Raw genomic sequence first — 57,671 nt, 5'->3', positions numbered from 1 at the left:
AGTCTTTTACCTTTATCATGAAGTCGCCACCAGCGGCGTATTTGCTACGTAAAGCTGCTGGTATCGCTAAAGGTTCTGGTACGCCGAACACTGCTAAAGTTGGTAAAGTGAACCGCGAGCAGTTAGAAGAAATTGTTAAGACCAAAGATGCAGATTTAACAGCTGCAGATCTTGACGCTGCTGTCCGTACCATCGCTGGTACCGCTCGTTCAATGGGTATTACCGTGGAGGGTGTGTAAATGAGTAAGCTAACCAAACGCCAAAAAGAAATCAACAGCCGTATCGATAACGAAAAACAGTACACTATTGAAGAAGCAGTACAAATCTTAAATGATTTACCAGCGCTAAAATTCAAAGAGTCTATCGACATCGCAGTAAACTTGGGCGTTGACCCACGTAAATCTGACCAAGTCGTTCGCGGTGCTACTAATCTGCCTGCAGGTACTGGTAAAACCAAACGCGTTGCTGTATTCGCTCAAGGCGCTGCTGCTGAAGCCGCTAAAGAAGCGGGTGCTGACATCGTTGGTATGGACGATCTAGCAGAACAAATCAAAGCCGGTAACATGGACTTTGACGTGGTTATCGCCGCTCCAGATGCTATGCGCGTTGTCGGTCAGTTAGGTACTATTCTAGGCCCACGTGGTCTAATGCCTAACCCTAAAGTCGGTACGGTCACGCCTAATGTTGCTGAAGCCGTTGCTAATACTAAAGCGGGTCAAGCGCAGTATCGCGTTGATAAAGCGGGTATTATCCATACGACTATCGGTCAAGTTGGTTTCACAGCCGATCAAGTTATCGAAAACGCTCGTGCGTTATTGTCTGATCTTAAGCGTGCTAAGCCTGCTACTTCTAAAGGTATTTTCATTAAGAAAATCACCTTGTCAAGCACTATGGGCCCAGGTCTAACGATTGATCCTGTACCATACCGCATGGCTAAGTAAGATATATATAGCCGCTTGGTGTTTGCACATAAGTGCTAACAAACGCAAATATCAAGTAGCCAAGCATTTAAGTAATAAAGAATTTTAAAAATTAGGTCAGCGTAGTAAACGCTACGCTGTCTAAGACCGTAGGTAGAGAGCGGTTCATAGTGATAACAAGTTTAGATAGTGTTATCTACTATGAGCTGCTTTTGTTAATCGATAACAGATGAAAGTCTTAATTGTCCTACGCAGACGGTGACCCACCCAGTTGTTGATAAGAGCCAATAGGGCAACCTATTACTCGATGTCAGTCTGATAATGGTGCCGTAATTAGTCGTTATTAATGGTCTTTTTTAGTTTATTAATAACGTGTCGTATCAAGTCAGTCTTCGCTTATAATTTAAATTATAGGTCGACTGATAAGATTAAAGGAGTCAACTTATGGCATTAACGCTAGAGCAAAAACAACAAGTTGTAGCTGAAGTGTCTGAAGTTGCTGCTAATGCTTACTCAGCAGTAGCTGCCGAATATCACGGTATTGGCGTTGCAAAGCTTACCGAGCTGCGCGAACAAGCCCGTGAAAAAGGTGTCGTTTTAAAAGTAGTTAAAAATACTCTTGCAAAACGCGCTTTTGAAGGCACTAAGTTTGAGAGCATGTCAGACCGTATGACTGGTCCATTACTTTTGGCTTTCTCTATGGAAGACTTGGGATCTGCCGCTAGAGTCGTTTTCGACTTCAGCAAAGATAACAAAGCTTTAGAGACCAAAATAGTATCAGTCGGTGGTGAGGTTTATGGTCCAGAAGAGCTAGAGCGCGTATCGAAGCTACCAACTCGCGACGAAGCAATCTCTATCTTGATGGCAACTATGAATGCACCAGTGACCAAGCTTGTCCAGACTATGAACGCAGTTCCTGGCAAGTTCGTTCGCACGGTAGCAGCAATAAAAGACGCAAAAGAAGCTGCTTAATAGCTTGTTTTAACGTAAATTTTACAGCCTTGATTGGCTTATTGTCTCAGCTGTTAATACAGTGGACAGTCAATCAATGCGCTATTAAACCAATTATTTTTATCAGATAACGGAGAGTTCTCATGGCACTATCTAAAGAAGATGTGTTAAACGCAATCGCTGAAATGTCAGTAATGGATATCGTTGAGCTAATCAGCGACATGGAAGAGAAATTCGGCGTAACTGCTGCTGTAGCTGCTGCTGCACCTGCTGCTGCTGCTGAAGGCGGCGCTGCTGCTGAAGAAAAAGACGAGTTTGACGTTGTTCTTGCTAGCTTTGGCGAGAAGAAAGTTGCCGTCATTAAGGCAGTACGTGAAGCGACTGGCCTTGGTCTAAAAGAAGCGAAAGACTTGGTTGAAAGTGCTCCAGCACCAATCAAAGAAGGCGCGTCTAAAGACGAAGCTGAAGAGCTGAAGAAGAAGCTTGAAGAAGCTGGTGCTTCTGTTGAACTAAAATAAGCTTAGCTTGATTTAGTTTAATACTGCACACAAAGAGCTAGTAATGCCTTGCATTGCTGGCTTTTTTTTATTATAATTACTAGCTTGACCTTTTGTGTCTGCCTAACGCCCGATCACCAGTGGTGGATACTCATCAAAAGGACACACGATATAAATGCTAGCAAACACAGTAGTTTTGAATAATTTATTATATTAGGCTAAATGTCCTCAGACGTTTGGCGTTTTTCTGTGTCTGTAAGCTTTCTCAATAACTGTTTTTTAGCAAACATCATTTAATTCAATACCTATTACTGTTTATCCGATTTATAGTGTTGCTGATTACAACTTATCGCATTGATAGTGCGACTCAGACAGTTAGTTACTTTTGTTTTTAACGGCTACGTATTTTTGACTATGATGAGTCGTCTATCTTATTTAATAGCTGTAAATGATCCAGAATATTATTACTTAAGCTGTTGTTTATTGATAACTAAGCATTAATTATTGGCTATAAAGGTTGATTACTAAGTATATGTAGCACCATTTAAGTTAATAACCTGTTGATTTGTATAGAAAAAATTTTAAAAGTGTTGGTCTTCAAAATGCATATTATTGCATGGCGATGATAGTTTGAAGTTTTAGCTTTAAGGGGATTTATGATTCGTATATCGCCTTTAAAGTCGTTGTATTATCGTATACGTCGCTAAGTTTGCATGGTATCACCAAGTATTGGTGCACGCTAGCCACGATTTTCATTTGTTTCCACGTTTACTGTAAGGACTCTCGATGGCATATTCTTATACTGAAAAAAAGCGTATTCGCAAAAGTTTTGCTGAATTGCCCACTGTGATGGACATTCCCTATTTATTGTCTATCCAAGTAGATTCCTATGAGCAATTTTTGCAAGAGCATAAAAAGCCTAAAGCTCGTGAGAATACTGGTTTACAAGCCGCTTACTCTTCTATTTTCCCGATTGAGAGTCACTCAGGTAATGCTGAGCTGCAATTTGTCGAATATTATTTAGGAGAGCCGGAGTTTGATGAGCGTGAGTGTATCTTACGTGGTTCAACGTTTGCCGCGCCTATGCGTGTCAAAATTCGCCTAATTATCAAAGATAAAGATCATAAAGATAAAAACAGCAAAGCGGCGATCAAAGATATCCGTGAGCAAAGTGTCTATATGGGTGAGATTCCACTCATGACGGACAACGGTACCTTTATCATTAATGGCACTGAGCGTGTTATTGTGTCGCAATTACATCGTTCACCTGGTGTATTCTTTGATCATGACAAAGGCAAATCGCATTCTAGTGGTAAGGTGCTTTATAACGCCCGTATCATTCCTTATCGCGGTTCGTGGTTAGACTTTGAGTTTGATGCCAAAGATTTAGTATTCGCGCGTATTGACCGCCGCCGTAAACTGCTTGCGTCTATCATTTTGCGCGCTCTAGGCCTAACGACAAGTGAGATCTTAGATTTATTCTTTGATAAAGTCGCAGTTTATAAAGGGGATGAGCAGTTCGAGATTGATATCGTTGCTGATCGCTTGCGCGGTGAAATGGCGCAGTTCGATATCGTTGCGCCTAATGGTGACGTTATCGTTGAGCAGGGCAAACGTATCAACGCTCGCCGTATTCGCCAGATCGAAGAGGCGGGTATGACGAAGATTGCCGTGCCTGATGAATACCTCTATGAGCGTATTTTGGCCGAAGATATCATCGTCAATGACGAAGTTGTTGCCTATGCCAATACGCCTATCGATCACGAGTTATTAGTGAAACTAAGCTCATTTGAAGCAAGTGATGCGATTAAAGAGTTCAGCATCCTGTTCACTAATGATATCGATCAGGGTAGCTATATTGCCGATACGCTACGTGCAGATTCTACTAGTAGCCGTGAAGAAGCCTTGATTGAAATCTATAAGGTTATGCGCCCAGGCGAGCCACCAACGGTTGAAACGGCAGAAAAACTGTTCGAGAGCATGTTTTTTAATGCCGATCGTTATGACTTATCTAACGTTGGCCGTATGAAGTTCAACCGCCGTTTAGGCTTAGACTTCGATAATACTGACGATCCTGATGTACAGCGCGAGCGCAGCGTATTGACCAACGATGACATCGTTAATGTGCTAAAAGAGCTGGTTGAAATTCGTAATGGTCGCGGCGAAGTCGACGATATTGACCATTTAGGTAACCGCCGTATTCGTTCGGTAGGTGAGATGGCAGAAAACCAATTCCGCGTTGGTCTCGTACGTGTTGAGCGTGCAGTTAAAGAGCGTCTATCCTCAGCGGAATCTGATAACTTGTCGCCACAAGATTTGATTAACTCAAAACCAGTTGCCGCAGCGGTCAAAGAGTTCTTTGGTTCTAGCCAGTTGTCACAGTTCATGGATCAAAACAACCCACTATCTGAGGTGACGCATAAGCGCCGTGTCTCAGCTCTTGGGCCAGGTGGTTTGACGCGTGAGCGCGCAGGCTTTGAGGTACGTGACGTACACGATACGCATTACGGCCGTGTCTGCCCAATTGAGACGCCAGAAGGACCAAACATTGGTTTGATTAACTCCTTAGCGACTTTTGCGAAGACCAATAGCTTTGGTTTCTTAGAGACGCCTTATCGCCAAGTGGTCGATGGTAAAGTGACTGACGTTATCGAATACCTATCCGCGATCGAAGAAGTCGGTACGGTCATTGCTCAGGCTGACTCGCCAATGAATGATAAAGGTGAGCTTAGCGAGGAGATGATTAGTGTCCGTAGCTATGGCGAGTTTGTACGTATGCCAGCCGACAAAGTGACGCATATGGATGTGTCGCCAAGTCAGGTAGTGTCAGTAGCCGCTGGTCTGATTCCATTCCTTGAGCATGATGATGCTAACCGTGCTTTGATGGGCTCGAACATGCAGCGTCAGGCGGTTCCGACCCTACGCGCTGACAAGCCATTAGTCGGTACGGGTATGGAGCGTCACGTTGCTCGTGATTCGGGCGTGTGTGTTATCGCTAAGCGTGGCGGTGTTATCGAAGACGTTGATGCTTCGCGTATTGTTGTGCGTGTCAATGAAGATGAGATGACCGCCGGTGAAGCGGGTATTGATATCTATAACTTGATCAAGTACACGCGCTCTAACCAGAACACTTGTATTAACCAGCGTATTATCGTCAATCAGGGCGATGAGATTGCTTTTGGTGATATCTTAGCCGATGGTCCGTCAACGGATTTAGGCGAGCTAGCCTTAGGTCAGAACATCCGTATCGCCTTTATGCCGTGGAATGGTTACAACTTCGAAGATTCGATTTTGTTATCTGAAAAAGTAGTCAAAGAAGATCGTTTCACCACTATCCATATTCAAGAGCTGACTTGTGTGGCTCGTGATACCAAGCTTGGAACTGAAGAGATTACTGCTGATATTCCAAACGTTGGTGAAGCGGCGCTGTCTAGCCTAGATGAAGCAGGTATCGTTTATATCGGTGCTGAAGTGGATGCAGGCGATATTCTAGTCGGTAAAGTCACGCCAAAAGGTGAGACGCAGCTGACGCCAGAAGAAAAACTGCTGCGGGCCATCTTCGGTGAAAAAGCCGCTGACGTAAAAGACACATCACTACGTGTCCCAACATCAAGCAAAGGCACGGTGATTGACGTGCAAGTCTTTACCCGTGACGGCGTCGAAAAAGATGCGCGTGCGCGTGCTATCGAAAAGTCACAGCTCGATAGCTACCGTAAAGATCTAAAAGAAGAGCTACGTATCTTTGAAGAAGCGGCGCGTGGTCGTATCGGTAACTTGCTTGATGGTCAAAAAGTCAGTGGCGGTTCAGGTCTGAAAGCTGGTACGGTGATGAAAGCGGCTGACATGAAAGAAATGAGCCTTGAGACTTTGCTTGATATTCAGCCTGTAGAAGAAGACATCGCCGAGCGTCTAACGCAAATCGCTGAGTACTTAGTCGATAAGCAAAAAGACATCGATAGTAAGTTTGCAGAGAAAAAACGCAAACTAACTGCAGGTGATGATCTGCAGCACGGCGTACAAAAAATCGTCAAGGTTTATCTCGCGGTGAAACGTCGTATTCAGCCTGGTGATAAAATGGCCGGTCGTCATGGTAACAAAGGTGTGGTATCGCGTATTATGCCGGTCGAAGACATGCCTTACGATGAGCACGGTAACACGGTTGATATCGTCTTGAACCCACTAGGTGTACCTTCGCGTATGAACATCGGTCAGGTTTTAGAGACCCACTTAGGCATGGCAGCAAAAGGCTTAGGTGAGAAGATCGATAACATGCTCAAAGCTCAAGCGGCGATGAAAGATCTACGTGATTTCTTAGATCAAATCTACAATAAAGTAGGCGGTGAAAGTGTTGATCTAGACAGCTTAAGCGATGAGGATATCATGGCGCTAGCGGGCAATTTGCGCGGCGGTGTGCCTATGGGTACGGCGGTATTCGATGGTGCGCATGAGTATCAAGTAAAAGACTTGCTTGAGCTTGCAGGACTTGATCGCGATGGTCAGCAGGTATTATATGACGGTCGTACCGGTCAGCAGTTCGACCGTAAAGTCACTGTCGGTTATATGTATATGCTCAAGCTTAACCACTTGGTCGATGACAAAATGCACGCGCGTTCAACCGGCTCTTATTCGCTAGTCACTCAGCAACCACTTGGCGGTAAAGCGCAGTTTGGTGGCCAGAGATTCGGTGAGATGGAAGTGTGGGCATTAGAAGCTTACGGTGCGACTTATACCTTGCAAGAGATGCTAACGGTGAAGTCGGATGATGTCGAAGGCCGTACCCGTATGTACAAAAACATCGTCGATGGTGAGCAGTATATGGATCCAGGTATGCCTGAATCGTTCAACGTACTGACCAAAGAAATCAAATCACTGGGTATCAATATTGAGTTAAAAGAAAACAATTAAGCCTTTATTGACGCTTAAGCGTTAGGCTAGAAGCAGTAAAGTACCATAAGTACAGCTGCTTTTAGTCTTTTATCTCACCCCAATTCATTGCCTTCAGTCCTTTATGCGGTTTGTATCTATAGATACCGCTTAAAGGATTATAAAGATAACGGAGAAGCAACTTGAAAGATTTACTCGATATCATGCAAAGCCCTACCGCGAGCGGTAATCGTGAGTTTGATAGCATTCAAATTACTTTAGCCTCACCTGATGTGATCAAATCTTGGTCACATGGTGAAGTCAAAAAACCAGAAACCATTAACTACCGTACTTTTAAGCCTGAGCGCGATGGTTTATTCTGTGCCAAAATCTTTGGCCCAGTAAAAGACTTTGAATGTCTTTGTGGTAAATATAAGCGCCGTAAGTTCCAAGGCGTGATCTGTGAAAAATGCGGCGTAGAAGTGACTACGGCTAAAGTTCGCCGTGATCGTATGGGTCATATCGATCTGGCTAGCCCTGTCGCGCATATTTGGTTCTTAAAATCATTACCAAGCCGCATCGGTCTTTTATTAGACATGACGCTACGTGACATCGAGCGCGTACTTTATTTCGAGAGCTATATTGTTACTGAGCCGGGCTTGACGAGTCTTGAGAAGTATCAGCTGCTTGATGACGAAGACTACTACCGCGCGCTTGAAGAGTTCGGTGACGAGTTCACCGCTAAGATGGGCGCAGAAGCGGTACAAGACTTATTAAAAGACATCGATATCGATATCGAGATTGATGAGCTGCGCGAAGCGATTCCGCAAACCGGCTCTGAGACCAAGCTCAAAAAAATGTCTAAGCGTCTTAAATTATTAGAAGCTTTCCGCGACTCTAATAATAAGCCTGAGTGGATGGTCATGAATATTCTGCCGGTGCTTCCGCCAGATTTACGTCCATTAGTACCGCTAGAGGGTGGCCGTTTTGCGACATCCGATCTTAACGATCTGTATCGCCGTGTCATCAACCGTAACAACCGTTTGAAGCGTCTGCTCGAGCTTAGCGCGCCTGATATTATTGTGCGTAATGAAAAGCGTATGCTACAAGAATCAGTTGATGCGTTATTAGATAACGGTCGCCGCGGTCGTGCTATTACCGGTAGTAATAAGCGCCCACTGAAATCTTTGGCTGATATGATCAAAGGCAAGCAAGGTCGTTTCCGTCAAAACTTACTTGGTAAGCGTGTCGATTATTCTGGTCGTTCGGTTATCGTTGTTGGTCCGACGCTGCGTCTGCATCAGTGTGGTCTACCAAAGAAGATGGCATTAGAATTATTTAAGCCATTCACTTATGCCAAGCTGTTATCACACGGCATGGCGACCACGATTAAAGCGGCCAAAAAAATGGTTGAGCGTGAAGAGCCGCAAGTGTGGGATATGCTTGCTATGGTTATTCGTGAGCATCCAGTGCTACTCAACCGTGCGCCAACACTACACCGTTTGGGTCTACAAGCGTTCGAACCCGTACTAATCGAAGGTAAAGCCATTCAGCTGCATCCGCTGGTTTGTACCGCGTTTAACGCTGACTTTGATGGTGACCAAATGGCCGTCCACGTGCCATTAACGCTTGAGGCTCAGCTAGAGTCACGCGCCTTGATGATGTCAACGAATAATATCTTGTCACCTGCGAACGGTGATCCGATTATTGTACCGTCACAAGATGTAGTCTTAGGTCTATACTACATTAGCCGCTCATCGATCAATGCCAAAGGCGAAGGCATGGTGTTTGCTACGGTCAACGAAGCTCTACGTGCTATTGGTTCAAACGATTTGCATGTCAATGCTTTGATCAAAGTACGTGTCACTGAGACGCAGATTGATGAAGAAGGTAACACCACAGAGTCGACGAGTCTTAAAGAGACCGTTGCTGGTCGCCTATTGATTTGGAACATCATGCCAAAAGGTATGGCGTTTGCAGAGTGCAACCAAGAGATGACTAAAAAGAATATCTCAGGTTTGATCAACTCTTGCTATCGTAAAATGGGCGTCAAAGACAGCGTCATGTTCGCTGACCAATTGATGTACCTAGGCTTTGCGCAAGCGACCTTATCTGGCGTGTCTATCGGTCTCGACGACATGGTCATTCCGCCAAGCAAAAAACAAATCATTGAAACGGCAGACGCTGAAGTTCGCGAAATCGAAGATCAGTTTGAGCAAGGGTTTGTCACTGCAGGTGAGCGCTATAACAAAGTGGTCGATATCTGGTCGCGTACTAACGATAAAGTCGCCAAAGCGATGATGGATAACCTAGCGACTGACAAAATTATGAATGCTAAAGGCGAGGAAGAAGAGCAAAAATCCTTTAACTCAATCTTTATCATGTCAGATTCTGGTGCTCGTGGTAGTGCGGCACAGATTCGTCAGCTCGCTGGTATGCGTGGCCTAATGGCAAAACCGGATGGATCTATTATTGAGACACCGATTAAAGCGAACTTCCGTGAAGGCTTGACAGTATTACAGTACTTCATCTCAACGCATGGTGCACGTAAAGGTCTAGCCGATACCGCCTTGAAGACTGCGAACTCAGGTTATCTGACTCGTCGTCTCGTCGATGTCGCGCAAGATTTAGTCATCACTAGCGATGATTGTGGCACCGAGCAAGGCCTCTTGATGACGCCGCACATCCAAGGTGGCGAGATCATCGAAAAGCTTGGTGATTTGGTCCTTGGCCGAGTGACCGCGCGTGACGTGACGTATAACAATGATGACTCAAAAGTCCTAATTCCTGTAGGTACTTTGATCGATGAGCATTGGGTAAATATCCTAGACGAAAACGCTATTGATGATATCTGGGTACGCTCAGTCATTACTTGTGAAGTTGAACATGGCGTTTGTTCGCAGTGTTATGGTCGAGATTTGGCTCGTGGTCATAAAGTCAATATCGGTGAGTCTGTCGGGGTCATGGCAGCGCAGTCTATCGGTGAGCCAGGTACGCAGCTGACCATGCGTACTTTCCACGTGGGCGGGGCAGCAAGCTCAGCATCAGTAGATAATAGCATCTCAGCACGTAACGCCGGTCAAGTACAATTTGACAATATGAAAACGGTTGAGCATACCGATGGCCATTTAGTTATCGTCTCTCGCTCTGCAGAAATTGCTCTAACTGATGAGCTTGGCCGTGAGCGTGAACGTTATAAAGTACCTTACGGTTCAAGCGTCCTAGTTAAAGACGGCGATAAAGTAGATGGCGGTCAAACCATTGCTAAATGGGATCCGCATACGCATCCTATTATCACAGAATTCGCGGGTACTGCGCGCTTTAGTGATATCGTTGATGGTAGTACCGCGACGGTTAAGGTCGATGATGCGACTGGTATGAGCTCGTTTGAGATTCTAGCCACGCGTGATCGTTCAAGTAATGCTAAAGACTTACGTCCGGCTATTATCTTGAATACCGACGCGGGTAAAGAAGTGGTTTACTTCTTACCTGCTGAAACTATCATTCGCGTGAGCGATGGTGAAAAAGTAGCGGCAGGTTCGATCTTAGGCCGTGTACCACAAGCGTCTTCTGGTACTAAAGATATTACCGGTGGTCTACCACGTGTAGCGGATTTATTTGAAGCACGTCGTCCGAAAGATCATGCCATTATGGCTGAAATGACCGGTGTGGTCAGCTTCGGTAAAGAAACCAAAGGTAAGAATCGCTTTATTATCACCAACGAAGATGGCGAGACCCATGAAGAGCTGATCCCGAAATGGCGTCAAATCAACGTCTTTGAAAACGAGACCGTTGCTCGCGGCGAGATCATCGCTGATGGCCCGCAAAATCCGCATGACATTTTACGTCTAAAAGGTCAAACGGCACTTGCAGACTATATCGTTAACGAAGTACAAGACGTTTACCGTTTACAAGGCGTGAAGATCAACGACAAGCACATTGAAGTTATCATTCGTCAAATGCTGCGTAAAGTTGAAATCACAGATGCTGGCGACTCTAGTCACTTCAAAGGTGATCAGGTCGAATACGCTGACATTATCGCCTTGAATGCTAAACTGGAAGCGGAGAATAAATTCCCGGTACAGTATGAGCGTCAATTGTTAGGTATCACCAAAGCCAGCCTCGCGACTGAAAGCTTTATCTCAGCAGCTTCGTTCCAGGAAACCACGCGTGTTCTAACTGCGGCGGCTGTAACGGGTAAAGTAGATGAGCTACGTGGTTTAAAAGAAAACGTAGTAGTAGGTCGTCTGATTCCTGCTGGTACTGGTCTTGCTTACCACAACGCTCGTAAAGACAAAGCGGAACAAAAACTATTAGACAAAGATCTAAATGCCGCTTTTGATATGGGCACTGCTAGCAGTGAGAATAAAGACTTCACAAGCTTTGATGAGGCCTTCGCGCAAGAGTTGAATCAAGATAACTAAAATCTCCATCCTGAGCTAAACCTTAAGGTTTAGCTCAGTCTAATTTAGAAGTAAAAAAGCCAGCCTCGTGCTGGCTTTTTTATGCATAAAATCTAGTCATGTTTAACAAAAAAATAGTACACTTGAAGACATGAGAGTTTTTGAATGATTTATTCATAATAAAAGGACAACCCGCTTATGGCCGGCAAAACTCGCGTAGCCAAGTATCATGCTGATCGTACCAACCAAAAGCTTTATTTTTGCCGTTTGGCTTGTCAAGCAGCGGATAACAGTAGCGATAAACAGCTGTACCAAGCGCACTGTGAAACCGCTATTTTTCATTTATATGGCAGCTTTTTGGCCTTTATGCAGGAGTTAGCGCAGTTCTATAGTTTAGAGATGAATGAGCCAACGTTACGGGCTATCGAACAGGCGCTCAGCGCACGCACGCAAGTCTCACCTGAGGTTATGCGCTTGCAGCAACTGTTAGAGCAAGGGTTTTTAGCCAATATAGAGCGGGCTTATCAGCGTTGTCTCTACGCAGTATTAGCGGAGCAACAAATGAATGATAACTCTGCTGACAACTCAAAAAAAGCACAAGATTTAATTGTCAATGTGGTGACATTGTCGAACCAATGGCTGCCTGATGAAGCGACTATTCGAGAGTGGCGCAGTCAGCTTCTGACTTTGATTGAACAGCTGCGGGGCGGCATGGTCGAGTTTTAAACAAGTCTTGAGAGTTCTTGCCCATTAAAAAGGCGGTTCACTAAAGTGAACCGCCTTTTTAATGCTTCAATAAATTTTTCTTAACTGGAGCTTTATAACTATATTTATAACTCTAGGGCCTTACTCTGGCATGGCTGGCATACGCTGCGCTGGCGTTACTGTTAATGGGTTTTGTGGCACGCTATCACCATTATTGGCAGCACTGTTGTTGTCACGAGACGATGATGACTGTGGTTCAGGCTCTTCTTCAGGCTCAGGAGGCTTACGCTGCTGAGTCCTAGTTTTAACCGGCTGGTTGGCAGTAGTCTCTGAATTGCTTGAGTCGTTCTCATCGCTAGCATTAGTGCTGACCACGCCATCATCAGTCATCTCGATAATACGCTGGCTTTGCTTCTTAGATTTGGACTTGTTATCGAGTGATACCCATTCAAAAGGAACACCTTCTAATTGCGCTTTCATAAAGTCCATCCACACGGGTAGGGCAGCGACTCCGCCATACTCACGGCGACCGAGCGTGGATGGCTGATCAAAACCCATCCAGACGACAGTAGCATTAGTAGGATGAAAGCCTGCAAACCAAGCGTCTTTGGCTTCGTTAGTCGTACCGGTCTTGCCGCCAATGTCTTCGCGTCCGAGTGCGCGAGCACGAACGGCAGTGCCGCGCTGGACCACATCTCGCAAAATGTCGGCCATATCATAAGCTACTCTGGGTTTGAGGATGCGCGGCGCTTGGGTAGCCGTTACATACTGTACTACAGGAGCTTGTAGGCGGTCTGTTAAAGGATTAGCATCATAAATACTGCTATCGTAATTATTAGTATCTTCATTGCTGGTATCAGTAAGCTCATTATTCTGAGCGCCTTGATCACTCCCTACAGCGTCTTCCTCGTTGGCATCTTCTCCGTTTGTGGTCTCGTCAGTTTGCTCGTCATCTGCTTCTTGCTTAGCGAGCGTTTGGGCGTCTTCAATTAGCTTTTGATTACGATCTTCAAGCTGCTCGTTGAAACAAAGCGCACAAGCTTGCTGCGGATTGGCTTGGAACAACAGCTCATTATCATAGTTATAAATCTGCTCGATAAAGTAAGGCTGCACACGATGACCACCATTAGCAAAGGTCGCGTAAGCGGTTGCCATTTGTAAGGGTGTAGCTTGACCAGTGCCTAGCGCTAATGACAGCGTAGTTGGTAGTTTTTCTTTGTCGAGACCGAACTGATCTAATAAGTCACGAGTATCTGAGGTACCTACTGCTTGTAGTAAGCGAATAGACACTAAGTTACGAGACAAATAAAGCCCGCGGCGTAAGGTGATATCCCCTAAAAAGCGGCTGTCGGAGTTTTTCGGTTGCCAATCGCCGACTTGAATAGGACGATCAGAGACAATACTATCCGGGCGATAGCCTTTCTCTAAGGCGGAGGTGTAAATCAGCGGCTTAATCGTTGAGCCCGGCTGACGCCACCCTTGAAGGGCGCGATTGAATTTACTGTACTTAAAGTCAAAACCACCGACTAAAGCATTTAGCGCGCCTGTTTCTGGATCTAGCGACACTAAGCTCCCTTGAACTTTTGGAATTTGTGCCAATTGCCAATTGTCATTGTCGGTTTTTATTAGGCGAACGATGTCTTTTTCGCTGACAACTTGTGAGGCGTTACTTGGCAAATTACCGAAGCGATCAGCTGAGATGTATTTTTTTGCCCAGCGCATGCCAGACCAGTTTACGGTGACCGTATCGCCTGATTGCATAAGCGCTTCAAAGCTGCGTGAATTGACAGTCGTGACTTTCGCTGGATACATACTGCCATAACGGCTGAAGTTTTCAAGCGGCTCGTCGTTCGCCTCAGCGCCGCGCCAGCCGTGACGATGGTCATAAGCTATAAGGCCTTTGAGGACGGCCGCTTCCGCATCTTGCTGCGCTTGACTATCGACCGTCAAGCGCACCCGCCAACCGCCATTGACCACTTGGTCTCCATAACGATTAACCAAAGCATAGCGCGCCATCTCTGCCAAATAAGGCATATTAACGTCGAGTTTTTCTTGATATAAATTCAAGCCGATCGGCGAGTTAATAGCTTCATCATATTGCGCTTGATCGATATAGCCAAGCTCATGCATGCGCTTAATAATCCAATTGCGGCGGATAAGAGCGCGCTCAGGATTGGCGACTGGGTTATATTTGGAAGGGGCTTTTGGGAGGCCGGCTAGCATCGCCATTTCTGCGACAGTTAAGCTCTCAAGTGACTTACTGTAATACTTTTTGGCAGCGGCACGGATACCATAAGCGCCTTCACCCAAATAAATTTTATTAACATATAGAGTGAGAATTTCATTTTTGCTAAGCTCATCTTCCATCTTTCTGGCGACAAATAGCTCAGTCAATTTGCGATTCAAGGTGCGCTCAGGGGTCAAAAAATAATTCTTCGCCACCTGCATAGTAATCGTCGAGCCACCTGTCTGTCCCTCATCGTCAGTGACCACTTCAGTGACTGCTCGCCCTAAACCTTTAATACTAATACCACTATGCTGAAAAAATGAGGCGTCTTCAGCCGCCAAAAAGGCATTAGTCAGTCCTTCAGGAATCTCGTCAAAAGTCACTGGTAAAGATAAGCGATTGCCATACTGACCGATGAGTTTGTCATCACGACTATAGATCTGTAAGGGCATCTCCAGATTTGCTTTTTTGATCTCTTGAATGCTAGGTAGGGTAGGTGATAAGTACATTGCCATGCCATAGAACCCAATAGGAACAGCGAGCGCTAAGATAATGACTAGTGCTAAAAAGGCAATAAAAAGCCCCACCAAGTAATGAATAAGACGGACGGTGGCATTTTTTTTGGGCATAATAAGCTTATCAATTAAGAGGGTTGACGATAGTCATTATACCTTGAACCCAAAGCTAGATTCGCATGAAATGTGTAATTCTCTGAGAAAAAATTTTAATCGCTTGAATATGTCTATTAAGTAACGTATTGTATTCCATTATTACAAAACCTTTGTAATCTATATTCTATATAAGGTGTAGGGTCTGTGAAGCTACTTTCTTCTAAGCATCAAAGTTTAATCGGAGTAGATATTTGTGCGACTTCAGTAAAGCTAGTTGACATAACTCGGCAGCAAGGCGCTTATCATCTCAAGTCTTATGGTATTGAAAGATTACCTCCAGGGATAGTCGTTGATAAGCTGATTGTAGATACTGAAGCGGCTGGTGATACGATTGCAAGCTTAGCGCGTCGGAACCGAGTTGCAGGCCATGATGCCGCAACGGCGGTATCAGGCTCGTCGGTGATTACCAAGATCATCGACATGGATGCCACTCTAAGCGATGTTGAACGCGAAGCACAAATTCGTCTTGATGCAGATCAATACATTCCTTATCCTTTAGATGAAGTCAATCTGGACTTTGAAGTGCTAGGGCCTTCTATCATTGATGACACTATGGTGCAGGTTTTACTAGCGGCTTCGCGCTCTGAGAACGTAGATCAACGGGTTGATGCCTTGGCTTTTGGTGGCCTAAAAACCAAAGTCATGGACATCGAGTCGCACGCCATCGAGCGGGCTTTCCAGATGATGGCAGATAATTTACCTAATATGCCAGAATTGGTCGCTGTTATCGATATTGGTCATCATCAGACGACCTTATATATCGCTAAGAACCATAAATTTATCTATAGCCGCGAGCAGTTATTTGGTGGGTTGCAGCTGACAGAAGCCATCCAAGAGCGCTACGGATTGTCTTATGAAGAGGCCATGGTCAATAAGCATGAGCGTATGTTGCCTGATGATTATTATCCTGAAGTGCTTACGCCGTTTATGGAAAGTACGGTGCAACAAATCACTCGATCGCTACAGTTTTATTTCTCCTCAAGTCAATATGACCACATTGATCATATTGTGCTCGCTGGTGGCAGTAGCTCCATACCCGGTCTTGCCGGAATGATCCAACAAAAACTAAGTATCGGAGTCACAGTCGCCAATCCGTTTATTAATATGACTATCAGCCCTTATATTGATAGCGAGCAGTTGGCTATCGATGCTCCAAGTCTAATGGCGGCTTGTGGGCTTGCGCTTAGGAGCTTTAACTAATGGCTCGCATTAACCTACTACCATGGCGTTCTGAGGAACGCGCACGCCGAAATAAAGAGTTTTTGACGCTAGTTGCTGCGGTGACGTTACTGGCACTGTTGTCCGCTTTTGCGACTTGGAGCTATTTTAATAACGAGCTAGAAGAGCAGCGTGATGCCAATGATCGCATTACGCAAGAGAACAATCGCTTGGACACGGTATTAGCGGAGATAGATACGCTTGAGCAGCGCCGAGAAGATATTATTTCGCGCATGCAAGTTATTCAAGATCTGCAGGGAAGACGGCCGATTCCAGTACGTTTATGGGATGATGTGGCGAAAGCGATGCCCCCAGCACTCTATCTCAATAATCTAAAGCGTGAGGACGATCTGCTTACCTTTACCGGCTTAGCGGATAACCCGAACGTGGTCTCAAGCTTGATACGTAACTTGGACGACAGTCCCTGGATGGAAAACTCCGCCGTACGCAATATCCAGCAAAACATTAGTGCTTACGAGGCCCCAATGACCTTAAATCAAGCGCCAACCAGTGGTGAGCAGCCTCGTCCAATATACCCTGAGGACAGTTACGTGCAGTTTGTGGTGACCACGCAAGTGCAATCGTCATTAACTGAGCCTACCCAATCGCCAGAGGTAGTCGCTAATGTCGCCGGATCGGGGGACGTCTTATGAACCCTATTCGCAAAAAAAGTCTAATAAAAACCAAAAAAAGCGCAATCAAGGCGCAAGGCCCGCTGAGCTCGCCAAAAAAATCATTCGACTTCAATGATTTTCGTCGCAGCTTTGAGTCACTAGATACCCAAAATTCTGGCAGTTGGCCGCTACCGGTTAAAGTGACAGTGCTATTATTAATTGTTGCCTTTATTGCCGCTATGGCTTGGGCGCTACCGATTAGTAGTAAAATCGATGAGATTAAAGCCAGCGAGAGTGAGCAGCAAACCTTACTTGAGACCTATCGCCAAAAAGAATCACGAGCGCGGCATTTGGACACTTACAAAGCGCAAGTGGCGCAAATGGATACAGAGTTCAATACTTTGCTTGATCAACTGCCTAAAGAGACTCGAGTCTCTGAATTGGTGGAAGGTATCAACATGACCGGAGTAGGCAGTAATATTCGTTTTCAAGATATCTCAGTTGAGCCTGAAATTGAGAATGAGTTTTTTATTGAGCAGCCTATTCGTATTGCCGCTTTGGGCGAGTATCATCAGTTTGGCAGCTTTATCAGTGGTCTTGCTGCCCTTCCGCGTATCATTACTATGCATAACTTTGAGGTGAGTAATCCGCAGCCCACTTTAGAAGCCATTCCAGAGTTGAATTTGGTGTTACAGACCAAGACCTATCGCTCAAAAGAAGTGGCGCCTGAGGATGCTGATGTGACAACGCCTGCTGACGCTGGAGGTAATTGATGATTAAGCCGCTACCCAAACTTACCTTCTTAGCTATGACTACGCTTTTGCTCGGAGGCTGTGCCGATAGAATCGGTTTGGCTGAGCAAGCCATGCAAGACATACGAGCATCGCAGGCGCAAGATATTGAACCCACGCCTAAGGTTTCGCTAGTAGAAGACTTTGTCTATAGCGCAAGTAGTCTACGTAGTCCTTTTTTGCCACCAAGTTTAGTGAACATACAAGGACCGACCACTGCTATCGACGGTATACGTCCTGATATTAACCGTGTCAAACAACCTTTAGAGCAATATGAGATAGCTCAGCTGACTTTTCGCGGTGTTGTAGTCTCTCCTGAAGGGCAAGAGTATGCTTTGATTCAGCGCCCAGATGGGTCTGTTGCTAGCGTTAAAGTGGGTGATTATCTTGGACTTAATGATGGCCGTATTGTTGAGATTACGCCAACGCAGATTAATCTAATTGAAATTGTACCAGACAGCCGCGCAGGGTTTATTGAAAGACCACAGTCGCTGGTCTCTCCTATAAATTAAGATGGTAGATTTTTGAGGAATAAGTAATGACCGTACGTAACAACAAGGCAATGACGATAAGTAGTCGTATTTCCTCTACTTTCGCCGCTCCTGTATTAGCTCTGAGCATCACTGCTATCATGAGCAATGCTTATGCGGTGCAGCGCATCAATGAGGTGTCTGTTGTACAGACGGCTCCAGCAGTGACGCAGCTGCGTTTGGGTTTTAATGAGACTCCAAATGTACCTGCAGCTTATCAGCTTGATAACCCTAGCCGTTTAGTCTTAGACTTTGAACAAGTCCAAAACGGTTTGGCGAGCCGGTTCAGCGATTATAATGTGGGTATAGTCAATGATATTACCACTCTGAGTAATGACAGTACGACGCGCCTTATTGTTGGCTTGAAAAAAAGTGGTGATTATACTACCGCAATCGAAGGCAATGATCTGTTATTGACGATCAATGACCCTGCTCGGCAAGTCATTACTAACGACCCTGTCGCCGATGTGCTCAATAACCAATCAGCAATCATTACTACCACTCCTATCAACAATCCGGTAGTGTCGACCAATGTGGTAGCGACTGGTAACGTTGTAGCCGCGCCGGGGGTTGTACGGCAAACACCGACAAAACCGCAAGTACCTGCTGATACTATGGTTGTCAGAGTCAATCCTTTATTAGACCCCAATCTTGCTTCCTCGCAAGTGAGTCGACAATATAGCTATGATGGTTTGACGGCCTTGAACTTTGCGGCTGGCAGCGCGGGCGGCGGCAATGTCAGTATCACTTTAGCCAATGAAGCCATTCCGGTTGATGTGCAGCGTCAAGGCAATAAACTAGTCGTGCGCTTGACGGGCAGTACTGTACCTAGAAACCTGCTGCGTCGTCTCAATATCAATAGTGGTCTAGTCGCTAGTGTCGATACCAAAAACCAAGGTCAGACCGGTATCATCACTATCAATATGAGTGGCGACTACGAATATCAAGCTTATCAATCGGGCACTCAGCTAAATATCAGCATCACTGAGCCTGAGCTGCTACGTGAGCCGACGCTAGAAGAAAAAGTCTATACTGGCGAAGCGCTCTCTATGGAGTTTCAAGATGTTGAGATTCGTAGTGTCCTTGATATCTTAGCGCAGTTTACTGAGATGAATATTGTTGCTAGTGATTCCGTCGTTGGTAATATCACCTTGCGCCTCATCAACGTGCCTTGGGATCAAGCTTTAGATATTATCTTAAGAAGCAAAAATCTAGGCAAGCGTGAGAACGGTAACGTTATCTTAATCGCGCCGGCGACTGAGCTTGCTGAGCAAGAAGCTCGCGAGCTTGCCGCGCAGCAAACGGTCGACTCGTTCTTACCGTTACGCACGGAGTATATTCGTCTAAGCTATGCCAGAGCTGAAGATGTGTTAAATCTGATCTCCGATGGTAGCGGTCCCTCAAACAGTCGCGGTTCAGGTATCGGCACGACGAATAATATTCAAGACAATAATACTTTGCTCTCTGATCGCGGCACCGTCACGATCGATGAGCGTACTAATACTTTGATTGTCAAAGATGTCGCTGATAGCATTGAGAATATTCGTGAGCTGATTACCAAAATCGATATCCCGGTACGGCAAGTGATGATTGAAGCGCGTATTGTCAGTGCAACCGATAGCTTTAGTAAAGAGATCGGCGTACGTTGGGGGATTTTATCGAGTGGCGCGGCAACCAATCGTAGCTTACTCGTTGGCGGTAGCAATCAGACTTTAGCGGACTTAAAAGATTTCGATGTCGAGACCACGACGATCAATGGCCAGACCGTCTCTTATCCTAGCTATGACATTAGCAGCCCTGATAATTTGAGTGTGGATTTAGGGGTGACTAACCCTGCTGCTGGCAGTATCGCTTTTGGTCTGCTTAGCTTATCGGATGTGATGTTAGATCTTGAGCTATCCGCATTGCAAGCCGACAATCGCGGTGAGGTCATCTCCACGCCGAAGATCTTGACCGCTGATAAGCAAACCGCTAAAGTCTCCTCTGGTACGCAGATTCCTTATCAAGAAGCGGCGGCTAGTGGCGCTACGTCTACTAGCTTTAGAGAAGCGGCGCTGAGTTTAGAGGCCACGCCGAATATTACCCCTGATGGCAAAATCGGCTTACAGCTTCTCATTACCAACGGGACGCCAACAATTATTAATGGCGATGTCGCTATCAATGAAGATTCGATTTCTACCAATGTCATCGTCGAAGATGGACAGACTATTGTATTAGGCGGCGTGTTTAGAAACCGTACTAACAATGGCGTGGATAAAGTGCCGTTCTTAGGGGATTTGCCTTATATTGGCCGCGCCTTCCGCCGCGATGTGCGCAGTAATAATAAAGAAGAGCTGCTGATATTTGTGACACCAAAGCTTATCAATGACGGTATTAGTCGTTTGGATTAGCACGACCAGCCTCCTCAGCAGATATTCAGAAAAATAAAAAGCAAGCTTAAGCGCTTGCTTTTTTTATGTCTTAACAATGCTCAACACGCCCTAGTAATATTTTTGCTGTTAATAATCAAGGTTGATTACTAGCCAGATTATCGATGACGTTGTATGATAGTTAATTTAGCTGAGTAAGTGTTATGTTGGAGGAATTACCGTCGGTATTTATAGTAGGGCCGATGGGTGCAGGAAAGACCACTATTGGCCGTCTGCTTGCCAAACAGCTAGAGCGTGAGTTTGTCGATAGCGACTGGTATATTGAGTCACAAACCGGCGCGGATATTGCTTGGATATTTGCCAAAGAAGGTGAAGCCGGCTTTCGTGAGCGTGAGACTCGCGCCATTGATGAGCTCACCCAAAAGCCGCAAATAGTGCTAGCTACTGGCGGCGGTGCGGTGATGAGTAGCGATAACCGGGCTTTTCTGCATCAGCGCGGTATTGTGGTTTATCTTAATGCCCCAGTCGAGGTGCAAATGGCGCGAACGGCCAAAGACAAGTCGCGACCGCTATTACAACAGCCTAATCCCAAACAAATCCTACAAAATTTGTATCAAATCCGTGATCCGTTGTATCGACAGGTTGCCCACGTTATTTTGCCGACCGGACATACTTATCCACGGCACATGGTCAATCAGCTTTTGCAGCAGCTAGAACGATTTATTACAGCGACAGAGAGCGACAATAAACAATAAAACAGCGTCTCGCTTTTAACATAGGAAGCCTTTATGGCAAAACCACTTCTCAATGATGGTTTGACAGTACAAACCCAAAGTCATGATTATCCGATTATTATTACTGCCAGCCGCGATGATAGTGAAAATACTGCTAGTGCCAGTAATATGGTAAGCAGTATGGCGGAACGGGTTGCGCCGTATATTACCGGTCAGCAAGTATTGATCGTTACCAATGAGACCATCGCGCCTCTATATTTGCAGCCTTTGCAGCAGGAGTTGTCGGTAAGCTTTCAAGTAGCCGTCTGCGTGCTACCCGATGGTGAGCAGTATAAGAATCAACAGTATATCAATCAAATCTATGATGCATTGATGGCGCAGCATTTCAATCGTGACGTGACTTTGATTGCGCTTGGTGGCGGCGTAATTGGCGATATGACAGGTTTTGCCGCTGCCAGCTTTATGCGCGGAGTGAATTTTATTCAGATACCGACGACTTTGCTGGCACAAGTGGATTCAAGCGTTGGTGGTAAAACCGGTATCAATCACCCGCAAGGCAAAAACATGATCGGCGCTTTTTGGCAGCCGCAGATGGTACTTGCTGATATGAATACGCTACAAACCTTGCCGGCGCGCGAGCTCTCGGCAGGTATCGCGGAGGTCATTAAGTACGCGCTGATTATGGATAAGGAGTTTTTGACTTGGCTTGAGCAGAACCTGCCGGCGATGATGGCGCTAGATCTTGAGGTGCTTGGTATAGCCGTTAAACGCTGCTGCGACTATAAAGCGCAAGTGGTGGCGCAAGATGAGAGAGAGTCAGGCGTGCGAGCGCTGTTGAACTTTGGCCATACCTTCGGTCATGTGATCGAAACGCATGAAGGCTATGGTGAGTGGCTGCACGGAGAAGCGGTAGCTGCTGGCATGGTTCAAGCCGCTATGATGTCACAAAAGCTTGGTTGGCTGACTGAGCAAGATACTGATCGGATAAAACATATTTTGACCCTTGCCAACCTTCCTATCACTCCGTCTGCTATCTCAGTAGCAACCGCTTTAAACCTTATGGGTCACGATAAAAAAGTCAAAGGTGGCAAGATTCGGCTTATTTTACTCAAGTCGCTAGGCGAGGCGGTATTGACCGATGATTTTGATGAGAGACTATTGATAGAGGTTTTATCCCAATCCAACTCATAAAGCGGTATACTATTAGCATAGATCACTGATATCTATGACTTTTTATAGTATTTTTGATCTATTACCTTGTTCACCTATTCACGGTTAATGCCGACATTTATATTGACAACCTATATTACCAAGGAAATTCTTCATGGCAGAATCGCATGCATCGACACCTTCTGCGAGCCGATCCTATCGTCGCCAAGCGCTTATATGGCTGATGATGGCTTTGTTACTTGGAGTAGTGACCGCATTGGTTTGGATGTTTAGTCAGACATCGGCTATCGGCGCTCAAATTGAGAATGCACCGCTTTCAACGCCGCAAGTCACCGTCGATGAACTCAAGCAGCCGTTATCCATCGAGTCTTTGCACGAGCTTGATACCGATGTTCAGCCCATTGATTTTGAAGCAACCGTTCGCGACTTACGCAATTATCCTGCTGAATTCAAGGACAAACGTTATCTATCAGCCAATAAAGGTAAATGGACGGTACAGGTGATGAATGTGGCCGAAAACGACGTCATCGTTAGCTATTTAGAAGGCCGTGAAGATCGTGAGAAGTTTGCTTATTTCCGTTATCTTGATGAAAATAAGCAGGTACGCTATATGTTGACTTACGGCATCATGAGCAGCCCGCAAGAAGCAGTAGGCGCGGCTAAACTTATAGACTTCGGCCTGCCAGCTGACGTACGAGTGCTGCCAGAGGAGATTAATCGCTACGTCAGTATCATTGATAATTATGAGCGGCCAGGACCGATTAAAGATCTTAGCACCAGACGCGCGCGTTCCGTGAAGCTAAAGCGTACCCAACGTGAAGTGCCCGTACGTCAACAACCAAAAGCTACCGAAAATAATGACGCCACTATGGATAACAATATCTCTGCGGATACTATCAGGGAGAGAGCAGAGCGTAACATGGCAAATGACCAAAATGATTCAAATGCAAATAGTCAGGCAGAGAGTATTCGTCAGTCTGAGGACACTTCAGCAACTCTATCTGTCAATGAAGAGCGCTCATTCGACTCTGATAGCGAAAATACTACCCAAAAATCAAACAATACTCGCAGAACAGACTCTGAAATCAAAAGACCACCAGCGGTAACGGCGCCTAAACCGCCTGCTAGTAATAACACGAGTACTCCACCGAAAGCTAACAATAATGCTGCGATTAACTCTGCTAATACCACAAATGGCGCAGCAAATAATAGCGACAGCATGAAAGAGCTCATTCAAGAGAGGAGCAATTAAATAAGACAGCTATGTCTTGTGAATACAAAAAATTAATTATAGATGTAAGCGGGATAGGTCAAATAAATAACTAGATTTTTGCTTAAATATTATCTATGATTAGTACCTGTGCCGATTTGTACGATTATCGTAAACTTGTGACTAATCTTATAAATCAAATGTTTGCTTACACAGTATCTTATCAAACGAGAACAAGAGATTGTTTTGCAAATATCATCAGCTTTATAATTGGTTTTGACGGTTTGTTATAAAAAGTTTACAAAATAATAAGTTTAAAAATCGCCATTACATTGCTACCGCTTAGATGGCTACTATGTCAGTTACTATGAGCTATTTATTGTAAAGGTTGTACAAGCCTTAGTAGCTGCCACCTCAAATGGTTGTCATAATTCAATCACAGCTTTAACCGTACCGTTATTTGCTATTGCAATAAATACTCAACTTACTACTTAGGGATAAGTCGTCGACGAAGATGAGCGTTGAATTGACGCCCTAATAAAAGCTTGCTTAAACGATTTTGAGCATCTTTCGCGGTTTAAACCGTTCATAGCGGGCTCTATTAATCCGCTTAAATAAATATATTAGCACAAAGTTTGATAAATTCTATTTTAATTATATTTTTATTTGCAGTGCTGCGTTTAGTGTTCGCATTGGATACCAGTCGCCCGTTCACCCAAAAGGATAAACCATGTCAATGATCTCCTCGCATAGCCATCTAGCGACTCCAGATGATTTCTCCGATAACTGTGGTTTTGGTTTGATTGCTCACATTGAGGGACAAGCCAGTCACGATCTAGTCAAGACTGCTATTCATAGTCTCAGTTGTATGACCCATCGCGGCGGTGTGGCAGCAGATGGCAAAACCGGCGATGGTTGCGGATTATTGCTCGCGACGCCAAAAGCGTTTTTTCAAACGATTGCCTCTGAGCAAAAGCTGTCTATCAGTGAGAATTTTGCAGTGGGTATGGTGTTTACCCATTTAGATAGCGACAAAGCGGCCTATAGCCAGCAAGTGTTAAACGAAGAGATTATGGCTCAAGGGTTAGAAGTCGCAGGCTGGCGCGAAGTGCCTTTAGATCTGAGTATCGTCGGTGACATTGGCCGTGAGACCTTGCCTGATTTTAAGCAAGTATTCGTCAACGCTGCTGACGATCTGGCCGCAGATGATTTCAACCGTAAGCTGTTTGTTGCGCGTAAAAAAGCCGAGCAGCGCTTAAGCGATGACGAGCTGTTTTATGTCTGCTCACTGAATTGCCAGACCATTATCTATAAAGGTTTGGTGATGCCGTCTGATTTGCCTGCTTTCTTTTTAGATTTGCAAGATGAGCGGCTAGCCTCACACATTGTGGTCTTTCATCAGCGTTTCTCGACTAATACCTTACCGCGTTGGCCTTTAGCGCAGCCGTTTCGCTACCTTGCCCATAATGGCGAGCTCAATACCATTACCGGTAATCGCAACTGGTCTGAGGCGCGTACGCCTAAGCTTAAATCAGATAAATTGCCAAACTTAAACGAGCTGACCCCGCTAGTGAATAGCACAGGTTCGGACTCTTCAAGCCTTGATAATATGCTTGAGGTACTTGTCTCAGGCGGGATGAACTTGTTTCATTCGATGTCAATATTAGTACCGCCTGCTTGGCAAAATGTCGATAGTATGGACATGGATCTACGCGCGTTTTATGAGTTTTACTCACAGCATATGGAGGCATGGGATGGACCAGCAGGTTTAGTGATTCAAGATGGTCGTTACGCGGTGTGTATGCTTGATCGTAATGGCCTGCGTCCATCACGTTGGGTCACTACCAAGAACGGCTATATCACCGTTGCCTCTGAGATTGGCGTTTGGGATTATGCACCAAAAGACGTACTTGCTAAAGGCCGCGTTGGTCCAGGACAAATGCTAGTGATCGATACCATGACCGGACAAATCATGGATACGAATACTATAGCGACCCTGCTCAAAAAAGCCCATCCGTATCGTAAGTGGCTGCGTGAACAGGCCACGCGTATACGTGATGATGAGCGCATTGAGGAGCAAATAGCGAGCGAAGCTTACCGCGGTGATAGTCTAAAAGCGCTACAAAAAATGTATCACATCACCAATGAAGAGCGTACTGAAATCATCCGCCCCAATGCCGAAAACGGTCAAGAGCCCGTCGGCTCTATGGGCGATGATACGCCGATGGCAGTGTTATCGCAGCAGATCCGCCACGTAGGAGATTTCTTCCGTCAGCAGTTCGCGCAGGTGACTAACCCGCCAATTGATCCGCTACGTGAGTCCATTGTCATGTCGCTACAGACTTGTTTGGGCGCGCAGACGAATATATTTGCGCCCTCAGCTAATGATGCGCACCGGATCATCTTATCCTCGCCAGTACTATCTGCTAGCAAGATGCAGCAGATCGAAGCCTTGGATGATGACGCTTTTAAAATGGTACGTATTGATCTCAATTATCCACGTGATCAGTCACTAGATGACGCGATTCTGACTATTTGCCAGCAAGTCGCTACGGCCATTCGTAGTGGTCATTCGCTGATTGTGTTATCAGACAAAAACATTGATGCCGATAAAGTCCCTGCCAATGCCATTATGGTTACGGGCGCAGTGCATCATTATCTGATCGCTGAGGGCATTCGTACCGATGCCAATCTGATTATCGAGACGGGTCTGGCGCGCGATTCACACCAAGTAGCGGTGTTGATCGGCTTTGGGGCGACCTGCGTTTATCCGTACTTGGCTTATGATGTCATCGGTGACTTGGTTGCAACAGGCGAGCTATTAGGCGATCCTATTCAAGCAAGGGTTAATTTCCGTAAAGGCTTAGATAAAGGCTTATTGAAGATTCTCTCGAAAATGGGTATCTCAACAGTAGTGTCATATCGCGGCGCGCAGTTATTTGAAGCGGTCGGTCTGTCTGAGGAAGTGGTTAATCTCTGCTTTAAAGGGGTACAAAGCCGAATCAAAGGCGCGACTTTCGCAGATTTAGCCGCTGACCAAGCACAATTAGCCGCAAATGCTTTCAAACGCCGCGCGCCACTCGATCAAGGCGGCCTGCTCAAATTTGTCTTTGACAAAGAGTATCATGCCTTTAATCCCGATGTGATTAATAGCTTGCATACCGCGGTGCGCACCGGTGACTATGACAATTATCGCAATTATGCTGATTTAGTGAACAGCCGCCCTGTTGCTACATTACGCGACTTATTGGCGCTAAAGACTGATAACGCTATCGATGTCAGTGAAGTCGAGGATATGAAAAATATCCTATCGCGCTTTGATTCTGCGGGTATGTCATTAGGCGCTTTATCGCCTGAGGCGCATGAGTCGATAGCGATGGCGATGAACACGATTGGTGGGCGCTCAAACTCGGGCGAGGGCGGCGAAGATCCAGTTCGTTACGGCACGCTGCGTAACTCAAAAATCAAACAAATTGCCTCGGGTCGTTTTGGCGTAACCCCTGCGTATTTGCGCTCAGCGGAGGTCATGCAAATCAAAGTCGCTCAGGGTGCTAAGCCGGGTGAGGGCGGTCAGCTGCCAGGCGGTAAGGTCAATGCTCTTATTGCACGATTACGTTATTCGGTGCCAGGAGTGACACTAATTTCACCGCCACCGCATCATGATATTTATTCTATCGAAGATTTAGCCCAGCTGATCTTCGATCTCAAACAAGTCAATCCTGATGCACTAGTTTCAGTCAAGCTCGTTTCGCGTCCGGGGGTCGGTACGATCGCTACTGGCGTTGCCAAAGCTTATGCTGATTTAATTACCATCTCAGGCTATGATGGCGGCACCGCGGCATCGCCCCTGTCTTCTATTCATCATGCCGGCTCACCATGGGAGCTAGGTCTAGCTGAGACTCATCAATCGCTACGCGTCAACGGTCTACGCGACAAAGTACGTATCCAAACCGATGGCGGTCTCAAGACAGGGCTTGATGTGGTAAAAGCCGCTATCTTAGGTGCAGAGAGCTTCGGATTTGGTACCACGCCGATGATTGCCGTAGGTTGTAAATATCTGCGTATCTGTCACTTAAATAACTGCCCGACAGGGGTTGCCACCCAAAAAGCTAAACTGCGCGATGAGCATTATATTGGCGAGGCGGAGATGCTCATTAACTTCTTTAAATTTGTCGCCACCGAAACCCGTGAATGGCTCGCGGTGCTCGGTGTGCGCAGTATGGAGGAGCTGGTCGGACGTACGGATCTGCTTGAGATACTAGAAGGTAATACTGATAAGCAGCGCCATTTGGATCTGACGCCACTGCTGTTTAGCCATCCTGCAAGCAGTGGCAAACCGCAGACTTGTCAAGTTGAGCGCAATGAGCCGTTTGACAAAGGCTTACTCGCTGAGCAAATGATCAGCGATATGATGCTCACTATTCGCCAAGGCTTAGGCGGTGACTACAGCTATTACGTCGGCAACTGCGATCGCTCTATCGGCGCGCGGATATCTGGTGAGATTGCGCAGCATTGGGGTAACCTTGGTATGAGTGATATGCCTATCAAGCTGCATCTCACCGGTACTGCAGGTCAGAGTTTGGGCGTATGGAACGCCGGCGGCCTGCATATCGAGCTTGAGGGTGATGCCAACGATTATGTCGGTAAAGGTATGGCAGGTGGCGAGATTGTTATCTACCCGCCAAAAGACTCTAACTTTGCCGCTAAAGATACCGCTATCATTGGTAATACCTGTCTATATGGCGCGACGGGCGGTAAGTTATACGTAGCAGGTACGGCAGGCGAGCGCTTTGGCGTACGTAACTCAGGGGTTCATGCGGTTGTAGAAGGTACAGGCGATCACTGCTGCGAATATATGACCGGTGGTATCATCACTGTACTTGGAAAAACGGGCCTGAATTTTGGTGCTGGTATGACGGGTGGTTTCGCTTACATACTCGATATGGAAGGCGACTTCTTTGATCGCTGTAATCACGAGTTGATCGATCTAAACCGTATCTCTAGCGAGCAGACCGAAGCGCATCGTATTTATTTGCATCAAGTGATTGAAAACCATGTGGCTAAGACCGGCAGCGCTTGGGGTCAGACGATTTTGGCAGATTTTGATTATTACGTGCGCAAGTTTTATTTGGTTAAGCCAAAAGCAGCTAGTATTGCCAATTTACTCAATACCACGATGGCAGATCCGCAGTAGCGTATCAGAACCGCTGCGCTTTATATGCGCAAATGCTTTAAGCAGGTCAGTGATGCTGCGAGCTCATAAAGACACGATTCTGTATTGAGAAGCTGGTCTTTATCGTTCATCACTACCCACTATCAAAGAGATTATGATTATGGCAAAACGTTTAGAAAATAGCTTTCAGTTTTTGGATGTTCCCAGACTTGAACCGCTAAAAAAAGACATCGTCACTCGCGCGACTGAGTTTGTAGAGATTTACACGCCCCAAGATACTGAGTTGGTAGCCAACCAAGCGCATCGTTGTCTTGAATGTGGTAATCCTTATTGCGAATGGAAATGCCCGGTACATAACTACATTCCCAATTGGCTAAAGCTGGCAACCGAAGGACAGATTTTTCAAGCGGCTGAATTATGCCATCGCACTAACACTTTGCCTGAGGTTTGCGGCCGCGTCTGTCCGCAGGATCGTCTTTGTGAAGGCGCTTGTACCTTGAACGACGGCTTTGGCGCGGTGACTATCGGCAATGTCGAAAAGTATATTAACGATACCGCTTTTGCCTTAGGCTGGCGTCCTGATATGTCTAATGTCGTCTGGACGGATAAAAAAGTCGCGATTATCGGCGCAGGGCCAGCAGGGTTAGGCTGCGCTGATATCTTAGTCAGAAATGGCGTCAAGCCTATTGTCTTTGATAAGCGTCCTGAGATCGGCGGACTACTCACCTTTGGTATTCCTGAATTCAAAATGGAAAAAGACGTCATGCGCAATCGACGCACCATCTTTGAAGATATGGGCATTGAGTTTCGTCTTAATACTGAAATCGGCACTGATGTCACTATCGATGAGCTGATGGACGATTATGATGCGGTGTTTATGGGGATGGGCACTTATACTTATATGCGTGGCGGCTTTGCTGGCGAAGAACTTGAAGGCGTCTATGATGCGCTTGATTTTTTAATTGCCAATGTTAATCGCTGCAATGATTGGGAAAAAGACCCGACCGAATACATCGATCTGAAAGGTAAAAAAGTGGTGGTACTGGGTGGCGGCGATACGGCGATGGACTGTAACCGTACGAGTATTCGCCAAGGTGCGGAGCGCGTGGTCTGCGCTTATCGCCGTGATGAAGAAAATATGCCAGGTTCGCGCCGTGAAGTGGTCAATGCGCGTGAAGAAGGGGTTGAGTTCTTATTCAATCGTCAGCCGACTGAGATCATTGGTCTCAATGGTAAGGTCAATGGGGTTAAAGTAGTGACTACGCAGTTGGGCGCGCCGGACAATCGTGGTCGCCAGCGCCCTGAGCCGATTGCTAATTCAGAAGAGATCATCGAGTGCGATGCAGTGATTATGGCCTTTGGTTTTCGTCCGAGTCCTGCCGATTGGTTCGATAGCCAGCAAGTCGCGATGGATGCTTCAGGTCGTGTGGTGGCTGTCGAGGATCAGACCTATAAGTTTCAGACTAACAACCCCAAAATATTTGCCGGTGGCGATATGGTGCGTGGCTCTGACTTAGTCGTTACCGCGATATGGGAAGGCCGAGAAGCCGCTGAAGGTATTTTAGATTATTTAGACGTTTAAAAAGTAAAGATCAGATATAAAATAAGTTTTTTAAACGCTATTGATAATATAAATAACGTCTTTTAAACGCGCACAAGTTTTAATTTTTATATTCTATGCTAGCATGTTTATATCCATAACGCCTTTTGTCCAGTAATGGATAACAGGCGTTTTTTATTATATTAATAAGAGTGTTGTTCAGTGAAATCGTCCCTTTGGCAGCGTATTAGTGCGCCATTCGTTGAGCCTTATGCACGGTACTTGCATGCCGATGTTTTGCATGCCATGCGCTTAGGTGTGGCGGTATTGACCGCTTTGCTGCTCAATAATCTGACCAACTTACCCCATGGTGAGTGGACGACTATCACCGTGTTTGTGATTTTGGGTTTGCTGCAATATCAAGGCGCAATCTATACCAAGGCCAAAGAGCGTATCTTAGGAACCATACTTGGGGTGGTAGTAGGTTTAGGGTTTATTTGGCTGAGCAAAGACATCGGTGAGTGGATATGGCTTTACTACCTATCGATAGGGGTAATTAGCGGGATTATAGGCTACGTCGCGGTCAAGCAGCTAGGCTACATCGGACTGCTTACCGGTATTACCATGTTGATGATTGTCTCAAGCCCTGATCAGAGTAATATCGGCCAAGACGGCTTATATCGCGCTTTTAATATCTTAATTGGCGCAGGCGTTGCAGTAGCCGCCACGCTGATTTTGCCACTGAAATCGACGCTGATGTGGCGGTTTTTATTGGCTAATAATTTAGAGTCTTGTAGTAATCTCTATGCTGGGGTCGGTGATCATATCGATGCCGAGAGCCTAACCGATAGACCTTTTCAGTATGCTGAGGTGACAAGCTTACCTGATCTTATTCATCCGACTTATCCGGCTAGGAGCGCTATCCCTGATGTCCCTGTCAACAAGGCGCTGATTAAAGAGCTACAAAAGATTAATAAGCGCCTGCTAGCCGTGCGGCCCCATATGGCAGCAACCGCTAGCGAGTCTGGTATTGACAAAGAAACCCTTGAGACCATCCAGCGCTCACATCGGAATATCATTGGTACTATTGATTTGTTGTTAAGTGCGGCGCCCCGCTTAGCCAATATCGAGATCGACGAGGACAATCACATCCTGCTGATGCATTATCAGCACGAGTTGACCCACGCGATGCAGCATATGGCGGCCGTACTACGCAGTCCAAGCGATGAGGTGTTTCGCCCGATTACTCGCATCAAAGTGATTGAATATCCAAGCGTGCAGCATCTCGCCTTTGAATGGCAAGGCTATTTTTGGTTAACGCAAACCTTGCAAGCGCAGTTGCAGCGGCTTAGTGATCTATTACAAACCACTAATTCGCAGTGGTATTCAGCCTCTGGTCTGAGATATCAACGCCGCGAACAGCATAGAATGAGAGAGCAAGGTCATGAGACGGACTTGCACTTATAAGCAATGTACAACAGACACTAAGCTCAAAGAATAAAAAAACGCTAACGATTAAAGTTAGCGTTTTTATTATTTATGATCAACTTTTTTATTTAACGACTTGTCTTTAGCATATCCCAATACTGCTGATACACTTGCAGTGCTTCATCACCGACATCTTCTTGGAATTCGGCTTTAGCAAGTACTTCTTTAGACGGATAAATCGTTGGGTTATTACGCACGCTCTCGTCCATCAACTCACGCGCTGCTAAGTTAGGCGAAGCATAACCAATCTCTTCGCTAACGATTTTGGCATTTTCAGGCTGCAAGAGATAATCGATAAATTGATGCGCAGCGTCGACGTTTTTAGCATTTTTTGGAATGACAAAGTTATCCATCCACAGTATCGCGCCCTCAGTTGGATATTTATAAACTAAGCTCGTTAGACCTTCGTCATTCGCCATCACCGCTTCACCGTTCCAAGTCATCCCTAGATTGGTCTCGCCTTCGATATAAGGGATACGGGTGGCGTCTGAATTAAAGGTTTTGACATTGGGCATGATAGTGGTGAGCTTATCATAAGCCGCCTTAATCTCGTCAGGATTTTTACTATTGCCAGAATAGCCTAGAGTCAACAGCGCCATACCGAATACTTCGCGCATGTCATTCATCAGCATCACCTGATTCTTGTACTCAGGACGCCACAAGTCATCCCAGCTATTGACCGTCGCCGGATCAACCGCGTCACCGTTAATCGCAAGGCCCGTGCTGCCCCACATATAAGGGATAGAGTATTTATTATCGGGATCGACTTTAGTATTAGTAAAGGAGGTATCCAAATTGCTAAAGTTGCTCAGCTTTGATTGATCAATCTCTTGCAATAGCCCTTCGTTTGCCATTTTTTCGACATAATAAGTAGAAGGCACGGCAAGATCATACTGGCTTGAATCATCGAGTAATTTAAGCTTGGCATACATCGCTTCGTTAGAGTCAAAAGTGGTGTAATTGACCGAAATGCCGGTCTCCTTCTCAAAGCCATCAAGGATCTCTTGCGGCATGTACTCTGACCAGTTATACAAGTTCAGGGTGACTTCGCTATCAGCCGCGCCTTCGACTGCTGAATTATCAGAGTTGCTACAGCTTGCTAGTGCTAAGCCTACGGCTATGCTAAGCAATAGTTTTGGCATAATTGTTACAACCGAGCGAGTGGCAGGATTTGCAGAAAATCCGTGTAATGATGGGCTCAAAATATCTCTCCTAAAATAAATATAAGTCAGTAATGCCTATTTATATCTTTATGGTTATGATTTAGCCTGATTTAAAGGCCATTGTCAAAATCAGCTCGCTCTAATAGAGAATAATAAACTAAGGGTAGCTAGGTTAATGCGCGCTGTAAATAATGCTAGGTATGCTATGATTGCTAAAATTTATGTCAGCACCGATAAAACGTCCAATATTAACTATCATAATATAACAAAGGATAAAATGATGACTCAGATGGCTATACCCAAACTTCTTATTGATAAAGTAGTCCTCGTCACCGGTAGTAGCCGGGGCCTTGGAGCTCAAATCGCTCAGCAAATGGCTGCTGCTGGCGCTCATGTCTGTGTCAATTATCTAAACAATGAAAAGGCGGCCGAGCAAGTCGTTACCGATATCAAAGCCGCTGGTGGCCAAGCTTTTGCTTATCAAGCGGATGTCACTGAGCTAGAAGAAGTGCAAGCGATGGCGCAAGCAGTGATTAAACATTTTGGCCGCCTTGATGTATTAGTCAATAATGCCTTGCCTCATTATCAATTTGACCCTAGCGCTGACAATACCAGTATCGAGACTGTCGAGTGGTCGCATTTCTCTCAGCAGATTGACGGCATCGTCAAAGGTGCGGTCAACACTGTACAAGCGGTGTTACCACAGATGAAAGCGCAGCAAATGGGTAAGATTATCAATATCTCAACCAACCTAATCTACAACCCTGTAGTGACTTACTATGATTACACTACCGCCAAATCTGCGCTAGTAGGGCTCACTCGCAACCTAGCCAGCGAGCTTGGACCGCACGGTATTCGCGTTAATTTATTAGCAGGCGGGCTACTAAAAACCACTGACGCCAGTAGGTTAACGACTGAGGAGGTGTTTGATTATATCGCCACCACTACGCCGCTGCGTCAGGCGACCTCGGTTGCCGACTTTGCCAACTCAGTATTGCTAATGGCTTCAGATTTGAGCGCCGCTATAACCGGTCAGTCCATCGCCGTTGATGGCGGTTTGACCATGCCCTAGAGCTTGAGGGTGATAAATATAATAAGAAGAATATTAAGATAAGAGAGATGATATGAACAACCAAAAACGCGCAGGAATCATAACCGCTCTAATCGGGCTAGTCGCTTTAATTGTCTTACTAAACGCTAGTACTTCTGCGTCTATTATTAATTGGCCAATGGAAGCTTACTTAGGGACGGTCTTCACGATTGGATGGATGACGGGCGTGCCTGACTTTTTAGCTTATATTTTAGCAATTGTGGTTTTTGTGGTTGTCATTGGCGTTTGTTATAAATTGGGCAGTTGGCTTTATAAGATAATGTCAGCGAAAGGGTAGTTGTTCAGAGCGTGGCGTGAGTGTGTATGCTTGATTAACCGCATATAAAAAGACAAAAAATATTAAAAATGGCCTCAACATCGCCTTCTTTAACAGATAGAAATATGCAGGTTATAGGCCATCTTTCTTTAATGGTTTAGCTCGGCGCTTGTCCCTCGCGCAAAAGCAGAGCATAGCTTTCCCTTTGCAGACGGGCAAAGCAGTGCTTTGCTATTTCCGTCCTCACGCACAGCTCTCGGCTTCTTTAAGACGCCAAATCCAAACGCTCAAGCACCGCTTGAATGCCGCGCTCCTCAATAGTGCCCGTGACAAAGTCAGCGCGTGCTATTAAGGCAGGCTGCGCATCGCCCATCGCCACCGCGAAGCCAACCAGATCAAACATCTCTAAATCATTAAAACCGTCACCAAACGCCATACAGTCACTAGCATCAACGCCGTAATGCTGACAGACATCCAAAATACCGCGCGCTTTTGAGGCTTCAATCGGTAAGATATCTGCACCCGTATTGTGCCAATGCACAAGCTTGAGATCGTACTTGGCAAAGTCCACCTCTTGCATCTTCTCTTGCTGATTATTAAAAAATACTGAGCACTGATAGACTTCACTAGTCTGGTGATAAAAGGGATCGACGATAGAGTTTGGCGTACGCGCATTAAACTCACGCAAGCGCTCATTTTCACCTGACCAGGCGATATGGGTCGCTGAATCAAACTTGTGTATCAAATCGCTGGCTTGGCATAGCTCTACAATTTTGGTTGTTTGTTTATTCGACAAGGGATAGTGACTGATTCTATTATGATTATCAAAACTATATTGACCATTCATACAGATGATCGAATCGAGTACGTTGGCCTCTAGTAGCACCAAAATATCAGGCGGCAGTATCGCTTTTGAGCGCCCTGTCGAGATGACGAGTTTGACATCAGACTGAGCTAGCGCTTCAAGCGTCGCTTGATTATGCTTAGCTATAATGCCTTTACGGCTGAGCGTGTCATCGATATCAAAAAAGATGATCTTGGGTGTCGGGATTTTACTCGTCGCCCGCGCACCGCTGGCTTTGAATTCGGTAAACATAGCTATCCTTGTCTTACTTAAATTTGCATTCTTTTAAGCTTCTTTATCTAACTGCGCTAAAAACTCATTGGCATTTTTTAGGTGCTCTTTTTGCTGAGATTTATCCATCTTATCCCACATCGACAGCAGCATACCGATACGCGGGTTCTTTGCAAAAAAGTCGCGATGTACATGCATAAAGCGCCAAAACAGTCCGTCCCAAATAGCCGCCCATTCGAGTAGCTCGCCTTTGGACTTGGTCTGATAATCACTCATTTTATTAACGTAATTACTACCACTGATATAGGGTTTCGTCGCCATCAGACCACCATCGGCGAACTGACTCATGCCATAGATGTTGGGCACCATCACCCAATCATAGGCGTCGATAAATAGCTCCATAAACCACTGGTAGACCTCATCAGGGTCAAACTCACAGAGCAGCATAAAGTTGCCAAAGATCATGAGGCGCTCGATGTGATGCGCATATCCTGTTTTCAGCACTTTTTTAATCGTCGTATCGATCGGCTCAATGCCAGTATCACCGGTATAAAAACTTGGCGGTATTTTGCGCGTAAAGCCCCAAAAGTTACTGCTGCGCTGTTTGCGTCCAATATACTCGTAGAGTCCGTACATAAACTCGCGCCAGCCAATAATCTGGCGGATAAAGCCCTCTAACGAGTTAATCGGAATATCGTATTCCTCGCTAACCTCAAGCGTACGCGTCACTACTTGCTCAGGGGTGAGCAGACCCGTATTAAGCATGGGCGTCAATATACTATGATGCAAGACATGCTCGCTTGCGACGATAGCGTCTTCATATTTACCAAAGTCTTTAAAGCGTGTCGCTAAAAAGTCCTCAAGCCACACTTCCGCCTCGTCATGAGTGGTCGGATAGCGAAAATCAGGATTCGCCTCGCCATAATGGCTGCCAAAATTGTCCTCAACGTAGCTTATCGCTTCCTCGTACCGCTCAGTTAACTTAGGAAACTTGATCGCAGGCGGCGTCTCTTTACGTGGGTATTTTTTACGGTTGTCCTCATCAAACGACCACTGTCCGCCGATAGGCTCATCGTCTTCATTAACGAGTATCTTTTCACGCTTGCGCTGCTCTATATAGAAGTCATGATGGAACAGGCGGTTGTCGCGAAAAAACTCGCAATAGACAGGTAGAGGGTTTAAAAACATCGGCGTCGGTGAACAATCAAAGTCAATATTAGCGTCCAGTACGGCCTGCTGCACGTACATACGCAGCCAGTCATCAACCAGATCAATACAATAAATTTTTGCAATAGCAGCATCGTTTTTGCTGCTGACAAAGCTCGCAACCAGCTTGCGGCAGTCGCTATACTCATGGCTTGATTCGATGTAGTGTACGGTTTTGCCCGCGTCCTTTAGAGTTTGCTCATAAGCTTTCATACTCGCGCGGTGCAGTACTAGCTTTTGCTTATGAAAGGGATACTGAGTAAAGTATAAATCCTCTTCAATTAGGTAGCACACGTCCTGCCAAAGGCTCACGTTGGCAAACAGCTGATGCGGGAAGATTAAGCTGACTTTTTTACTCATAAGTTAAGCTTATATTAACTAAGACAACTCATTATAAATGAGCTATTGCCGTGTTGTAAGGTAGGGTTGTGTTACTGATTAAGTGCTAAAACGCTACGTAAGATTTTATTGTTGCCCATAACCGAAAAGACTTTTGTTTTAGACGCTCTATAAATCACATGGCAAAACCACCATATACGTAAGCACTAAACCGAGTATGAATAACAAAAATGAGAGCGAGCCAATGACCACAGCGACCAACGACACAAGCCAGCGAGAGCGCGACGATGATTTATTTAGCATCACGCCACGTCACCCTGATAGTCGCCTTGAGGCGGATTGGTTGTTTCTGTATAACAAGTTGCCGCCTGATCAATGGTTTGGTGCAGATTACGCCTACAAGACCTCAGGCTGGCTAAAAGTGCATACCAATATACGCAAACGCCAACGTATATTGATGCAAATCAGTGACGCCTATCAAAACGGCGAGTTTGATTGGGCAGAGTATCGCTCGCAAATCCTTAAACGCATCAATATGCATATCCTAAAGTTGCATCAGCATCATGGGGTAGAGGACGAAGGATTCTTCCCTGAGTTTGTCAGTATGTACCCCAAGCTTGCGCCTGCCTTTGAGATACTGGGTAAGGATCACGACTATCTCAACGCGCTGCTTGATGAATTGCAAATTCAAAACGATGCGCTGGCAAGAAGTGAGGTAGAGGATAAGGCGCTGGCTAAGGAATTGCACGACACGCTAGTCAAAGTGACCGATTTACTGCAGCAGCATCTGACCGATGAAGAGGATTTAGTCATTCCTATATTGGGGCTGAGGCAGAGTTAGGGGTGATTTATCACTTTTAAAGTGTGTTCTACGTATCTTTTCAAGATGCTACTAACTCAATCGGTGCGTGAAACGTATTCTACGGTAATTTAGTTTTTTAAACCAAAATCCATATTTTAAGACACAAATTGAATAAGGCTTCTGTCGTTGTTAAAATTAACATATTTTGAATCGATGGCTAATATTTTTTGTTCAATTTCATGCTCTGAAAGATGCTGCAATATCGTATGGTTTGGAACTTGAGACTTCAACTTATCAACTAAGTTAGATAAGACAACCCAGTTTTCGGTGTTATTGTTTTCTTTAGATATTTGGATAACCGTTTTATCAACTATATCAATAAAGAGGGGAAAGTTGAATTTTCTGACAAACATATGGCTGTCTTCGATTTTGCATTCAAACTTAACTAGTTTTTTTAATAGTCCTGACAGCTTGGCTCGTCCATACGTTCGGGTGTCAAAGTCTGGTCTAACGTTATTAATATAATTGCCTATTATCGCTAAACTCGCCCAACCTTCATCATCTGAATTGTCTTTAATAGCTTTATAAATTAAATTAAGAGTAGGGATATCAATATCAGAGTTTTTACTGTCAGTTGAGCTTGATTGCACACCTGCTAATTTGCTCTCACTTCTGATTTTATCTGAGCTAACTTGAGAAGCTGTTTCGCTTGCTATTGATATTTTATTTTCAGAGTCAGTTAGTAAATTTTCAACATAAATAAATTTATCACAAGCATTCACGAATGATTTAACAGTACTTTTTTTCCCAAACCCATAGACAAGCAAGCCGCTTTCACGAATGCGAGAGGCAAGTGGAGTGAAATCACTATCACTTGAAACTATACAGAAACCATCGACATCTCCTGCATACAGTATATCCATAGCATCAATAACTAATTTCATATCGGTAGCATCTTTTTGAGCAACATAAGCAAACTGTTGCACAGGTGTGATAGCGTTTGGCAATAACTTATCTCGCCACGATTGAAGTGCTTCTACACTCCAATCACCATAGATACGTTTGACACTAGCAATGCCATATTTTGCAATCTCTTCTAAGATAGGCTCTATACTGCGATGTGATGAGTTATCAGCATCGATTAATACGGCAAATTTTTTCATCAACCAACCTCAACCCCAGTCACATTCTGAAAACCTCTAGGCAGTTGCCCACCGCGATTACCACGCGTTCCCGTATAATTCGCTAAGTCCATCGGCTTTAAGGTCACATGACGTTTGCCAGCAGTAATCACTAAGCTGTCCTGCAAGCTGAGCGGCGTAATCGCTAACACTTCTTCATCGCCTTTAAGCGTAATCATCTTATTACCTTTGCCGCGCGCTTGCTCGGGCAGATCATCGAGCGCAAATATCAGCAAGTAACCTGCATTCGTCACCACAGCGACATTATCAGGGGCAGCTTTATTGGTACTATCACCGTCTTCAGTGTTAGCGCTATTCTCTATTGCTGCATCGATACGAACGACAGGCAACAACTTGCTATCCGTCGCTAGAGTGATGATTTTCTTACCTGCTTTTTGGTTACTATCAAGATTACCAATAGTATTGATAAAGCCATAACCTGCGGAACTGGCAAGAATGATACGTTGGTCGTCCGCGCCGGTTAATAGCTGCTCAAAGCTTGCGCCTGCAGGTGGTTTAAGGACACTAGTCAGCGGATCGCCTTGACCACGCGCGGAGGCGAGATTGTGCGCATCGATACTATAGCTACGTCCGGTACTATCGAGCACGTAGATCTTTTCGTTAGACTTACCGCGTACATAAGCTTGATAGCTATCACCAGAGCGATAGCTCATACCTTGGGCATCGACTTCGTGACCTTTAGCGGCACGTATCCAGCCCGCTTTGGACAAGATAGCGGTGATCGGCTCACTAGGTATAAGGTCTGACTCTTTGAGCGCTTGTGCTTCGTCACGTTCCATCAGCGGCGACATACGCTCGTTACCGTGCTCTTTCATATCCGCCGTTAGCTCATCGATAATAAGTGCTGTTAGGCTCTCTGGATTATCGAGATATTCTTGTAGTTTGGCACGCTCAGCAGCGAGCTCGTCTTGCTCGCTACGCAGTTCGATCTCCTCTAATTTTGCCAATTGACGCAGACGTATGTCCAAGATAGCATTGGCTTGAATGTCAGTGAGATCATAATCTTGCATCAAAGTGGCTTTGGGATCGTCCTCTTCACGGATGATACGAATCACTTCATCGATATGCAGATACGCTATCAATAATCCTGCCAAAATATGCAAGCGCTTATCGATTTTATCGAGGCGGAACTGAACGCGGCGGGTAACCACCGAGCGCCGGCAGACCAGCCATTCTTCCAAGATTTCTTTCAGGTTTTTGACTTGCGGCTTACCGTTAAGGCCAATCATATTCATATTGACGCGGTAGTTGCTCTCAAGATCGGTGCTGGCAAACAGATGACTCATCACGCGCTCAACATCAACCCGCGTTGATTTGAGCTCTAAGACGATACGGCAAGGGTTTTCATGATCAGACTCATCATGGATATCGACCACCCAAGGCAGTTTTTTATCCGTCATCAGGCGGGCGATTTGCTCTTGAATTTTATTACCGGAGACTTGATAGGGTAGAGCGTCGATGATGACGAGGTTCTTTTCTTTGGGGTCGATATGGAAAGTGGCGCGCATTTTATAGCTACCGCGTCCGCTCTCATACATAGCTTGCAGATCTTTTTTACTGGTGATGATCTCAGCAGGCGTTGGCAGATCGGGGGCCGGTATCGATTGTGTCAACTGTTTAACCGAGAGCTCAGGATTTTTTAGCAGGCGAATTGCAGCGCGCACCACCTCATTAAGGTTGTGCGGCGGGATATCCGTTGCCATGCCTACCGCGATACCTGTGGTGCCATTGAGTAAGATATTGGGCAGACGCGCGGGCAGAGTCATGGGCTCTTGCATAGAGCCATCGAAGTTATCTTGCCAATCGACTGTGCCTTGTCCCAGCTCGGCAAGCAAAGTATTGGCATAAGCGGACATTTTGGCTTCGGTATAACGCATCGCGGCAAAGGATTTGGGATCGTCAGGGCTACCCCAGTTGCCTTGACCGGTGATCAGCGGATAGCGATAGCTAAACGGCTGCGCCATCAGCACCATGGCTTCATAACAGGCGCTGTCGCCGTGTGGATGGTATTTACCAAGTACATCACCGACGGTACGCGCTGACTTTTTTGGTTTGGCGCTCGCTTTTAGACCCAGCTCGCTCATCGCGTAGACGATACGGCGCTGTACGGGTTTGAGACCATCGGCGATATTGGGTAGCGCGCGATCCATGATGACGTACATGGCATAGTTGAGATAGGCTTGTTCAGTGAATTCCGCCACAGAACGACTATCCATCGCCTCAGTTGCTAAGAGGGCAGGATCGTTATCGATAATATCAGACATAACTTGAGGTTCGCTTTTGCAAAGGGATTATTTTGGAATGATGTTTTAAAATGACGATTAAAATTGGCGTCATACAATGCAGTTGTTGATTATAAAAATAGCTATATTATAAAGATAAAAGGGATAAGGTATAAAAATTCGTTAGTGCTATCGTAAAGCAATTTATGCTATTTAAAAAGACCTATAGCACAATAGACGACAGGTCATGACGCCCTGATACTCTATCTTAGATAGGGCTTTAGGGATGGATTTTATAGAGGGAGTTCAGTAGTATAAATAAAGGCCTACCTCTCATTACAAGGATGTTACTTATGTCACTCTCATCTACTAAGGACTTTCGCTTGCAAGAATTGTCGACTAGTACCTTACTTGTCAGTATTTTGGCGGCTCTAAGTTTAAGCGCTTGCAGCTCACAGCAAAGCGTCGCGACGGCTAGCGACAATAGCAGCCGCATGATAGAAAGTGAGGTTTCAGTGACTTCTGCGCCGGTTGTAGTGTCAGCGCCAGCATCTCAAGTCAGGCGAAAGGCCACAAACTCGCAAGCGACAAGCCAATCTATGAGCCAGGCCAATGTGCTCTATGATATCTCCTCAGAGCCAGCCATTATTAGACCTGCGCCTATAGTAGTAGAGCAAACCGGTGATAATTACCAAAAAAACATCGCCAATCCTATCAATCGTACGATAGATAATCCAGTAGCGACGCTATCTATCGATACCGACACCGGCAGCTATAGCAATGTGCGCCGCTATCTCAACGAAGGCCAGATGCCGCCTGCCGATGCGGTCAGAATCGAGGAGATGATCAATTATTTCCCTTATGATTTTTCCAATAGTCAGCGTTTAGGGCAAGCGCCATTTGTGGTAGAAACAGAGATTGTCGATTCGCCTTGGGATAGAGTCGATCAGGCCAATCAAATTCTGAAGGTCGGTATCAAAGCTGTCGATCCGGCCCAGTATACCCGTAGCGTGAATACTCAGCTGCCACCGGCCAATTTAGTGTTTTTGGTCGATGTCTCAGGCTCTATGAATTCCTCTGATAAATTGACGCTTGCTAAAGCCACTTTAAACTTACTTGCTAAGCAGCTGCGCGCTGAGGATACTATCAGTATTGTCACTTATTCAGGTAGTACCCGAGTAGCGCTAGCACCGACGAGCGGTGATAAGACAGCCACCATCCAAGCGGCAATCAATAGTCTAAAAGCAGCGGGTAGTACTAATGGCGAGGACGCGCTCAAGCTCGCTTATGAACAAGCCAGTCAAACGTTAAAGAAAGGCAGTATCAATCGTATCTTGATGCTGACCGATGGCGATTTCAATGTCGGCATTAGCGATGTCGATGAGATGCTAGATTTGGTCAAAGCCAATCGCGATCGCGGTATCTCCTTATCCACCTTGGGCTTTGGTCGCGGCAATCTCAACGATTATATGATGGAGCAAATGGCGGATAACGGTAATGGTAATTATAGCTATATAGACAGCTTAAGCGAGGCCAAAAAAGTGTTGGACGATGAATTAAATGCCACCTTCAATACCGTCGCTAGCGATGTGAAGATTCAGCTAGAGTTCAACCCTACACAGGTCGATGAATGGCGTTTAATAGGTTATGAAAATCGTGTATTAGCCGAAGAAGACTTCAATAATGACAAGATTGATGCCGGCGAGTTAGGCGCTGGCAAGGCCGTAGTCGCCTTATTTGAACTTACGCCCAAAGGGGAAAAAGGTGCAACCTCGCCGCGTCGCTATGCTGATAATATAAAAACGGCAACTAGTAATAAAGGTAATAATAAAGAGCTAGGCTTTTTGAAAATTCGCTACAAAGCGACCCCGCAATCATCCTCACAATTGCTGGAGGTGCCAATTGCTACGGTAAATAAAAGAACTTCCTTAATGAGCGTGCATCCCGATACCCAGTTTGCGGTGGCAGTAGCGAGCTTCGGACAGCGTCTACAACAAAGCCCTTATATTAATGACTGGCAGTATCGCGATAGCACCCAGCTTGCCAACCAAAGTCTCAGCTATCAAACGGTCAATGACACTAATGGTCTGCGCCGAGGCTTTGTCGAATTAATGGAGCTTGCGGAAGCTCTACAACCTATAAAAAATAAACAATAGTAGGTAGTAGGAGAGCAGCGATTACCGAAAGCTAGCGTTATTATTCGTGAGCAATTTCAAGGATGGTTGAATAGGAAGACTTTAGTTTGGTAAATATTATTACTGCTTTCATCGATGCAGTACTCTTTATCTAACTAATAACGAATACTTTTGATTAAAATAGTAACCGTCAAGTCAGTTTGCACACGCAAGTAACATTCTTTTATATTGAGTAGTCTGTACAAAGTGTGTATGTTAAGGGTTACGCGGGTGTCCAATCAATTATTTTACCCTTTACTATTTTATTAGGAGCAAGAAGATTATGGAAAATCAAGTAAACTCAACCCGTAATAATAACCCTGTTTGGCTAAAGACTTATGAAGATCTCGGGCTGACTTATGATATCAAAATGCCGCCTGAAAACAGCTCACTTATCGATATCGTCGAAAAGAGCTTCGTCGATTTTAGTAGTAGAACAGCTTTTATTTGCATGGGCTCTTCTATTACCTTCCAAGAAGTAGATGAATATAGCAAGCAAGTCGCTGTTTATCTGCAGTCGCTAGGGCTGACGAAAGGCGACAAAGTAGCCGTCATGATGCCGAACATCTTACAGCTTCCCGTTACCGTTATCGGTGTGCTACGCGCAGGCCTCACCTTAGTTAACGTCAACCCTCTATACACCACCTCAGAGCTTGAGCATCAGCTGACAGATTCAGACGCCAAAGCGCTAATCATGGTCGAAAACTTCGCCAAAACTTACCAAGATATCGGCCGTGACGTCGTTGATAATGTCGTCATCACTGGTATGGGCGATATGATGGGCGCGCTTAAAGGCTTTATGGTCAATACGGTCGTACGCCATGTCAAAAAGATGGTCCCTGATTACAATATTCGTAATAGCATCAGCTTCAAAAACATGCTGAAAAAGAGTCCAGCCCGTAAGTATAAGCGTCCAGATGATATTACTATGAGCGATATCGCTGTACTGCAATATACAGGTGGTACAACTGGAGTCGCTAAAGGCGCTATGCTCACCCATAGAAACTTAATTGCCAACTTAGTGCAAAGTAATACTTTCTTGGGAAGCGCCTTTGATGAGTTTGATAAGCGCGGCGAGCAGCCTGTTATTATGACCGCCCTGCCGCTGTATCATATTTTCTCCTTTACGGTCTGCGGCATGTTCGGTATTTATCGCGGTTGTATTGGTCTATTAGTGCCAAACCCACGTGACTTAGATAGCCTGATGAAAGCTTATGAAGCCAATCCGCCTTCGTTCTTCCCGGCGGTCAATACCTTATTTAACGCGCTTGCCATCAATGAGAAATTCAAAGCCATGGATCATAGCAAACTGCTCGTCTCTATGGGCGGCGGTATGGCAGTACTAAGCTCAACCGCTGAAAAATGGCGTCAAGTGACCGGCAACATTATCCTGCAAGGCTATGGTCTGTCGGAGACCTCTCCAGTATCAACGGCGAACCCAATCAATAGCACCACCTTTACTGGAACTATCGGTGTGCCTATGCCGGGTACTGAAATCGCCATTATCGATGATGAAGGTAATGAAGTCGCGCTAGGCGAGCGCGGTGAGATTGGGGTGCGAGGCCCGCAGGTAATGAAAGGCTATTGGCAGCGTAAAGAGGCCACCGCTGAGGTCATGACTGATGATGGTTATTTCTTAACCGGTGATATCGGTATCATGGGTGAGGATGGTTACGTGACGATTGTGGATCGCAAAAAGAATATGATCTTAGTTTCAGGTTTCAACGTTTATCCGACTGAAGTTGAAGAGGTGATGTCAGGTCATCCTAAAATCGTTGAGTGCGGCGTCATCGGTATCGATAATGGCGAGAGCGGTGAGGTGCCAAAGATCTTTGTGGTGCGTCAAGACGACAGCTTAACCAAAGAAGAAGTATTGAAATATAGCCAAGATAACCTTACTGGCTATAAGCGCCCGCGTTATGTTGAGTTCATCGATGAGCTACCAAAGTCTAACGTAGGCAAGATTTTGCATAAAGATTTGCGTGATATGGAAGCCAAAAACAACGCTTAAGTTAAATTTAGCGAGTGATAAGCTACTATTCAAACCAGGTTAAAAATTTCAGATATTAAATGTCTGATATTAGCAAATAGAGATAAGGTGGCCACGAGCTGCCTTATCTTTTTTTGTGCCACTTTTTTTGTATCGCAGGGTTTTGCTTAGCGATAGAGAATTTTTAGCAAAAATGCTATAGTCGCTAGCACTAGAATCCTGTAATTTTACTAAATAAAGAGTGCTTTTTAATAATGACATTCTAAATACTACCTTAAATTGACTCATTTAGGACCATTTATGACTGAGAATAACAAGGCTTCATCGCCCGCCATCCAAAATGAATTTCCGACGATACCGAACATACCTAGTGATAGACCTTGGCTCAATGCTTATGAGCGTTATGACATCGATGCTACTATTGACATGCCAGAAGACGATACTTCACTGCTTGATGTTTTTGAGCGCAACTTTCGCCGCTATGGTAAAAAGAGCGCTTATATCTGTATGGGCGCATCAATCAGCTACCAGCAGCTCGATCTCTATAGTCGCCAGATCGCCAGTTATTTACAGTCCCTTGGTCTCAAAAAAGGCGATAAAGTCGGCGTGATGATGCCTAATATTTTGCAGTATCCTATTGTGGCGCTTGGCATCATTCGCGCGGGCATGATCTTAGTCAACGTCAATCCTCTTTATACTAGCCGTGAGCTGTCGCATCAGTTGCATGACAGCGGCGCCAAAGCGTTATTCATCGTTGAGAACTTCGCTAAGACTTATCAAGAAGCTGAGGATAAAGGTCAAGTTAAGCATGTTATCGTCTGTAAATTGGGTGATATGCTCGGAGCGGTCAAAGGAGTAGTCGTTAACTTAGTCGCCCGCCACATCAAAAAAATGATTCCTTCTTATAACCTGCCCAACAGTACCTCATTTAAGCAAGCGCTAAATTCCGTATCCGCTAGCAAATATCAGCGCCCTAATCTCAATCTAAGCGATGTGGCGCTGCTGCAATATACTGGTGGCACAACTGGCGTGGCCAAAGGCGCAATGCTATCGCACGGTAACTTAGTCGCCAATATGCTACAGATCAGTGTACTGATGAATAGTGCTTTTGAGGATGACGCCAATAGCGATGATGTGATTTTGACTGCGTTGCCGCTGTATCATGTCTTCTCGTTTATGGTCTGCGGCATGTACGGTATGTACCAAGGCTATACGGGCTTACTGATTCCTAATCCGCGTGATCTCGACGGCTTGATTAAAGAGATGGATAAATATAAGCCTTCCTTTATCCCCGCCGTCAATACTTTATTCAACGGCCTTGTGCATCACGATGATTTTGCAAAACTAGATTTCTCTAATCTAAAAGCAGCTATCGGCGGCGGCATGTCTGTACTCCCAAGCGTTGCTAAAGAATGGCATAAAGTCACAGGCTTACCTATTGTAGAAGGCTATGGCCTGTCTGAAACCTCACCAGTAGTAGCTTTCAATCCAATGACTATTGCCAAATTCACCGGTAAGATAGGTATTCCTGCCTCCAATACCGACATTGTTCTTATCGATGATGATGACAATGAGGTAGCCATCGGTGAGCGCGGCGAGATCTGTGTGAAAGGACCGCAGGTGATGATAGGCTATCAAAACCGTCCTGATGAGACCGCAGAAACCTTTACCAAAAACGGTTATTTGAAAACCGGCGACATCGGCATTATGGATGAAAAAGGCTTTATCAAAATCGTTGATCGCAAAAAAGATATGATATTGGTCTCAGGCTTTAACGTGTATCCAAACGAGATTGAAGAGGCAATGAGCGAGCACGCTGCGGTGAAAGAAGTCGGAGCTATCGGCATTCCTAATGACGAGCGCGGCGAAGATCCAAAGATTTTTGTGGTAAAAAAAGGCAATGTCACCGAACAAGAGCTAATTGATTTTGGTAAAAAACAACTGACCGGCTACAAGCGTCCTCGCCATGTACAGTTCGTTGATGAGCTGCCAAAGTCCAACGTCGGCAAAATCTTACGTAAAGAGTTACGTAAAATGGAAGGTTTAGAATAAACGGCATGTTCTGCTGTTTGGCATTCATTAAACCCGAATTGCTCATAGAGCCGTACGGCAACGCGCCAATCTTGCTATTAGCGCGCTGCCACGTTAGGATATCTTCTATATTTTATAAGGGATTTTATACCCTTATCGTAACTCTACCTTAGGATACTATATGCGTAATGATAACCGTGAGCTTGACCAACTTCGTTCAATCAGCTTTGAGCGTCACTATACCAAACATGCTGAAGGCTCGGTGTTGGTTAGCTTCGGCGATACCAAAGTGCTCTGTACCGCCAGTGTCGAATCCGGTGTACCGCGCTGGCTAAAAGGTAAAGGCAAAGGCTGGGTGACTGCCGAATATGGTATGCTGCCACGCGCGACCAATACCCGTAACCAGCGCGAAGCGGCGCGCGGTAAGCAGTCGGGTCGTACCCAAGAGATTCAGCGTCTAATCGGTCGTAGCTTGCGCGCGATGATCGATCTTAGCAAGCTGGGCGAAAACACTATCTATCTTGATTGTGATGTGCTGCAAGCGGATGGTGGGACGCGTACGGCAAGTGTCACCGGTGCGGCAGTCGCATTGATCGATGCGTTAGAGAGCCTACAAAAAAGCAAAAAGCTCAAAGCGGATCCGCTCATTGGTTTGGTCGCTGCAGTGTCAGTCGGTATGAAGGACGGTCAGGCGTATCTAGATCTCAATTATGAAGAGGACTCTAATTGCGATACCGATCTAAACGTGGTGATGACGCAAAAAGGTGAGTTTATTGAGCTGCAAGGCACTGCTGAGGATAAGCCATTTACCCGCGCGCAAGCGGACGATATGTTGGCGCTAGCCGAAAAAGGCATCAGCGAGCTGGTCGATCTACAAAAAACAGCGTTAGGCTGGTAAGGTATCTAATTAGCTAGCGGGTTATGCTAGTTATCTTCTAGCTACGGGCCAAACACGAGTTGTTTTATTATTCTGTGACAGGTTGTCTCTATGCTTAAGTTGACTGATGATGGTGCCAAGATTAGCTTACAAGGACAGCCGCCTACTGGTGACAATGGGCTGTTTTGGTTTGGCTCGGCACTATTGATAGGGGCGATTGGTGTGGCGATGGCGATGAGCTTATTGCCGGAGCGCCTTTCTATCGGTGCCCTTGCTCTGCTCATTATTGGTAGCTTTTTCTTTAATAGACAGCGCCAGCAGCGTAAAAAACAGCTCAGCGGCGTTATCAGCAGTGGTGTACTGTGGGTGCGCGCAGGCGAATTGGTTCATGATAGCAATGGCAAGCGCAATTCTATTCAGCTCAGCGAAGGTGATAAGATCACGCTATTCGGTGAACAAATCCAGATTTTAGATGCTAACGATAACCGCAAATACCATATTAGCGGCTTTGATAGCGTAGAAGAAGCTAAAGCGGCGCAAGCAATCTTGCAAGGTCAAACGCTGAGCAAACGTCACGTCAATATTAAGATGCAGGATAGCTCAGATTAAAGCTTTGTTTCTCTTTATATCAACTAAATACTTAGCCGCTTTCTTTTTACTTTATATTTATAGATGACAGTGAAAAAGCTCGTCTATATTTTCATTTTCAGCTGTCTTTTTTATTACACCCTCCCTCAATAGATCATAATACCGCTTATCTAGCTTTTATTACTCTTTGTCGGTAATATTGCACTGATAATACTTGCAGATTCCTATATAAATAGTTTATAACTGAAGTTATTCGCTTTACCTAAGCGGTATCAAACCATTACGGCTTGATGTTTATTATTAGATATTTACTATTATAAGTACAATGACTATGTTGACAGGGAGTGGGTCATGTCGCGTTTTTCGGTTTGCTCAAATGTATACTTAGCTGGCGCGTCATGCTTAATGGCAGCGTTGTGGATAGCAATGGCAGGCCAAGCTCATGCGGATAGTATGAGCGCACTTATTGCGCAAAAGTCAGCGCAGGCCAGTGCCCGATATACGCCTTCGTATTCGACAGTGCCAACTGCTACAGTGAGTACTCGCTCTACCATTAAGCGGGCTAATGCTACTCGTAGCGATAGCCTTTATCAATATCCGCAAACCTCTTATCAGCCACAAGTCTTGCCTGCGTTTTTATCCGGCAGTTATGATAATGTAGATAGTGAATACTTGCCAATATTGAGCCAAGCTGAAAGCCAAAGTAGTACGGCTGCGCGCGAGGTCATTAGTACCGCACGCACTATGGCGCTCAATGAGCGCGCCATCATTCAAGGCGGCTGCTGGGACTATCTAAATGTAGTATTTAAGAGAGCAGGGGTGACTCGCGATACCGTGCATAAAGGCGTCTATCGACAAGGCCCGTATGCCGCGAGTCACGAGATACAAGCGGGCGACTGGCTGTATTATATTAATCATGGCTATAACGGCGTCGAGCACAGTGGTCTGTTTGTTGGCTGGGTCGATGAGTCCGCTAAGCAAGCATTAATGCTTAGCTACGCTGGTGAAAACCGCCGCGAGCCTGCGCGCTATAAGGTTTATGATCTCAGTAATGTCTATCAGATCATGCGTCCAACTATTTAGCTGCAATTACAGACACTCTTAATGAATACGCGTAAAAAAGCGTCCATAGCTGTATAAGCTGTGAACGCTTTTTAATGATAGCCAATAGTGAGCGCTCTAGAAGGGCTTAACGACCACTAAGATAACAATAATTACTAAGCCAAGTACCGGCACTTCATTGAACCAACGCCAGAAAACATGCGACTTATACTGCGGATTATCAACCAGTTTTTTACGATAAAAGCCGCAAGCGCCATGATAAGCTGAGAGCAAAATGACTAACATTATTTTAACGTGTAACCAGCCCTGAGTCTTATAAACCTCCCAACCCAATCCCACCATCCATAAACCAAATATCCAAGTGGCAATCATCGATGGGGTCATGATGCCGCGGTACAGTTTGCGCTCCATTACGATAAAACGTTCTTGGCTGACAAGATCATCACTCATGGCATGATAAACAAACAAGCGCGGTAAGTAGAATATCGCGGCAAACCAGCAAACCATAGATATAATATGCGCCGCTTTAATCCAGTTAAAATAATCTGCCATAACTTACTCTCTATTTTCAATACGCTTATCTATAATGCTCTATAAGGGTTTTTACTAGGGCAAAGCGGCTTATTCAGTAAGCAATACTTCTGACTGCTGACCGCTTGCCGCATCAAAAACAGCAACGACTTTTGGGGCTTTAGGCGCTGCTATCTGCGCGGTTAAGCCCAGCTCTTGCATCAATCGGTTGTCATTGGCTTGGCTGGCATTACCTGTGGTTAGCAGCTTGTCGCCATAAAAAAATGAATTAGCGCCCGCCATAAACGCCAATGCTTGCTCGGCATCAGATAAGCTCTCACGCCCTGCTGACAGGCGCACATAGCTTGTCGGACAGCAGATACGCGTCACCGCAATCGTACGAATCCACTCCAGTACCGAGAGCTCGCCCTCGCTTAACACCTTATCACCGAGCGGTGTGCCTTTGATAGGCACTAATAAATTGACAGGGATAGATTCTGGCGCTTTTGGCATCTTTAACAGCTCATGCACCCAATCAATGCGATCGTCTCGGCTCTCTCCCATACCAACGATGTTACCGCTACAGACATGGATACCTGAATTACGGACATGGCTAATGGTGTCTAGTCTGTCATCATAGCTGCGGGTACTAACGACTTGATCGTAATAATTTCTAGAAGTATCGAGGTTATGATTGTAGTAATCAAGCCCAGCATCGGCTAATTGACTTGCCTGCTCTGAATCGAGCATTCCCAAGGTCATACAAGTCTCAAGCCCTAACGCTTTGACTTCCTTTATAAGCTCAATCACATAAGGCATATCTTTATTACTAGGATGCTTCCAAGCCGCTCCCATACAAAACCTGGATGATCCGCTAGCTTTGGCGCGTTTGGCAGCGGCAAGTACTTTATCTACTGCTAAGCGTTTTTCGGCTTGTAATTGGGTCTTATCACGGTGATGGCCAGACTGCGAGCAGTAGCCACAATCCTCAGGGCAGTTGCCGGTCTTAATAGATAGTAAAGTGCTAATTTGCACCTCATTAGCAGTAAAGTTCTCTCTATGAACGCTTTGCGCTTGCAACAATAGATCCATAAGTGGCAAATCAAAGAGTTCTGCTATCTGTGTACGACTATGCTTATGAGCAAAAGGGCGAGTCTGATTCTGGGTGGCGTCGGTTGCTAGAGCAGCGGCTGATTTAGCAGAATGTACGAAGGTAGAAGGTACAAAACTGCTGGTATCATCTGCTTTATCATTAACTGCATTAGGCTCTGAGATACTAAGTAATCCTGCCATAATTAATCCTTTAATTTCTATAGAACGTCAGACCAAAACACAAACCTTAGGTCATAAAAAAAGTTACGGTATCTAGTATACCGTAACCCTAATTAAAATACTTAACGCGAGGAAATAAAGCTACTCAGTCGCTATTTGGCAAAAATTATTTGCCTAGCTTATGTTTAGCGACGCCTACCCAATGCTCCGCAAACTGCTGGGCTTTATAAGCGTAAGGTTTAGCTTTAGTGATATAAGGCTCACACTCTTCTGGGATAGCAGGCACGATGTGCTTAGCAAGCTTATTGAACCACATCATTAGGCTATAATCACCATCAATGCTGAGATTACCTTCTTGTACCGCCGTCATAAAGGCTGGCAAGCTACCTTTCGTTAATAATCTTACGCCCGTCATGGAATCCTTGAATTTGATCGTCAGATCCGCTTTTTCAGCAGAGCCGCTTTTTTGTTCAAATTGACCGTTATCGAAACTAAAGTGACGAGCAATGTCTGCTTCTTCACTAGCGATTTCTATCACCACCTGACGATCAGCTAGTAGCTGTTGAAACTCTTCATTATCACTATCAGCAAGCATGGATAAGCGGTAGCCGACAACTGCGAGCAATACATCTAATGGATCAGACTTGATATCTAAAACAGGAACAGTAAACATAATAAGACTCCTAAGGGTCAGTAAAATAAAGCGTACTTTATAGTAATTATGACTATAAGCATATACTCAAATGATAACTTATGCGTGCAAAGCAATTCATTAGTAGTTGCGTAGAGACCGTTAAGTATCGTGTAACAATAGCTCATTATTATCTACTGCAGCTCCTGTGTTTTGAGTTGTAGCTTCTTTGGGTGTGATGGCTACTTTTAAGACAATAAAAAATGCGCCGGAGAGTCGCGCATTTTTGAAGTACAAACTAAAGGAGTATCACTCGAAGCGCGGCTGGTAATCGTCATAAATAGGCGAGTGTTCCACATAACGCGCTGCCGCGAGTGCGCGCTCTTGCTCCATCGCTTGACTGACGTCCTCGTAGCGTAGGGCGCGATACAGCACCCAAGCAAATAAGGGCAGCCAACTGATCCCCATCGCTGCCACATATCCATGCCAATCTGAGAGCGATGTCCAGAGCATCAGTCCACTATGCATCATCTCAACAGCTAACCAATAGGCGACGCCGCCCAATACATACCATAGCAGCCAGCGCTGCGAAGAGAGGACAATCGCGACTATGAGACTGGCTAATAAACCATAACCCAACAAAGCGCTCGCATTGCCAGTCACACTTAAGGTCTCAACACTGGCTATAGAAAATACAGTTGATAACATCATTCATCTCGCTATTCATAAGGTGAATTCCAATGACCTATTATGAAAGCAAAAGGGCAAAAGCTAAAGTGAGAAAAGCGTGGTTGCGACAACAGTTGACGTCTCTTTTTTTAGGCTATCGATCTTTATTGTTTATCACTCATGGCTAATAATTCGAGCGCGCTCGCTGACTTTGATATCCCCACAAAGACAGTAGTGATACTAGAACCGCGCCTAGTAGCATCAGCCCCAAAGTTGTCAGCCACTGCGCGCCAGTAGGGTAGTGCCAAGGCGCGACATTATGAATCGCATCGCTATTGAGCGTACCGAGCGCATCCACTTTCCACGGCCAAACCTTGACTAAGGAGCCGGCGATAAAGCCTGTTAGCAAAGCCAAAGTCGCTTGATAATACTTTGATAATAGCCACTTGAGCAGACGGGTAAAAAATAGCAACCCCGTCAGCATTCCTGCCATTAAGGTAAAAATAACCGTCAAATTAAAAGTGTCTACCGCTTCTAACACGGCATCATAAGCGCCCATGAGCAATAGGATAAACGAGCCTGAAATACCGGGCAGAATCATCGCACAAATGGCAATCGCTCCGGCAAAAAATAAATATGGCAAGCTTGGAGTGGCTGAGGATATTGGTAAATTACTGATGACGACCGCAACGAGCAATCCTGCGATAAACAAGCTTGCGCGCGCAGCCGTCCAGCGTTTGATCTCGCTCAGTAATATCACTACGGTGGCGATAACTAAGCCAAAGAAAAACGACCAAATTAGCAAAGGCTGATTATCCAATAAGTACTTAATCATCCCGGCTAAAGTGGCAAAGCTAGTAACGATACCTAATAGCAAGAACAATAAAAAAGTCGCATCGACTTGTCGCCAAACCGCAAGCAAGCCTTTTATGCCACCATCAGTACGAAACACTTGCCACAGGCTAGGGCCAATACTACCAAGCGCGTTAATAAGACGCTGATAAATACCCGCGATCAAAGCAATAGTACCGCCAGACACTCCTGGTACGATATCAGCGGCGCCCATTGCCATACCTTTTATGTAGACACCAATGTACTGTTTAGAGTGATCTGACTTACTAAGGGAGGAGGTGTTAGGTTGATGAACGGGCGGCGCATCTGGCCGCGGTGAGGGTGATGTCATTATTGACATTCCTTATAACAATGAAACAGTTAGAGAGGATTTATAAGCTTACAGGCGCAACCTTTAGCGTCCGAGGTACTGTGGTCTACCAAAACGCTAATAGCGCTGAGCTAAGGCAATAATATTAGCCCAGCGTGATTAGCTTAACGGACGATAAAGGAGTTTGTCGCATTTTATGCTTAGCTGACTGGGGAAGCCGGCGTTAATTCGGGATAGCCAAGCGCATAAAGTACGCCTTCTAGTCCGGTGACATTGACCGCGGCGTCAGCGCGAGCTTGGACGATAGGCTTGGCATTATAGGCGACTCCTAAATCGGCAAGCGCCATCATCGGTAAGTCATTAGCGCCATCACCCACGCAGACCACTTGCGACATCTCGATACCTAAGTGCTCAGCGGTATGTTTGACGATCGCTGCCTTTTTATCGCCATTGACTATAGGCAGTTGAATATGCCCCGTGACTTCGCCTTCTTCTATATCCAAAAAATTGGCATGCACTTCATCGATGCCTAATTGTTCAGCGATATAATCGGCAAAGTAAGTAAAGCCGCCCGAGACTAATACGGTATGATAGCCCAAGGCTTTTAACGCGGTGATAGTGGTACGAGCGCCGGTAGAGATCGTCAGACGCGCACAGATCTCATCGAGCGCCGTCGTTGGAATGCCTTCGAGTAAAGCCACCCGTCTGACAAAGGATTCATCAAAATCAATCTCACCGCGCATAGCGGCTTCAGTAATCGCTTCAACTTCTGCACCGATGCCTGCGGTTTTGGCCAGCTCAACGATGACCTCTTGCTCAATGAGAGTGGAGTCCATGTCAAAACAAGCTAGCTTATGCGTGCGTAGCATATGACCGATAGACAAGATATGACAGTCGACTAAATTATCGCTATCTAGGCTCGGATTGACTGTATTATCAGTGCTTTGATAATCAGTATAGTGCTTAGCCAAATCATGACGCAGACGGGTAGTCAACTGATCGTCGATAATGTGCGCAGCGGCCACCTTCTTGGCCGGATGCATTAAGGCATTAGTCACGGGTACTAGCAGATAGCGGAACACTTGTGCGGGGACAAAGGCCGCTTGGTTGTTGGCGTGTGTATGGTCAGTAGCAGCTGAGTCGCTCGTAGCAATATTAACATCAATTTCAATAAAGCTTGCCTCAGCATCCTCGGCTACCGTGACCAAATGCCAGTTTGGCTGCTCATCAACCCAAGATTGCACATAGTTATGAATATCTAGCGCTGGCACATGGGCGGGGAGCACCACAATCAAAGCAAAGACGGGTAGCGATTGCAAAGCATCAAAGTCAGTCAAGCTAGTGCCACTAGGCAGCAGCGCGGCAACAGAATCGACGGCTTGTTGCCATGCTTTGCTGTCTTTTGGTAACGAGTAAGGCGTATTTTTTGGCATGGCTAAATTGTCCCTTGTATGCGCAGATAAGATTAGGAATAATAACAGCTTTAGTACGCTAAGCCTATATGTGAGGCACAAACTATCTAGCAAGCGAAAAGCGTCATGGCAGACGCAAAGTGACTGCTTGCGCTAGATAATTCTCTAAACTGCCGACAGCAGGATTAGTGAATACTTAGGCTTAAACCTTAGAGTATTAAATTTATTATAGGCATAAACTATGATAGCCATGATGATGATATAGTAGCTATTAAGCGTGTTAGCGTTCAGCGATAAAACTCGCTTGCCAAGCACAAGTTAGCTTATCTATAGAGCAGTTAGCCGCTAATTGACAATATGATTTTCCCAAAAACGATCGATAGTGTCGTTTTTCACTCTTTCTTATAAAAAAGTTTACTCTACCATGACTTATTTAGCGCCGCGGCAAGGATTGTTTGCCATCATTATCTTGATCAGTTTTTGTTTGCAAACCTTACTGTTAGTCATTAGTACTGATCAGCAATTAAGTAACAGCCGTCAGCTAAAAGGCGAGCAGATGGTCGCTCAGCTTATCGATGAGGCTCGCTTATCTTTAGAAAACCAAGACCGTGTCAGCCTGAGCGTTATTGCCAATCGCTATACGAGTGAGCAAGACGTCACGCGACTGGTTATTAAGGATAATAACGATGAGGTGCTAGTGCCCGTAGGCAATGCGCCTATGCAACAAGGCAATACTATTAGCCAAATAGCGACTAATGGCGATGCGGTTATCGGTAGCGTGGCGCTAACCCTAAAGGATATCAGCAAGGGTGAGATTATCACTATGCAGTGGCCCTTTGTGATTGGCTCGATGATTTTGCATTTGCTGCTGTTACTGGTTTATAGCTATGTTGCACGGCCGACAAAAGAGCAGATCAGCGCGCTAAGCCAAGACATAGAAGATGTGCATCGTGAGCAATATGCGCGCCGAGCGCAGGCTCATAGTCGTTATCCCGAGGAGATCAGTCAGCAGAGCGAGACTGATGCTAGCGCGCAAGCAGCGCCTCAAGACAGCGCCGGTGCGCCAATGGATACCAAAGCCGCCCCAGTCAATACGGCAACGATTCATAGTGAGTTGAACGCTTATCTTAAATCCCAGCAGTCAGCCGATAATCACTCAGCTGACAATCACAGTGCCGCTCAAGGTAATGACGGCGCTGAGCAGACCACCATGAGTGCGGCTATAGCGCAAGCGGAGCGCGAAACTGATGCCACCGAAAATAGCACAACCGATAGCGTGAGCGCCCCAGGATATCATGCTGCTAAGCCTGCTCCGCAGAGCTCTAGACTGTCCTCTTCTCGCACCCTTGAGACGATAAGTGTACATATCACCTTTCATGATGAGTACAATATGCTCGAGCGCTTGGCGCCAGAAACGCGTATGCCTTATCTAGCCTTGTGCACACAGCTACTGCAACAAGCCTTGACTGAACTGCTAAAACAGCCTTTATTATTGGGCATTAGCGCGGTCAATAAGCCGTATTTTGATGAAAATGGCGCCTTAGCGGTGCTTAAAGCAGATAATAGCCACGCAAAAGTGGCGCTAGCAGGAGTGATGCTAGGCAAGCTGTATTTGATGCTCAATAAGATTATCCATGATAAGCATATTGAGCTGTCTCGCTTCGCGCTACCGGCCAAAATAGGCGTTAGTGATGAAGCGCAAGTGGAGGCAATGACCCAACTGCTCGCCAGCGTCGGAAAAAAAGAGCAAATGCTTATATTATTACCTCACGCGGGCCTAAAACAAATCGGTAGCTACGTGCAGGTACAAAGTGTTAAGCGCCCAACCACCGTCTATGAGCGT

The 57,671-nt window shown here is 45.6% G+C and carries 40 protein-coding genes (2 of these 40 only partly in view); 28 read left to right on the top strand and 12 right to left on the bottom strand.

Going from position 1 to position 57,671, the window contains the following annotated elements; genetic code table 11:
* The 7 genes from rplK to ACS8E3_RS05085 form a co-directional block, all read left to right on the top strand.
* A protein-coding gene (gene rplK / locus ACS8E3_RS05115) for a 50S ribosomal protein L11 (RefSeq protein WP_439241921.1) crosses the window boundary here: on the top strand, nt 1-239 show its 3' portion. The gene continues 193 nt to the left of window position 1, outside the view; 239 of the gene's 432 nt are visible here — the last part of the coding sequence; its start codon lies beyond the left edge, outside the window; it ends in the stop codon at nt 237-239.
* On the top strand, nt 240-941 hold the full coding sequence (gene rplA, locus ACS8E3_RS05110; RefSeq protein WP_439241919.1) for a 50S ribosomal protein L1: 702 nt from the start codon (nt 240-242) through the stop codon (nt 939-941).
* A 423-nt stretch (nt 942-1,364) separates the two neighbouring features.
* Complete coding sequence (rplJ, locus tag ACS8E3_RS05105) at nt 1,365-1,892, top strand: 50S ribosomal protein L10 (RefSeq protein WP_439241917.1); 528 nt, start codon at nt 1,365-1,367, stop codon at nt 1,890-1,892.
* A 122-nt stretch (nt 1,893-2,014) separates the two neighbouring features.
* Nucleotides 2,015-2,389 (top strand): 50S ribosomal protein L7/L12, encoded by a 375-nt coding sequence (gene rplL, locus ACS8E3_RS05100; protein ID WP_298971330.1) that lies wholly within the window; start codon nt 2,015-2,017, stop codon nt 2,387-2,389.
* 765 nt (nt 2,390-3,154) lie between these two features.
* Complete coding sequence (gene rpoB / locus ACS8E3_RS05095) at nt 3,155-7,273, top strand: DNA-directed RNA polymerase subunit beta (protein WP_439241915.1); 4,119 nt, start codon at nt 3,155-3,157, stop codon at nt 7,271-7,273.
* A gap of 161 nt (nt 7,274-7,434) precedes the next feature.
* On the top strand, nt 7,435-11,655 hold the full coding sequence (rpoC, locus tag ACS8E3_RS05090) for a DNA-directed RNA polymerase subunit beta' (RefSeq protein ID WP_439241913.1): 4,221 nt from the start codon (nt 7,435-7,437) through the stop codon (nt 11,653-11,655).
* Between the two features lie 177 nt (nt 11,656-11,832).
* Nucleotides 11,833-12,360: a DUF6586 family protein gene (locus ACS8E3_RS05085; protein ID WP_439241911.1), complete on the top strand. Its 528-nt coding sequence runs from the start codon at nt 11,833-11,835 to the stop codon at nt 12,358-12,360.
* Between the two features lie 120 nt (nt 12,361-12,480).
* Here the strand turns inward: ACS8E3_RS05085 and ACS8E3_RS05080 are convergent, their stop codons facing one another.
* Nucleotides 12,481-15,195 (bottom strand): penicillin-binding protein 1A, encoded by a 2,715-nt coding sequence (locus ACS8E3_RS05080; protein WP_439241909.1) that lies wholly within the window; start codon nt 15,193-15,195, stop codon nt 12,481-12,483.
* A 186-nt stretch (nt 15,196-15,381) separates the two neighbouring features.
* On the opposite strand from ACS8E3_RS05080, the gene ACS8E3_RS05075 reads away from it, so the two are divergent.
* The 11 genes from ACS8E3_RS05075 to ACS8E3_RS05025 all read left to right on the top strand — a co-directional run bounded on the left by ACS8E3_RS05075 (nt 15,382) and on the right by ACS8E3_RS05025 (nt 32,053).
* A complete protein-coding gene (locus ACS8E3_RS05075; RefSeq protein WP_439241907.1) occupies nt 15,382-16,437 on the top strand; it encodes a pilus assembly protein PilM in 1,056 nt (351 codons plus the stop codon).
* A complete protein-coding gene (locus tag ACS8E3_RS05070; protein WP_439241905.1) occupies nt 16,437-17,108 on the top strand; it encodes a PilN domain-containing protein in 672 nt (223 codons plus the stop codon). The genes ACS8E3_RS05075 and ACS8E3_RS05070 overlap by 1 nt, the downstream gene beginning before the upstream one ends.
* Nucleotides 17,105-17,842: a type IV pilus inner membrane component PilO gene (locus tag ACS8E3_RS05065; protein WP_439241903.1), complete on the top strand. Its 738-nt coding sequence runs from the start codon at nt 17,105-17,107 to the stop codon at nt 17,840-17,842. Before ACS8E3_RS05070 ends, ACS8E3_RS05065 begins: the two co-directional genes overlap by 4 nt.
* A complete protein-coding gene (locus ACS8E3_RS05060) occupies nt 17,842-18,372 on the top strand; it encodes a pilus assembly protein PilP (protein WP_439241901.1) in 531 nt (176 codons plus the stop codon). The genes ACS8E3_RS05065 and ACS8E3_RS05060 overlap by 1 nt, the downstream gene beginning before the upstream one ends.
* A 26-nt stretch (nt 18,373-18,398) precedes the next feature.
* The gene (gene pilQ, locus ACS8E3_RS05055; protein ID WP_439241899.1) at nt 18,399-20,780 is read left to right on the top strand and encodes a type IV pilus secretin PilQ; all 2,382 of its coding nucleotides are present in this window, start codon (nt 18,399-18,401) and stop codon (nt 20,778-20,780) included.
* Nucleotides 20,781-20,962: 182 nt separating this feature from the next.
* Nucleotides 20,963-21,514 (top strand): shikimate kinase AroK, encoded by a 552-nt coding sequence (gene aroK, locus ACS8E3_RS05050; protein ID WP_439241897.1) that lies wholly within the window; start codon nt 20,963-20,965, stop codon nt 21,512-21,514.
* Nucleotides 21,515-21,547: 33 nt separating this feature from the next.
* Complete coding sequence (gene aroB, locus ACS8E3_RS05045) at nt 21,548-22,684, top strand: 3-dehydroquinate synthase (protein WP_439241895.1); 1,137 nt, start codon at nt 21,548-21,550, stop codon at nt 22,682-22,684.
* Between the two features lie 133 nt (nt 22,685-22,817).
* A complete protein-coding gene (locus ACS8E3_RS05040; RefSeq protein ID WP_439241893.1) occupies nt 22,818-23,915 on the top strand; it encodes a hypothetical protein in 1,098 nt (365 codons plus the stop codon).
* Nucleotides 23,916-24,603: 688 nt separating this feature from the next.
* The gene (gltB, locus tag ACS8E3_RS05035; RefSeq protein ID WP_439241891.1) at nt 24,604-29,067 is read left to right on the top strand and encodes a glutamate synthase large subunit; all 4,464 of its coding nucleotides are present in this window, start codon (nt 24,604-24,606) and stop codon (nt 29,065-29,067) included.
* 139 nt (nt 29,068-29,206) lie between these two features.
* On the top strand, nt 29,207-30,628 hold the full coding sequence (locus ACS8E3_RS05030; RefSeq protein WP_439241889.1) for a glutamate synthase subunit beta: 1,422 nt from the start codon (nt 29,207-29,209) through the stop codon (nt 30,626-30,628).
* 180 nt (nt 30,629-30,808) lie between these two features.
* Nucleotides 30,809-32,053: an FUSC family protein gene (locus ACS8E3_RS05025; protein ID WP_439241887.1), complete on the top strand. Its 1,245-nt coding sequence runs from the start codon at nt 30,809-30,811 to the stop codon at nt 32,051-32,053.
* Between the two features lie 89 nt (nt 32,054-32,142).
* Here the strand turns inward: ACS8E3_RS05025 and ACS8E3_RS05020 are convergent, their stop codons facing one another.
* Nucleotides 32,143-33,276 (bottom strand): ABC transporter substrate-binding protein, encoded by a 1,134-nt coding sequence (locus ACS8E3_RS05020; protein WP_439241885.1) that lies wholly within the window; start codon nt 33,274-33,276, stop codon nt 32,143-32,145.
* Between the two features lie 241 nt (nt 33,277-33,517).
* Between ACS8E3_RS05020 and ACS8E3_RS05015 the strand changes: the two genes are divergently transcribed.
* Nucleotides 33,518-34,309 (top strand): 3-oxoacyl-ACP reductase, encoded by a 792-nt coding sequence (locus tag ACS8E3_RS05015; protein WP_439241883.1) that lies wholly within the window; start codon nt 33,518-33,520, stop codon nt 34,307-34,309.
* Nucleotides 34,310-34,361: 52 nt separating this feature from the next.
* Nucleotides 34,362-34,625, top strand: a complete 264-nt coding sequence (locus ACS8E3_RS05010) for a hypothetical protein (protein ID WP_439241881.1) — start codon at nt 34,362-34,364, stop codon at nt 34,623-34,625.
* A gap of 244 nt (nt 34,626-34,869) precedes the next feature.
* Here ACS8E3_RS05010 and ACS8E3_RS05005 read toward each other — a convergent pair whose 3' ends face one another.
* Complete coding sequence (locus tag ACS8E3_RS05005; protein ID WP_439241879.1) at nt 34,870-35,700, bottom strand: Cof-type HAD-IIB family hydrolase; 831 nt, start codon at nt 35,698-35,700, stop codon at nt 34,870-34,872.
* A gap of 33 nt (nt 35,701-35,733) precedes the next feature.
* Nucleotides 35,734-37,245 carry a cryptochrome/photolyase family protein gene (locus ACS8E3_RS05000; RefSeq protein WP_439241877.1) on the bottom strand — a complete coding sequence of 504 codons (1,512 nt, stop codon included), beginning with the start codon at nt 37,243-37,245 and terminating at the stop codon, nt 35,734-35,736.
* Nucleotides 37,246-37,441: 196 nt separating this feature from the next.
* On the opposite strand from ACS8E3_RS05000, the gene ACS8E3_RS04995 reads away from it, so the two are divergent.
* Nucleotides 37,442-38,065, top strand: a complete 624-nt coding sequence (locus ACS8E3_RS04995; protein ID WP_439241875.1) for a hemerythrin domain-containing protein — start codon at nt 37,442-37,444, stop codon at nt 38,063-38,065.
* A 116-nt stretch (nt 38,066-38,181) separates the two neighbouring features.
* Here the strand turns inward: ACS8E3_RS04995 and ACS8E3_RS04990 are convergent, their stop codons facing one another.
* Together ACS8E3_RS04990 and parC are read right to left on the bottom strand one after the other, a co-directional pair.
* Nucleotides 38,182-39,189: an NYN domain-containing protein gene (locus tag ACS8E3_RS04990; RefSeq protein WP_439241873.1), complete on the bottom strand. Its 1,008-nt coding sequence runs from the start codon at nt 39,187-39,189 to the stop codon at nt 38,182-38,184.
* Nucleotides 39,189-41,492 (bottom strand): DNA topoisomerase IV subunit A, encoded by a 2,304-nt coding sequence (gene parC / locus ACS8E3_RS04985; RefSeq protein WP_439241871.1) that lies wholly within the window; start codon nt 41,490-41,492, stop codon nt 39,189-39,191. The genes ACS8E3_RS04990 and parC overlap by 1 nt, the downstream gene beginning before the upstream one ends.
* Nucleotides 41,493-41,803: 311 nt before the next feature.
* On the opposite strand from parC, the gene ACS8E3_RS04980 reads away from it, so the two are divergent.
* The 6 genes from ACS8E3_RS04980 to ACS8E3_RS04955 all read left to right on the top strand — a co-directional run bounded on the left by ACS8E3_RS04980 (nt 41,804) and on the right by ACS8E3_RS04955 (nt 50,193).
* Entirely contained in the window at nt 41,804-43,606 is a 1,803-nt protein-coding gene (locus tag ACS8E3_RS04980; protein WP_439241869.1) for a vWA domain-containing protein, read from the top strand.
* A gap of 301 nt (nt 43,607-43,907) precedes the next feature.
* Complete coding sequence (locus tag ACS8E3_RS04975; protein ID WP_439241867.1) at nt 43,908-45,635, top strand: AMP-binding protein; 1,728 nt, start codon at nt 43,908-43,910, stop codon at nt 45,633-45,635.
* A 279-nt stretch (nt 45,636-45,914) separates the two neighbouring features.
* Complete coding sequence (locus ACS8E3_RS04970) at nt 45,915-47,666, top strand: AMP-binding protein (RefSeq protein WP_439241865.1); 1,752 nt, start codon at nt 45,915-45,917, stop codon at nt 47,664-47,666.
* 160 nt (nt 47,667-47,826) lie between these two features.
* A complete protein-coding gene (rph, locus tag ACS8E3_RS04965) occupies nt 47,827-48,543 on the top strand; it encodes a ribonuclease PH (RefSeq protein ID WP_439241863.1) in 717 nt (238 codons plus the stop codon).
* 90 nt (nt 48,544-48,633) lie between these two features.
* Nucleotides 48,634-49,131, top strand: a complete 498-nt coding sequence (locus ACS8E3_RS04960) for a hypothetical protein (RefSeq protein ID WP_439241861.1) — start codon at nt 48,634-48,636, stop codon at nt 49,129-49,131.
* A gap of 330 nt (nt 49,132-49,461) precedes the next feature.
* Entirely contained in the window at nt 49,462-50,193 is a 732-nt protein-coding gene (locus tag ACS8E3_RS04955; RefSeq protein ID WP_439241859.1) for a hypothetical protein, read from the top strand.
* Nucleotides 50,194-50,289: 96 nt separating this feature from the next.
* Here the strand turns inward: ACS8E3_RS04955 and hemJ are convergent, their stop codons facing one another.
* From hemJ to serB, 6 genes are all read right to left on the bottom strand, one after another.
* Nucleotides 50,290-50,724, bottom strand: coding sequence for a protoporphyrinogen oxidase HemJ (gene hemJ / locus ACS8E3_RS04950; protein ID WP_439241857.1), 435 nt, complete (start codon nt 50,722-50,724; stop codon nt 50,290-50,292).
* A gap of 69 nt (nt 50,725-50,793) precedes the next feature.
* On the bottom strand, nt 50,794-51,975 hold the full coding sequence (gene bioB / locus ACS8E3_RS04945; RefSeq protein ID WP_439241855.1) for a biotin synthase BioB: 1,182 nt from the start codon (nt 51,973-51,975) through the stop codon (nt 50,794-50,796).
* Nucleotides 51,976-52,120: 145 nt separating this feature from the next.
* Complete coding sequence (locus tag ACS8E3_RS04940; RefSeq protein WP_439241853.1) at nt 52,121-52,627, bottom strand: SCP2 sterol-binding domain-containing protein; 507 nt, start codon at nt 52,625-52,627, stop codon at nt 52,121-52,123.
* A gap of 267 nt (nt 52,628-52,894) precedes the next feature.
* Nucleotides 52,895-53,296: an AciT family ciprofloxacin tolerance protein gene (gene aciT / locus ACS8E3_RS04935; protein WP_439241851.1), complete on the bottom strand. Its 402-nt coding sequence runs from the start codon at nt 53,294-53,296 to the stop codon at nt 52,895-52,897.
* A 142-nt stretch (nt 53,297-53,438) separates the two neighbouring features.
* The gene (locus ACS8E3_RS04930; RefSeq protein ID WP_439241849.1) at nt 53,439-54,437 is read right to left on the bottom strand and encodes a DUF368 domain-containing protein; all 999 of its coding nucleotides are present in this window, start codon (nt 54,435-54,437) and stop codon (nt 53,439-53,441) included.
* 179 nt (nt 54,438-54,616) lie between these two features.
* On the bottom strand, nt 54,617-55,849 hold the full coding sequence (serB, locus tag ACS8E3_RS04925) for a phosphoserine phosphatase SerB (RefSeq protein WP_439241847.1): 1,233 nt from the start codon (nt 55,847-55,849) through the stop codon (nt 54,617-54,619).
* A gap of 403 nt (nt 55,850-56,252) precedes the next feature.
* On the opposite strand from serB, the gene ACS8E3_RS04920 reads away from it, so the two are divergent.
* Nucleotides 56,253-57,671, top strand: the 5' portion of a protein-coding gene (locus ACS8E3_RS04920) for a hypothetical protein (RefSeq protein ID WP_439241845.1). The gene runs 93 nt beyond the window's last position; only the first 1,419 of its 1,512 coding nucleotides appear in the window; the start codon lies at nt 56,253-56,255; its stop codon lies beyond the right edge, outside the window.

Origin of the sequence: Psychrobacter sp. 2Y5 (assembly GCF_051847375.1) — a bacterium.
Lineage (GTDB): Bacteria > Pseudomonadota > Gammaproteobacteria > Pseudomonadales > Moraxellaceae > Psychrobacter.
Note: the sequence above shows the minus strand (reverse complement) of the source record. Positions and strands in the feature narration are given on the sequence as shown.

Bases quoted from the DNA above. Each gene is read 5' to 3' on its own strand.
- pilQ (WP_439241899.1), top strand. From the start codon at position 18,399: ATGACCGTACGTAACAACAAGGCAATGACGATAAGTAGTCGTATTTCC.
- ACS8E3_RS04990 (WP_439241873.1), bottom strand. From the start codon at position 39,189: ATGAAAAAATTTGCCGTATTAATCGATGCTGATAACTCATCACATCGC.
- rplA (WP_439241919.1), top strand. From the start codon at position 240: ATGAGTAAGCTAACCAAACGCCAAAAAGAAATCAACAGCCGTATCGAT.
- rpoB (WP_439241915.1), top strand. From the start codon at position 3,155: ATGGCATATTCTTATACTGAAAAAAAGCGTATTCGCAAAAGTTTTGCT.
- aciT (WP_439241851.1), bottom strand. From the start codon at position 53,296: ATGATGTTATCAACTGTATTTTCTATAGCCAGTGTTGAGACCTTAAGT.
- ACS8E3_RS05010 (WP_439241881.1), top strand. From the start codon at position 34,362: ATGAACAACCAAAAACGCGCAGGAATCATAACCGCTCTAATCGGGCTA.
- ACS8E3_RS04995 (WP_439241875.1), top strand. From the start codon at position 37,442: ATGAATAACAAAAATGAGAGCGAGCCAATGACCACAGCGACCAACGAC.
- ACS8E3_RS05015 (WP_439241883.1), top strand. From the start codon at position 33,518: ATGACTCAGATGGCTATACCCAAACTTCTTATTGATAAAGTAGTCCTC.
- ACS8E3_RS04960 (WP_439241861.1), top strand. From the start codon at position 48,634: ATGCTTAAGTTGACTGATGATGGTGCCAAGATTAGCTTACAAGGACAG.
- ACS8E3_RS05000 (WP_439241877.1), bottom strand. From the start codon at position 37,245: ATGAGTAAAAAAGTCAGCTTAATCTTCCCGCATCAGCTGTTTGCCAAC.
- gltB (WP_439241891.1), top strand. From the start codon at position 24,604: ATGTCAATGATCTCCTCGCATAGCCATCTAGCGACTCCAGATGATTTC.
- bioB (WP_439241855.1), bottom strand. From the start codon at position 51,975: ATGGCAGGATTACTTAGTATCTCAGAGCCTAATGCAGTTAATGATAAA.
- ACS8E3_RS04955 (WP_439241859.1), top strand. From the start codon at position 49,462: ATGTCGCGTTTTTCGGTTTGCTCAAATGTATACTTAGCTGGCGCGTCA.
- ACS8E3_RS05030 (WP_439241889.1), top strand. From the start codon at position 29,207: ATGGCAAAACGTTTAGAAAATAGCTTTCAGTTTTTGGATGTTCCCAGA.
- aroB (WP_439241895.1), top strand. From the start codon at position 21,548: ATGGCAAAACCACTTCTCAATGATGGTTTGACAGTACAAACCCAAAGT.
- ACS8E3_RS05085 (WP_439241911.1), top strand. From the start codon at position 11,833: ATGGCCGGCAAAACTCGCGTAGCCAAGTATCATGCTGATCGTACCAAC.
- serB (WP_439241847.1), bottom strand. From the start codon at position 55,849: ATGCCAAAAAATACGCCTTACTCGTTACCAAAAGACAGCAAAGCATGG.
- ACS8E3_RS05070 (WP_439241905.1), top strand. From the start codon at position 16,437: ATGGCTCGCATTAACCTACTACCATGGCGTTCTGAGGAACGCGCACGC.
- ACS8E3_RS05060 (WP_439241901.1), top strand. From the start codon at position 17,842: ATGATTAAGCCGCTACCCAAACTTACCTTCTTAGCTATGACTACGCTT.
- aroK (WP_439241897.1), top strand. From the start codon at position 20,963: ATGTTGGAGGAATTACCGTCGGTATTTATAGTAGGGCCGATGGGTGCA.
- parC (WP_439241871.1), bottom strand. From the start codon at position 41,492: ATGTCTGATATTATCGATAACGATCCTGCCCTCTTAGCAACTGAGGCG.
- rplL (WP_298971330.1), top strand. From the start codon at position 2,015: ATGGCACTATCTAAAGAAGATGTGTTAAACGCAATCGCTGAAATGTCA.
- ACS8E3_RS04940 (WP_439241853.1), bottom strand. From the start codon at position 52,627: ATGTTTACTGTTCCTGTTTTAGATATCAAGTCTGATCCATTAGATGTA.
- ACS8E3_RS05080 (WP_439241909.1), bottom strand. From the start codon at position 15,195: ATGCCCAAAAAAAATGCCACCGTCCGTCTTATTCATTACTTGGTGGGG.
- ACS8E3_RS04975 (WP_439241867.1), top strand. From the start codon at position 43,908: ATGGAAAATCAAGTAAACTCAACCCGTAATAATAACCCTGTTTGGCTA.
- rph (WP_439241863.1), top strand. From the start codon at position 47,827: ATGCGTAATGATAACCGTGAGCTTGACCAACTTCGTTCAATCAGCTTT.
- ACS8E3_RS04970 (WP_439241865.1), top strand. From the start codon at position 45,915: ATGACTGAGAATAACAAGGCTTCATCGCCCGCCATCCAAAATGAATTT.
- ACS8E3_RS04980 (WP_439241869.1), top strand. From the start codon at position 41,804: ATGTCACTCTCATCTACTAAGGACTTTCGCTTGCAAGAATTGTCGACT.
- ACS8E3_RS04930 (WP_439241849.1), bottom strand. From the start codon at position 54,437: ATGACATCACCCTCACCGCGGCCAGATGCGCCGCCCGTTCATCAACCT.
- hemJ (WP_439241857.1), bottom strand. From the start codon at position 50,724: ATGGCAGATTATTTTAACTGGATTAAAGCGGCGCATATTATATCTATG.
- ACS8E3_RS05065 (WP_439241903.1), top strand. From the start codon at position 17,105: ATGAACCCTATTCGCAAAAAAAGTCTAATAAAAACCAAAAAAAGCGCA.
- ACS8E3_RS05005 (WP_439241879.1), bottom strand. From the start codon at position 35,700: ATGTTTACCGAATTCAAAGCCAGCGGTGCGCGGGCGACGAGTAAAATC.
- rplJ (WP_439241917.1), top strand. From the start codon at position 1,365: ATGGCATTAACGCTAGAGCAAAAACAACAAGTTGTAGCTGAAGTGTCT.
- ACS8E3_RS05040 (WP_439241893.1), top strand. From the start codon at position 22,818: ATGGCAGAATCGCATGCATCGACACCTTCTGCGAGCCGATCCTATCGT.